At 60.4% G+C, this 42,771-nt stretch carries 40 protein-coding genes and 2 pseudogenes; 21 read left to right on the forward strand and 21 right to left on the reverse strand.

Features of this window, described 5'->3' with window-relative positions; translation table 11 throughout:
• Positions 1 to 20: 20 nt before the first annotated feature.
• Positions 21 to 956: a drug/metabolite exporter YedA gene (gene yedA / locus F8N49_RS04490; protein WP_151550902.1), complete on the forward strand. Its 936-nt coding sequence runs from the start codon at positions 21 to 23 to the stop codon at positions 954 to 956.
• Between the two features lie 52 nt (positions 957 to 1,008).
• Entirely contained in the window at positions 1,009 to 2,349 is a 1,341-nt protein-coding gene (locus F8N49_RS04495) for a DEAD/DEAH box helicase (RefSeq protein WP_024014423.1), read from the forward strand.
• A gap of 203 nt (positions 2,350 to 2,552) precedes the next feature.
• Here F8N49_RS04495 and F8N49_RS04500 read toward each other — a convergent pair whose 3' ends face one another.
• The gene (locus F8N49_RS04500) at positions 2,553 to 3,794 is read right to left on the reverse strand and encodes a TIGR03862 family flavoprotein (protein WP_151550903.1); all 1,242 of its coding nucleotides are present in this window, start codon (positions 3,792 to 3,794) and stop codon (positions 2,553 to 2,555) included.
• Positions 3,795 to 4,088: 294 nt separating this feature from the next.
• Positions 4,089 to 5,009, reverse strand: a complete 921-nt coding sequence (locus F8N49_RS04505; RefSeq protein WP_073475620.1) for a histone deacetylase — start codon at positions 5,007 to 5,009, stop codon at positions 4,089 to 4,091.
• An 82-nt stretch (positions 5,010 to 5,091) separates the two neighbouring features.
• Between F8N49_RS04505 and F8N49_RS04510 the strand changes: the two genes are divergently transcribed.
• From F8N49_RS04510 to F8N49_RS04520, 3 genes are all read left to right on the forward strand, one after another.
• On the forward strand, positions 5,092 to 5,661 hold the full coding sequence (locus F8N49_RS04510; protein WP_151550904.1) for a GNAT family N-acetyltransferase: 570 nt from the start codon (positions 5,092 to 5,094) through the stop codon (positions 5,659 to 5,661).
• 111 nt (positions 5,662 to 5,772) lie between these two features.
• On the forward strand, positions 5,773 to 6,642 hold the full coding sequence (gene tesB / locus F8N49_RS04515) for an acyl-CoA thioesterase II (RefSeq protein ID WP_016773073.1): 870 nt from the start codon (positions 5,773 to 5,775) through the stop codon (positions 6,640 to 6,642).
• A complete protein-coding gene (locus F8N49_RS04520; protein WP_016773074.1) occupies positions 6,639 to 7,232 on the forward strand; it encodes an HAD family hydrolase in 594 nt (197 codons plus the stop codon). Before tesB ends, F8N49_RS04520 begins: the two co-directional genes overlap by 4 nt.
• Positions 7,233 to 7,374: 142 nt before the next feature.
• On the opposite strand, the gene F8N49_RS04525 is transcribed toward F8N49_RS04520, so the two are convergent.
• Positions 7,375 to 8,328 carry an alpha/beta fold hydrolase gene (locus F8N49_RS04525; RefSeq protein WP_122750937.1) on the reverse strand — a complete coding sequence of 318 codons (954 nt, stop codon included), beginning with the start codon at positions 8,326 to 8,328 and terminating at the stop codon, positions 7,375 to 7,377.
• Positions 8,329 to 9,213, reverse strand: coding sequence for a neutral zinc metallopeptidase (locus F8N49_RS04530; RefSeq protein WP_110646124.1), 885 nt, complete (start codon positions 9,211 to 9,213; stop codon positions 8,329 to 8,331).
• 390 nt (positions 9,214 to 9,603) lie between these two features.
• Between F8N49_RS04530 and F8N49_RS04535 the strand changes: the two genes are divergently transcribed.
• A complete protein-coding gene (locus F8N49_RS04535; protein WP_122747548.1) occupies positions 9,604 to 10,482 on the forward strand; it encodes a DMT family transporter in 879 nt (292 codons plus the stop codon).
• Positions 10,483 to 10,603: 121 nt separating this feature from the next.
• On the opposite strand, the gene F8N49_RS04540 is transcribed toward F8N49_RS04535, so the two are convergent.
• Entirely contained in the window at positions 10,604 to 11,938 is a 1,335-nt protein-coding gene (locus F8N49_RS04540) for an MFS transporter (RefSeq protein WP_041477757.1), read from the reverse strand.
• A gap of 274 nt (positions 11,939 to 12,212) precedes the next feature.
• On the opposite strand from F8N49_RS04540, the gene quiC reads away from it, so the two are divergent.
• Both quiC and F8N49_RS04550 read left to right on the forward strand, forming a co-directional pair.
• Positions 12,213 to 14,114 carry a 3-dehydroshikimate dehydratase QuiC gene (gene quiC, locus F8N49_RS04545; RefSeq protein WP_073475563.1) on the forward strand — a complete coding sequence of 634 codons (1,902 nt, stop codon included), beginning with the start codon at positions 12,213 to 12,215 and terminating at the stop codon, positions 14,112 to 14,114.
• Between the two features lie 102 nt (positions 14,115 to 14,216).
• Positions 14,217 to 14,894 carry a TetR/AcrR family transcriptional regulator gene (locus F8N49_RS04550; RefSeq protein ID WP_016773079.1) on the forward strand — a complete coding sequence of 226 codons (678 nt, stop codon included), beginning with the start codon at positions 14,217 to 14,219 and terminating at the stop codon, positions 14,892 to 14,894.
• A gap of 117 nt (positions 14,895 to 15,011) precedes the next feature.
• Here the strand turns inward: F8N49_RS04550 and F8N49_RS04555 are convergent, their stop codons facing one another.
• The gene (locus F8N49_RS04555) at positions 15,012 to 15,866 is read right to left on the reverse strand and encodes a shikimate dehydrogenase (protein WP_151550905.1); all 855 of its coding nucleotides are present in this window, start codon (positions 15,864 to 15,866) and stop codon (positions 15,012 to 15,014) included.
• 5 nt (positions 15,867 to 15,871) lie between these two features.
• Complete coding sequence (gene aroQ / locus F8N49_RS04560) at positions 15,872 to 16,312, reverse strand: type II 3-dehydroquinate dehydratase (RefSeq protein WP_151550906.1); 441 nt, start codon at positions 16,310 to 16,312, stop codon at positions 15,872 to 15,874.
• 293 nt (positions 16,313 to 16,605) lie between these two features.
• On the opposite strand from aroQ, the pseudogene F8N49_RS04565 reads away from it, so the two are divergent.
• Positions 16,606 to 17,050: pseudogene (locus F8N49_RS04565) on the forward strand (DUF2442 domain-containing protein).
• Between the two features lie 54 nt (positions 17,051 to 17,104).
• Here the strand turns inward: F8N49_RS04565 and trmA are convergent.
• Both trmA and F8N49_RS04575 read right to left on the reverse strand, forming a co-directional pair.
• Positions 17,105 to 18,184: a tRNA (uridine(54)-C5)-methyltransferase TrmA gene (trmA, locus tag F8N49_RS04570; RefSeq protein ID WP_151550907.1), complete on the reverse strand. Its 1,080-nt coding sequence runs from the start codon at positions 18,182 to 18,184 to the stop codon at positions 17,105 to 17,107.
• A complete protein-coding gene (locus F8N49_RS04575; protein ID WP_016773083.1) occupies positions 18,181 to 19,476 on the reverse strand; it encodes an NCS2 family permease in 1,296 nt (431 codons plus the stop codon). Before F8N49_RS04575 ends, trmA begins: the two co-directional genes overlap by 4 nt.
• Before the next feature lie 220 nt (positions 19,477 to 19,696).
• On the opposite strand from F8N49_RS04575, the gene F8N49_RS04580 reads away from it, so the two are divergent.
• Together F8N49_RS04580 and F8N49_RS04585 are read left to right on the forward strand one after the other, a co-directional pair.
• The gene (locus F8N49_RS04580; protein WP_024014412.1) at positions 19,697 to 20,143 is read left to right on the forward strand and encodes a DUF4879 domain-containing protein; all 447 of its coding nucleotides are present in this window, start codon (positions 19,697 to 19,699) and stop codon (positions 20,141 to 20,143) included.
• Positions 20,144 to 20,210: 67 nt separating this feature from the next.
• The gene (locus tag F8N49_RS04585; RefSeq protein WP_151550908.1) at positions 20,211 to 20,762 is read left to right on the forward strand and encodes a DJ-1 family glyoxalase III; all 552 of its coding nucleotides are present in this window, start codon (positions 20,211 to 20,213) and stop codon (positions 20,760 to 20,762) included.
• A 4-nt stretch (positions 20,763 to 20,766) separates the two neighbouring features.
• Here F8N49_RS04585 and F8N49_RS04590 read toward each other — a convergent pair whose 3' ends face one another.
• From F8N49_RS04590 to F8N49_RS04600, 3 genes are all read right to left on the reverse strand, one after another.
• Positions 20,767 to 21,054 (reverse strand): HigA family addiction module antitoxin, encoded by a 288-nt coding sequence (locus tag F8N49_RS04590; RefSeq protein WP_016773085.1) that lies wholly within the window; start codon positions 21,052 to 21,054, stop codon positions 20,767 to 20,769.
• A 14-nt stretch (positions 21,055 to 21,068) separates the two neighbouring features.
• Entirely contained in the window at positions 21,069 to 21,347 is a 279-nt protein-coding gene (locus F8N49_RS04595; protein WP_151550914.1) for a type II toxin-antitoxin system RelE/ParE family toxin, read from the reverse strand.
• A gap of 100 nt (positions 21,348 to 21,447) precedes the next feature.
• Positions 21,448 to 22,683: an MFS transporter gene (locus F8N49_RS04600; RefSeq protein WP_130928157.1), complete on the reverse strand. Its 1,236-nt coding sequence runs from the start codon at positions 22,681 to 22,683 to the stop codon at positions 21,448 to 21,450.
• Between the two features lie 470 nt (positions 22,684 to 23,153).
• On the opposite strand from F8N49_RS04600, the gene F8N49_RS04605 reads away from it, so the two are divergent.
• The 3 genes from F8N49_RS04605 to F8N49_RS04615 all read left to right on the forward strand — a co-directional run bounded on the left by F8N49_RS04605 (position 23,154) and on the right by F8N49_RS04615 (position 25,855).
• Positions 23,154 to 24,599 carry a cytochrome ubiquinol oxidase subunit I gene (locus tag F8N49_RS04605; protein ID WP_024014409.1) on the forward strand — a complete coding sequence of 482 codons (1,446 nt, stop codon included), beginning with the start codon at positions 23,154 to 23,156 and terminating at the stop codon, positions 24,597 to 24,599.
• A 3-nt stretch (positions 24,600 to 24,602) separates the two neighbouring features.
• On the forward strand, positions 24,603 to 25,610 hold the full coding sequence (cydB, locus tag F8N49_RS04610) for a cytochrome d ubiquinol oxidase subunit II (protein ID WP_071173660.1): 1,008 nt from the start codon (positions 24,603 to 24,605) through the stop codon (positions 25,608 to 25,610).
• Between the two features lie 77 nt (positions 25,611 to 25,687).
• Positions 25,688 to 25,855, forward strand: a complete 168-nt coding sequence (locus F8N49_RS04615; protein ID WP_016773090.1) for a DUF2474 domain-containing protein — start codon at positions 25,688 to 25,690, stop codon at positions 25,853 to 25,855.
• Positions 25,856 to 25,927: 72 nt separating this feature from the next.
• Here F8N49_RS04615 and F8N49_RS04620 read toward each other — a convergent pair whose 3' ends face one another.
• Both F8N49_RS04620 and F8N49_RS04630 read right to left on the reverse strand, forming a co-directional pair.
• Positions 25,928 to 27,052, reverse strand: coding sequence for a class I SAM-dependent methyltransferase (locus tag F8N49_RS04620; RefSeq protein WP_122747551.1), 1,125 nt, complete (start codon positions 27,050 to 27,052; stop codon positions 25,928 to 25,930).
• 174 nt (positions 27,053 to 27,226) lie between these two features.
• Positions 27,227 to 27,935 (reverse strand): annotated as a pseudogene (locus tag F8N49_RS04630) (autoinducer binding domain-containing protein).
• A 312-nt stretch (positions 27,936 to 28,247) separates the two neighbouring features.
• Here F8N49_RS04630 and F8N49_RS04635 point away from each other — a divergent pair.
• Positions 28,248 to 29,024, forward strand: a complete 777-nt coding sequence (locus F8N49_RS04635) for a ferredoxin--NADP reductase (protein ID WP_122603864.1) — start codon at positions 28,248 to 28,250, stop codon at positions 29,022 to 29,024.
• Between the two features lie 45 nt (positions 29,025 to 29,069).
• Here F8N49_RS04635 and mscL read toward each other — a convergent pair whose 3' ends face one another.
• Entirely contained in the window at positions 29,070 to 29,483 is a 414-nt protein-coding gene (mscL, locus tag F8N49_RS04640) for a large-conductance mechanosensitive channel protein MscL (protein ID WP_024014404.1), read from the reverse strand.
• Between the two features lie 285 nt (positions 29,484 to 29,768).
• On the opposite strand from mscL, the gene F8N49_RS04645 reads away from it, so the two are divergent.
• From F8N49_RS04645 to radA, 3 genes are read left to right on the forward strand one after another with little or no spacing between them, the layout of a single operon-like run.
• Positions 29,769 to 31,310 carry a catalase gene (locus tag F8N49_RS04645; protein WP_151550909.1) on the forward strand — a complete coding sequence of 514 codons (1,542 nt, stop codon included), beginning with the start codon at positions 29,769 to 29,771 and terminating at the stop codon, positions 31,308 to 31,310.
• A gap of 60 nt (positions 31,311 to 31,370) precedes the next feature.
• Positions 31,371 to 31,916: an ankyrin repeat domain-containing protein gene (locus F8N49_RS04650; protein ID WP_151550910.1), complete on the forward strand. Its 546-nt coding sequence runs from the start codon at positions 31,371 to 31,373 to the stop codon at positions 31,914 to 31,916.
• Positions 31,917 to 31,963: 47 nt separating this feature from the next.
• The gene (radA, locus tag F8N49_RS04655) at positions 31,964 to 33,331 is read left to right on the forward strand and encodes a DNA repair protein RadA (RefSeq protein WP_024014403.1); all 1,368 of its coding nucleotides are present in this window, start codon (positions 31,964 to 31,966) and stop codon (positions 33,329 to 33,331) included.
• 185 nt (positions 33,332 to 33,516) lie between these two features.
• Here radA and F8N49_RS04660 read toward each other — a convergent pair whose 3' ends face one another.
• Positions 33,517 to 33,885, reverse strand: a complete 369-nt coding sequence (locus F8N49_RS04660; RefSeq protein WP_071173654.1) for a PilZ domain-containing protein — start codon at positions 33,883 to 33,885, stop codon at positions 33,517 to 33,519.
• 159 nt (positions 33,886 to 34,044) lie between these two features.
• Here F8N49_RS04660 and F8N49_RS04665 point away from each other — a divergent pair, with 159 nt between their 5' ends.
• The 3 genes from F8N49_RS04665 (at position 34,045) to yjiA (ending at position 37,448) form a co-directional block, all read left to right on the forward strand.
• Complete coding sequence (locus tag F8N49_RS04665) at positions 34,045 to 36,111, forward strand: carbon starvation CstA family protein (RefSeq protein WP_016773099.1); 2,067 nt, start codon at positions 34,045 to 34,047, stop codon at positions 36,109 to 36,111.
• Between the two features lie 15 nt (positions 36,112 to 36,126).
• Positions 36,127 to 36,324: a YbdD/YjiX family protein gene (locus F8N49_RS04670; protein ID WP_003228401.1), complete on the forward strand. Its 198-nt coding sequence runs from the start codon at positions 36,127 to 36,129 to the stop codon at positions 36,322 to 36,324.
• A gap of 152 nt (positions 36,325 to 36,476) precedes the next feature.
• Entirely contained in the window at positions 36,477 to 37,448 is a 972-nt protein-coding gene (yjiA, locus tag F8N49_RS04675) for a GTPase (protein ID WP_151550911.1), read from the forward strand.
• A 53-nt stretch (positions 37,449 to 37,501) separates the two neighbouring features.
• Here the strand turns inward: yjiA and F8N49_RS04680 are convergent, their stop codons facing one another.
• The 5 genes from F8N49_RS04680 to glyA form a co-directional block, all read right to left on the reverse strand.
• Complete coding sequence (locus F8N49_RS04680; RefSeq protein WP_151550912.1) at positions 37,502 to 38,206, reverse strand: GntR family transcriptional regulator; 705 nt, start codon at positions 38,204 to 38,206, stop codon at positions 37,502 to 37,504.
• A gap of 18 nt (positions 38,207 to 38,224) precedes the next feature.
• On the reverse strand, positions 38,225 to 38,935 hold the full coding sequence (locus tag F8N49_RS04685) for a FadR/GntR family transcriptional regulator (protein WP_122747315.1): 711 nt from the start codon (positions 38,933 to 38,935) through the stop codon (positions 38,225 to 38,227).
• A 49-nt stretch (positions 38,936 to 38,984) separates the two neighbouring features.
• Complete coding sequence (locus tag F8N49_RS04690; protein WP_151550913.1) at positions 38,985 to 40,298, reverse strand: C4-dicarboxylate transporter DctA; 1,314 nt, start codon at positions 40,296 to 40,298, stop codon at positions 38,985 to 38,987.
• 240 nt (positions 40,299 to 40,538) lie between these two features.
• Positions 40,539 to 41,114: a hypothetical protein gene (locus F8N49_RS04695; protein ID WP_071173651.1), complete on the reverse strand. Its 576-nt coding sequence runs from the start codon at positions 41,112 to 41,114 to the stop codon at positions 40,539 to 40,541.
• Between the two features lie 208 nt (positions 41,115 to 41,322).
• Positions 41,323 to 42,576: a serine hydroxymethyltransferase gene (gene glyA, locus F8N49_RS04700; protein WP_016773106.1), complete on the reverse strand. Its 1,254-nt coding sequence runs from the start codon at positions 42,574 to 42,576 to the stop codon at positions 41,323 to 41,325.
• Between the last annotated feature and the right edge of the window lie 195 nt (positions 42,577 to 42,771).

Genomic DNA, 42,771 nt, shown 5'->3' on the forward strand with positions numbered 1-42,771 from the left:
ATCTGACTGTCGAGCTTCCCATGCCTGCCTTGCGCCGTTTTTCCCTGCCGTTGATCGCTGCGTTTTTTGCGTTGTACGTGATCTGGGGGTCGACCTATCTGGTGATTCGCATCGGCGTCGAATACTGGCCGCCGCTGTTGCTGGCCGGGGTGCGCTTTGTCATTGCCGGCAGCTTGATGTACGCCTGGCTGCGCTGGCGCGGGGCGCCGGCGCCGACCTGGGCGCAGTGGAAAGCGGCGGGGCTGGTCGGCATTCTGCTGCTCAGTTTTGGGAATGGCGCGGTCAGCGTGGCGGAGCACACCGGCGTGGCGTCAGGTGTCGCTGCGCTGGCGGTGGCGACGGTGCCGCTGTTCACCTTGTTGTTCGGTTACTTCTGGGGCGCGCGCAATACGCGGCTGGAGTGGGCGGGTGTGGCGCTGGGGATTATTGGCATCGCCATGCTCAATATGGGTTCCAACCTGCAATCGAGCCCGCTCGGTGCGATGTTGCTGATTTTCGCGGCGGCGAGCTGGGCGTTCGGCTCGGTGTGGAGCAAATACCTGCCATTGCCGGCGGGGGCGATGGCCAGTGCGGTGGAAATGCTCGTCGGCGGCGTGGTCTTGCTGATCGGCAGTGCGCTGAGCGGCGAGCACCTGCAAGCCATGCCGCCGCTCGAAGGGTGGCTGGCGCTGGTCTATCTGATTTTCTTCGGCTCGATCATCGCCTTCAATTCCTACATGTATCTGCTCAAACACGTGCGCCCGGCGGCAGCGACCAGTTATGCCTACGTCAACCCGGCGGTGGCGGTGTTGCTCGGTGTGGTGTTTGTCGGCGAGACCATCGGCATCGAAGAAGCGCTGGCGATGCTGGTGATCATCAGCGCGGTGCTGCTGATCAGCCTGCCGCAGTGGCGTCGACCTGCGCAGCCACCCGTGGAAGAGGCGAAAGCCGTTCCGACGGAAGCGCGTACGAATTAGGGTAAACTGCGCGGCATTGCATCCCCGCGTCATTTTTTCCTACGGTACTCCCATGACTTTCGCCTCCCTTGGCCTGATCGAACCCTTGCTGCGCTCCCTCGAGACGCTCGGCTACCAGACCCCGACGCCGGTGCAGGCGCAAGCCATTCCGGCGGTGCTGGCCGGTCGCGACCTGATGGCAGCGGCCCAGACCGGCACCGGTAAAACTGCCGGTTTCGCCTTGCCGCTGTTGCAGCTGCTGGCCATGGAAGGGCCGAAAGTCACCGCCAATTCGGCGCGTGCGCTGATTCTGGTGCCGACCCGCGAGCTGGCGGAGCAGGTCCATGAAGCCGTGCGCCAATACGCCGAGAACCTGCCGCTGCGCACATATGCGGTGTACGGCGGTGTCAGCATCAACCCGCAGATGATGAAGCTGCGCGGCGGCGTCGATGTGCTGGTCGCCACACCCGGTCGCTTGATCGACCTGTTCCGCCAGAACGCGCTGAAGCTCAATCAGCTGCAAACGCTGGTGCTGGATGAAGCCGACCGTATGCTCGACCTGGGCTTCTCTGAAGAACTGGCGAACATTTACCGCATGCTGCCGAAAAAGCGCCAGACCCTGCTGTTCTCCGCGACCTTCTCCGATGACATCCGCCTGCTTGCCGGGCAGATGCTCAACGATCCTTTGAGCGTCGAAGTCAGCCCGCGCAACGTCGCTGCCAACACGGTCAAGCAGTGGATCGTCACCGTGGACAAGAAGCGCAAGGCTGAACTGTTCGTGCACCTGATGCGCAAGAACAAGTGGAAGCAGGTGCTGGTGTTCGCCAAGACCCGCAACGGCGTCGATGCGCTGGTGGAAAAACTACAGGGCCTCGGTGTGAATGCTGACGGCATCCATGGCGACAAACCGCAGGCTACGCGCCAGCGCGCACTGGACCGTTTCAAGCTCAGCGAAGTGCAGATTCTGGTCGCGACCGACGTTGCCGCCCGTGGTCTGGACATCGAAGACCTGCCGCTGGTGGTCAACTTCGATCTGCCGATCGTCGCCGAGGATTACATTCACCGCATCGGCCGCACTGGCCGCGCGGGTGCCACCGGTGAGGCGATTTCGCTGGTGTGTGCCGATGAAGTGAACATGCTCTCGGCGATCGAAATGCTGACGCGGCAGAACCTGAAGCGCCAGAACGAACCGGATTTCGAACCCGAGCACCGCGTGCCGGACACCGACGCCAGCGGTCAGGTGATCAAGAAGCCGAAAAAACCGAAGAAGCCGAAAGCGTCGGGCGGTGGCGGTGGTAAACGCAATCTGGGCAAGTGGGTCGACAGCGGCGAGACCTCGGCACCGGAGCCATCGATCAAGCCAGTGCGCAAAGTGCCGGTGTTCAATACTGGACCGCGCAAGCGCAAGCCTTGAGATCAAAGATCAAAAGCCCCTCACCCTAACCCTCTCCCGGAGGGAGAGGGGACTGATTGGGGGATGCTTGTGAGTTACGCCGACCTGATATATCAGATGTGAATGCATAATCGACACGATCGCTCAGGTCGATGCATGACGCCAGACACCTCGGTCGGCTCCCTCTCCTTGGGGAGAGGGCTGGGGTGAGGGGCAGGGGCGACTCAGTTCCCGCGCCGTAACCATTCCAACATCCCAAACCCCGCCGCGCGCCCGCTGGCGAAACACCCGGTCAGCAAGTAGCCTCCGGTCGGCGCTTCCCAGTCGAGCATCTCGCCCGCACAAAACACCCCCGGCAACGCCTTGAGCATCAAGCGTTCATCCATCGCCTCGAACCGCACGCCACCGGCGCTGCTGATCGCTTCGTCCAGCGGACGGGTTTTCACCAAGGTCAGCGGCAATGCCTTGATCGCTCGCGCCAGGAGCGCCGGATCGGCGAAGGTTTCGGCGTCGGTCAGCTCGCGCAACAACGCTGCTTTAACCCCATCAATCCCCACCTGACTGTGCAGATGCTTGGCCATCGAGCGCGAGCCGCGTCGTTTGCTCAGCGCCGCCTGCAATTTATCCACAGGCCGGCCGGGCAGCAGGTCGATGTTGATAACCGCTGCGCCGTAGCGATTGATTTCCTCGCGTATCGGCGCCGACAGCGCATAGATCAGGCTGCCTTCAATGCCGGTCGCGGTGATCACGCATTCGCCCAAGCGCGGGATGTCGTCGTTCAAACCGATGGCAATGTTTTTCAGCGGTGCGCCGGCGAATTTGCTCACCATCAGCTCGCTCCAGGCTTGCACCTCGAAGCCGCAATTGCTTGGCTGCAACGGCGCCAGATCCACGCCGCGCTGCTCCAGCGGCAACATCCACGCGCCATCCGAGCCCAGGCGCGACCAACTGCCGCCGCCGAGGGCGAGCAGGGTGGCGTCGGGGTTTACGCTGATTTCGCCTTGCGGGCTGGCGATGCGCAGTGCACCGCTTGCGTCCCAGCCGAGCCAGCGATGGCGGGTGTGGATAACCACGCCGCTGTCGCGCAGGCGCTTGAGCCAGGCGCGCAACAGTGGGGCGGCTTTCATGTCGGTGGGGAACACGCGGCCGGAGCTGCCGATGAAGGTTTCGATGCCCAGATCGTGAATCCACTGGCACAAGGCATCGGCATCGAACGCGCGCAGCAGCGGGGCGATCTGCGGTGCGCGCTCAGCGTAGCGGGAGAGGAATGCCGGGTAGGCTTCGGAATGGGTGATGTTCATGCCGCCGACCCCGGCCAGCAGGAACTTGCGCCCCACCGAGGGCATGCCGTCGTAAACGTCGACGTGGATTCCGGCTTGGCTCAGCACTTCGGCGGCCATCAGGCCGGCGGGGCCACCGCCAATGATGGCGACGTGAGTGTTGGCGGGGGCGGAATTCTGGGTCATGGCTATGCGCTGCGGTATGGCGGAACAAGGCGCGCATTCTAACAGCGCTGAACCCTGTGGGAGACCCCATGTGGGAGCGAGCCTGCTCGCGAACGCGGTCTGTCAGTCAATTAGATGCTGTAGGTGCAAAAGCTTTCGCGAGCAGGCTCGCTCCCACCGGGGGCTGCGGTGTATTTCGAGGCTGGTTAAAAAATAAACAGTGCGCTGGGCGCCATGCCCAGCCTGGCCTGCAGTCCCTTTCGCTCAGGTTATCCACAGGCAGTTCCACAGCGATTGTGGGTAACGCAGCATATTTCAGTGACAGCCGTGTGAATCCCACACTCGTTGCGCGCTGTGATGGAGGATGCCGTGGCGGCGGGCGAGGGCGTGGCGATCCTTGCTGTAGCCGCCGCCGATCACCCCGACCACCGGGATGTCGCGGCCCAGGCAGTGGCGCATCACCCGTTCATCGCGCTTGGCCACCCCGGCGTCGGTCAGTTGCAGATAACCAAGGGCATCGTCCTTGTGCACATCGACGCCGGCGTCGTAGAGCACCAGATCCGGTTGATACAGCGGCAGCAGGTAATTGAGCGTGTCATCGACCACCTGCAGATAGTCGGCATCGCCCATGCCCTTGGGCAGCGGAATGTCCCAGTCACTTTCGGCTTTGCGTGCGGGAAAATTCTTTTCGCAGTGCAGGGAAACGGTAATCGCCTCCGGCGTGTCGTGCAGAATCCGCGCGGTGCCGTCGCCCTGATGCACGTCGCAATCGAAGATCAGCACGCGATTGACCCGGCCGCTCTGCAACAGGTACTGGCTGATGATCGCCAGGTCATTGAAGATGCAGAAGCCGGCAGGGTAATCGTAATGAGCGTGATGGGTGCCGCCGGCCAGATGACAGGCCAGGCCATGCTCAAGGGCTTGCTCTGCCGCCAGGATCGAGCCGCCCACCGCGCGCACCGTGCGTCGCGCCAGCGCTTCGTTCCACGGCAGGCCGAGGCGCCGTTGGTCTTCGCGAGACAACTCGCCGCTCATGTAGCGTTCGATATAGCTGCGGTCATGGGCGAGGGCGAGGATGTCGTTGGGACAGATCTGCGGGCGCAGCAGGTCGGCGTCGCGGGTCAGGCCGCTGTCGACCAGGTGATCGCGCAGCAGCCGGAACTTGTCCATGGGAAAGCGGTGATCCGCGGGAAACTCGGGGCTGTAGTCTTCGTGATAGATCAACGGCAAGGGCATGGCTTGTTTCGCGCAGAACCAGGGAAAGAATGAACGATCCTACCAGCGATGTAGACTCAACGGCATGGAAATGGAGGGGACGATGGAGCCGATACTGGAGCTGCAAAGCGCGCGCTTGTTGATGCGTCAATGGCAGGACGAGGATTTGCCGGCATTCGCCGCGATGTGCGCCGATCAACAGGTGATGCGCTACTTTCCGGCGCCGCTGACCCGGCTCGAAAGTGCCGCGCTGATCGGCCGCGTGCGCGGGCATTTTGCCGAGCATGGCTTCGGCCTGTGGGCGCTGGAGCGCAAGGACACGGGCGAGTTCATCGGTTTCACCGGGTTGGGCGTGCTCGGCTTCGATGCGCCGTTTACTCCGGCGGTGGAGATCGGCTGGCGTCTGGCCAAGGAACACTGGGGCCTGGGTTACGCCAGCGAAGCGGCGTGGACGGCACTGCGCGCGGGTTTCGACCAATTGAAACTGGAGGAAATCGTCTCGTTTACCGCCGGGCAGAATGCGCAGTCGGAGAAGGTCATGCAGGCGATCGGCATGCATCACGATCCGCAGGATGATTTCGATCACCCCAAGCTTGCGCTCGATCACCCGTTGCGCCGCCATGTTCTGTATCGCATCAGCCGCGAACAATGGCTGCAAACCTTGCATGAATAAGCCGACACGGACGTTTACAATGGCCGCCATCGTATTTGGCCCGTGCCAGAACCTGAATCGTCCGCCGCAGCCAAGACTGCGCGGCCATTGCTTTGTGTGAGGAGAGTCTGAATGAGCCAAGTGCTGGAAGATCTGGTCGATCTGCTGACCCTGGAACCGATCGAAGAAAACCTGTTCCGTGGTCGTAGTCAGGATCTGGGGTTCCGCCAGTTGTTCGGCGGGCAGGTGCTCGGCCAGTCGCTGTCGGCGGCCAGTCAGACGGTGGAAGAGGCGCGCCATGTGCACTCGCTGCACGGTTATTTCCTGCGCCCGGGCGATGCCAAGTTGCCGGTGGTCTATTCGGTTGATCGCGTGCGTGATGGCGGCAGCTTCAGCACTCGCCGCGTGACGGCGATCCAGAAGGGCCACCCGATCTTCACGTGCAGCGCTTCGTTCCAGTACGACGAAAAAGGCTTCGAGCATCAGGGCCAGATGCCGGCGGTGGTCGGCCCGGAAAACCTGCCCTCGGAGCTGGAACTGATCCAGCAGCGAGCGCACCTGATTCCCGAGCACATGCGTGAAAAACTGCTGTGTCCGAAACCGATCGAAGTACGCCCGGTCACCGAAAAGGATCCGTACAACCCGCAACCGGCCGATCCGATCAAATATGTGTGGTTCCGCGCCGACGGCGCCCTGGCCGACATTCCTGCGCTGCACAAATACCTGCTGGCGTACGCCTCGGATTTCGGCCTGCTGACCACTTCGATGCTGCCCCACGGCAAGTCGGTCTGGCAGAAGGACATGCAGGTCGCCAGCCTCGATCACGCGCTGTGGTTCCACAACGACCTGCGCGCCGACGACTGGTTGCTCTACGCGATGGACAGCCCGTGGGCCGGCAACTCCCGTGGTTTTTCCCGTGGCAGCGTGTTCAACCGTGCCGGGCAACTGGTCGCTTCGGTGACTCAGGAAGGCCTGATCCGCCATCGCAAGGACTGGGCATGAGCCTGACCGAGGTTCGTCATTGGGTGTTCGATATGGACGGCACGCTGACTGTCGCCGTGCATGATTTCGCCGCGATTCGCGTGGCGCTGGCGATTCCGCCAGAGGACGACATCCTCACCCACCTCGCCGCGTTGCCGGCGGATGAAGCGGCGGCCAAACATGCCTGGTTGCTTGAGCATGAACGCGATCTGGCGTTGGGCTCGACCCCGGCCACCGGCGCGGTGGAGCTGGTGCGCGACCTGCATGCGCGCGGTTATCGCCTCGGCATCCTCACGCGCAATGCGCGTGAGCTGGCCCACGTGACGCTGGAGGCGATCGGCCTGGCTGACTGCTTCGCGGTCGAGGATGTGCTGGGTCGCGACGAAGCACCGCCGAAGCCGCATCCGGGCGGTTTGCTGAAACTGGCCGAGGCCTGGCAAGTGCCGGCCAGTGACATGGTGATGGTTGGCGATTACCGCTTTGATCTGGATTGCGGCCGAGCAGCGGGGGCGCGGACGGTGTTGGTGAACCTGCCGGATAACCCGTGGCCGGAGTTGACCGATTGGCATGCGAAGGATTGTGTTGAGTTGCGGCGGATGCTGTTTGCCTGACATCTTCGTCGCCTGAGCCGGCCCCTTCGCGAGCAAGCTCGCTCCCAAATTGGATCTTCAGTGCACACATATTTTGTGCATGTCATAGAGCTATGTGGGAGCGAGCCTGCTCGCGAAGGGGCCGGTGGATTCATTAGAAAACTCACTGATCAAACAACGCCTTTTGCCCCTCCGCAGAAGTCAGCATGCCATCCCCGTCATGCCCGACCCCAGGCACCTCCACCAGCCGCTGATTGACCCCCTCAGGATGGCGACGCAGCAAATAACCGAAATACAGCTTCCCGCGCATCAACCGGTAAGCCCCTTGCGCCTCGGCCGCGCAGCTCTTGTCCAGCGCCGGATGTTCCGGGTCGACGTCCTGCTGCCCGAGCAGATAAATCACCTCGCGTTTGACGTAAGCGCTCTCGACCTGCAACGGCGTTTGCCCGCCGGCATACACCGGCATGTCCGCCAGGCCGTACTTCCAGCGATTGAAGCCAGGACATTGCGCGTGATCGAACGCCACTGGCCGCTGCTCGTTGAAGTACGCATAAGAAGAAGGATTGGCCACCACATAGCGCAAGCGAATGCCGTTGGCCTTGAGCGCCGGCTGATCCTTGGCCAGCAGGGCGTAACGCTGCACCACCTGGCCCCCGCCGGAGTGGCCGAAGATCACGATCTGCTTCACGTCCGGAAACTGTTTGCGGTCGCTGAGCCGCGCGACGATTTCGTCCAGCGCCGCGTAGGAACTCAGCGGATTCGGCCCGGTGGACAAGCCGCCGCCCATCCACTCGTTGCCCTGCCAGCGCAGCACCGTCGGCGGCAAGGAATACAGGGTGACGTCGCTTTCATTGAGAAACTGCGGAGCGATCACCAGCGTGTGCGCGGTCTGCCCGGCGAGTTCGGCGGCGCTTTCCGCGCTTTTGCGATAGGTCTCGGCGTTGCGCAGGCGACCGTGAATGACGATCAGCACCCGCTCGATCTTTTCCGGTGCCGGGCCGATGCCTACTGCCATTTCCCCGGCCTTGAGTTGCAGGCGACCGGGGCTGATCGCATCGACGCCGGCCGCTTGCGCGGTGCCGACGATGAACAGTAACGCCACAAGCCATTTATGCATTTACAGGGTTTTCGCCGCGAAGGTGTCGCACTGGCTTACCTGGCCTTGCGCGAATCCGGTTTTGAACCAGCGCACCCTTTGCGCTGACGTACCGTGGGTAAACGAGTCCGGCACCACACGACCCTGACCCTGTTGCTGCAAGCGATCATCGCCGATGGCGTTGGCGGCGTTCAAGGCTTCCTCGATGTCGCCCGGTTCCAGCCAGTTCAAGCGTTTCTGCGCGTTATACGCCCAGACGCCGGCGAGACAGTCGGCCTGCAATTCCTGGCGAACCAGCAAGCCGCCGTCGCCCTCCATCTGCCGGCCTTGCTGACGCGCCGCCTGCATCTTCGCCGAGACGCCCAGCAGCGTCTGCACATGGTGGCCGACTTCGTGCGCAATCACATAAGCCTGAGCGAAATCGCCGGCGGCTTTGAAGCGCTGCGACATTTCCTGAAAGAAGGCCATGTCCAGATAGACCTTCTGGTCGGCCGGGCAGTAGAACGGGCCGGTGGCAGAAGTGGCCATGCCGCACGCGGAGTTCACCCGATTGCTGAACAGCACCAGTGTCGGGTCTTTGTATTGGCGTCCGGCCTGCTGGAAGATCGGACCCCAAGTGTCTTCGGTGTCGCCGAGAATCGAGCGGACGAACTCAGCCTGTTCATCATTGGCCGGTGGCGCCTGGCGGGTTTGCGAAGTAGCCGCCGGTTGCTCCATCTGCCCGGTCAACTGGCCGAGGATCTGCATCGGGTCCTGGCCGGTGAGCCAGCCGATGCCGACAATCAGCACGATGGCCGTCAGGCTCAGGCCCTTGCCGCCACCAAAGCGCATGCCGCCGCCACCGCCGGCATCATCACCCCGGGCGTCGACGACGTTGTCACTGCGTCGGCCTTTTTTCCATAGCATGTGGGAATCCTCTTTTATTGCCGGTGATGAATCTGCTGGTGATGAGTGTTGCCGCTGTGTGAGTGTGGCGCCAGTCCGGTCGTCCGTCCATGCACACGCGCCCACATGGTGCGGGCCTGGTATTGACGGTCGAGCGGGCCGTGAATTCAATCCCGAGTGGAATTTCTTCCGTCGAATTCATGAACCCGCTGTTTCGACGGCAGTCTGTGATGTTGCACACTGGCCGGGCGCCGAAGTGGCGGGAATCTTGCCTCAAGGTTTTGCCTGGCGGCGGTTTCCCGGCGAAGAAGAGTGCAACCTGTGCGGTTGCTGAAAGCTCGGCCGATTATGATTGCCACAACGATTGCCGCCAGCGCGAACGCTCGCCCGGATTTTTTTCAGAGATTGCCAATGACCGTCAGCACCCCGCTCTCCGGTGTCAACCAGCCCTTCAAGGGGATCTTGCTGATTGTCGTGGCGACGTTCCTGTTTTCCAGTCACGACGCGTTGTCGAAATACCTCTCCGGTTTTTATCCGATCGTGATGGTGGTGTGGGCGCGCTATGTGGTGCACACCTTGTTGATGGCAGGGATTTTCCTGCCGCAGTCCGGTTTGCGCGTGCTGCGCACCAAGAAGCCGTTATGGCAGCTCGCCCGTGCCCTGTGCCTGCTCGGCACCAGCCTGTTTTTCACCACGGCGCTGCTGTACATCCCGCTGGCGGAAGCCACGGCGGTCAACTTTCTCGCACCGGTATTGGTCACCGCATTGTCGGTGCCGCTGCTCAAGGAACGCGTGACGCGCGGGCAGTGGATCGCGGTGATCTGCGGCTTCATCGGCGTGCTGATCATCGTCCACCCGGGCGGCGACCTGTTCACCCCGGCGATCCTGCTGCCCTTCTGCTCGGCGCTGTTCTTCTGCTTCTACCAATTGCTGACGCGCAAGCTCGCCGAAGTGGACAGCCCGACCACCAGCAACTTCTTCGCCGGGCTGTGCAATACCCTGGTGATGAGCGCGCTGGTGCCGTTCTTCTGGCAGGTGCCGACGTTGCCTCATGCCGCGCTGATGCTCGCGCTGGGCAGTTGCGGGATGACGGCGCATCTGTTCCTGACCCAGGCCTTCCGTCACGCCGCACCAGCCTTGCTGGCGCCGTTCGGCTATTGCCAGATCGTCTTTGCCGGGTTGTTGGGCTGGCTGCTGTTCAATCACACCCCGAGCGGGTTGACGGTGATTGGTATTGCGGTGATCTGTTGCAGCGGATTGGCGGCAGCGTGGCAGCAGAGCCGGCGCTGAGGAGGAGCAAAGATCCCTTGTAGGAGCTGACGAGTGATACGAGGCTGCGATCTTTTGATCTTAAACAGCAAGATCAAAAGATCGCAGCGTTCCGCAGCTCCTACAGGGGCAATTTAGCGGGTTATTCGACGGTCGGAATCTTGCGCGGTGCCATGAAGTACATCCACGTCAGTGCGAGGAAGTACATCGCAGGAATCAGCGTGAACAGCACCGTGTAGTTGTTGTTGGTGACGGTGAGGATGTGGCCGACGATCTGGGTCATGAACATCCCGCCGATCGCCGCGCACATGCCGCCGAAGCCGAACACCGTGCTCATCATGTGCTTGGGCGTGTAGTCCATCACCAGGCTCCAGATGTTCGCAGTCCAGGCCTGATGCGCGCCGATCGCCAGCGAGATCGCCGCCACCGCCACCCACAGGTTCGCCGAGCCGGCAGCCATGACCACGCCGATGATGCAGCAGGCAAACAGCAACATCGACAGCAGCCGCGCCTTGATCGAGTTCATCCCGCGACCGATCAGGAACGAGGACAGAATCCCGCCGCCGACACTGCCGAAGTCAGCCGTGACGTAGATGATGATCAGCGGAATACCCATCTGCGTCACGTTGATGCCGAGGTTGTATTGCTGATTGAGAAACGGCGGCAGCCAGTACAGATAGAACCAGAACACCGGCGCGGTCAGCGAGTAGGCGAGGGCGAAGGCCCAGGTGCCGCGCATGCGCAGGATCTTGCTGAACGGCACGCGGGCCTGTTCCGGTTCGACTTGCTGCTGGATGTAATCGAGCTCCGACTGTTTAACCGTTGGGTGATCTTCCGGATTGAAGTACTTCAAGCCCCAGAACAACAGCCAGATGCCGCCCAGTGCTGCCATGCACAGGAACGCCGCTTGCCAGCCCCACACATGCAGGACCAGTGGCAGCAGCATCGGCGTGAACATCGCGCCGACGTTGGTGCCGGCGTTGAAGATGCCGGTAGCGACAGCGCGTTCACCGGCCGGGAACCACAGGCGCGTGGTTTTCACACAGGCCGGGTAGTTGGCCGCTTCCGTCAGGCCGAGGATGAAGCGGCAGACCATGAAGCCGACCGCCGAGGTCGCCAGGCCATGGGCGCCGGTGGCCAGGCTCCAGAGCAGTACGGCGCAGAAGAACACGCGCTTGACGCCGACCCGGTCGATCAAACGTCCCTGCAGGACAAACCCGATCGCGTAGCCGACCTGAAACCAGAAGTTGATGTTGGCGTAATCCATCGCCGTCCAGCTCATTTCCTTGGCGAGGATCGGCTGCATGACGCCGAGGGCGGCGCGGTCGATGTAGTTGAGGGTGGTGGCAAAAAACACCAGCGCCAGCATGCCCCAGCGGGTCTTGCCGACGGCCATGGCGCCGCGGATCTTGTCGCCAATGCCACCCGTGGCAGTGCTCATGGCCGGAGCCATGCGGGAAGTCTGTGAAGGAATCATGTGTTCCACCCGTTTTTGGATTTGTTATTTGGTGTTCTTTTCTGTCGAACACCTTGCCCGGTGGTTAGTGGCCGGACTCGATGTGCAACCGATGTTGGGCAGTGAACAAAAAATCGTCAATTCGCCAAATCGCCTTAGTGTTCGATAATCGCACGCAAAACTAACCGGGTAGTACACTTTAAATTGCTGCGCGCAGGGATGCAGCCAATAATTTGCTCATCCTATAAAAGCGGCGCGGCTCACGCAGCCGCCGTCTCCAAACGGGAGTTGAAACATGCAGCGTTCCATTGCCACCGTTTCCTTGAGCGGCACCCTGCCGGAAAAACTCGAAGCCATTGCCGCCGCCGGGTTCGACGGCGTGGAGATTTTCGAAAACGACCTCCTGTACTACGACGGCAGTCCCCGGGAAATTAAACAGATGTGCGCCGATCTGGGGATCGCCATCACCCTGTTTCAGCCGTTCCGTGACTTCGAAGGCTGCCGCCGCGATCGCCTGGCGCGCAACCTCGAGCGTGCCGAGCGCAAGTTCGATCTGATGCAGGAACTTGGCACCGACCTGGTGCTGGTCTGCAGCAACGCCTCGCCGGACAGTGTCGGCGATCAACAAATCCTCGTCGATGATTTGCGCCTGTTGGCCGAACGCGCCGGCGCCCGTGGCTTGCGCATCGGTTACGAAGCGCTGGCGTGGGGCCGTCACGTCAATACTTATCAACAGGTCTGGGACATCGTCCGTCAGGCTGATCACCCCAACCTCGGCGTGCTGCTCGACAGCTTTCACACCCTGTCGCTGAAGGGCGATCCCAGCGCGATCGCCGACATTCCCGGCGACAAGATCTTCTTCGTGCAAATGGCCGACGCGCCGATCCTGGCCATGGATGTGCTGGAGTGGAGCCGGCATTTCCGTTGTTTCCCGGGGCAGGGCGAGTTCGATCTGCCGGGTTTCCTCGCACCGATCATCAAGAGTGGCTATACCGGGCCGTTGTCGCTGGAAATCTTCAACGACGGCTTCCGCGCCGCGCCCCCGCGAGCCAACGCCGCCGACGGATTGCGCTCGCTGCTGTATCTGGAAGAGAAGACCCGTCAGCGTCTCGAGCAGGAAGCGCCGCCGGTGGCCAACCGTGAAATTCTTTTCGAAACGCCGTCCGCCAGCGAATACAACGGTGTGGAATTTCTCGAGTTTGCCGTCGACGAAGCGCTGGGCGCGAAGCTCAGTCACTGGCTGCAACGCCTCGGTTTTGCCAAGGCCGGGCAGCATCGCTCCAAGAGTGTCAGCCTGCTGCGTCAGGGCGATATCAACCTGATCCTCAACTCCGAGCCGTATTCGTTCGCCCACAGCTTTTTCGAAGCCCACGGTCCGTCGCTGTGCGCCACGGCGGTGCGGGTCAAGGACAGCGCCAGTGCACTGGCCCGCGCGGTCGCTTACAAGGGGCAGCCCTATCGCGGCCTGGTCGGGCCGAATGAACTGGAACTAGCGGCGGTGCGCGCACCGGACGGCAGCCTGATTTATCTGGTCGATGCGGACGCCGACGTGTACGGCACCGATTTCAATCTGTTGCCCGACGCGCAGACCGGCGGCGGCCTCAAGCGTATCGATCACATGGCCATGGCGCTGCCGGCCGACAGCCTCGACAGTTGGGTGCTGTTCTACAAAAGCCTGCTGGATTTCGAGGCCGACGATGAAGTGGTCTTGCCCGATCCGTACGGTCTGGTGAAGAGCCGCGCACTGCGCAGTCGCGACAGCTCGATCCGGCTGCCGCTGAACATCTCCGAGAACCGCAACACCGCCATTTCGCATGCGCTATCGAGTTATCGCGGCTCCGGCGTGCATCACATCGCTTTCGATTGTGACGACATCTTCGCCCAGGTCAGTCGCGCCAAGGAGGCCGGCGTGCCGCTGCTGGACATCCCACTGAATTACTACGACGACCTTGCGGCGCGTTTCGATTTCGACGATGAATTCCTCAGCGAACTGGCCTATTACAACGTGCTCTACGACCGTGATGCCCAGGGCGGCGAGTTGTTTCATGTCTACACCGAGCCGTTCGAGGGGCGGTTCTTCTTCGAGATCATCCAGCGCAAGAATGGCTATGCCGGCTACGGCGCGGCCAACGTTGCGGTGCGGCTGGCGGCGATGGCCAAATCCCGCAGCGGTGCGGTGCGTCAGGCGAAGTTGTAGGGAATTCGTAAACGCGGGATCAAACACCGGCTGCGCGGCTTCCTTCACTGTCCCGCGCGGCCCATAATCGCCAGCTTGTGCAGTGATGGCCGTGAGCCCGCGATGACCATGAATTCAGAACTTTCCGCCGCTGCTGTCGAGTCCGACGCAGTGCCGCGCAAGAGTCGCAAGAACAACCCGGAAAAGACCCGCGAAAACATTCTCCAGGAGGCGATCGTCGAGTTCGTCCAGCAGGGCTTGTCCGGCGCCCGCGTCGACGCGATCGCCGAGCGCATCCACACCTCCAAGCGCATGATCTATTACTACTTCGGCAGCAAGGAGCAGTTGTACGTCGAGGTGCTGGAGAAGCTTTACGGCGATATTCGCAGCACGGAAAACCGCCTGCACCTGGACGAGCTGCCGCCCGAGCTGGCGATCCGTCGGTTGGTGGAATTCACCTTCGATCACCATGACCACAACGTCGACTTCGTGCGCATCGTCAGCATCGAAAATATCCACAACGCCGAGTACGTAAAGCGTTCCGATGCGATCAAGGCGCTGAACAACACGATCCTCGACACCTTGGGCGGGATTCTGCAACGAGGCGCGGACGAAGGTTTGTTCCGGCGTGGCATCGATGCGCTGGACGTGCACCTGCTGATCAGTTCGTTCTGCTTCTATCGCGTGTCGAACCGCCACACGCTGGGAGAAATCTTCCAGATCGACCTGCCGGACGAAACGATCAAGCAGCGCCACCGCGAGATGATCTGCGAATCGGTGTTGCGCTACCTGAAGGCCTGACTCGATCTCCCCTGTGGGAGCGAGCCTGCTCGCGAAAGCGGTGTGTCAGTCGCCCTGTTCGTTGACTGAATCGACGCCTTCGCGAGCAGGCTCGCTCCCACAGAGTTACCCTGTTGTTCAGCCATTCATGCTCTGAAAATGCTCGAGCATGCGCTGCGCATCCGGCACCACGCCGCTGAACAATTCGAACGCCTTCACCGCCTGAAACACAGCCATGTTGCCGCCATCCAGGGTGCGGCAGCCCAAAGCGCGGGCGTCGCGCAGCAGTTCGGTTTCCAGCGGGAAATACACAATTTCCGCGACCCACATTTCCCTGCGCAGCAACCCGGCCGGCACCGGTGAACCCGGCAGCTTGGCCATGCCCATCGGCGTGGTGTTGACCAGGCCATCGGCCTGCGCCAGCGCCCCGGGCAAATCCCGTCCCGCCTGCGCGCGACTGGCGCCAAAATGTTGATTCAGATTGTTTGCCAGGCTCTCGGCACGCTCGCGGTCGACATCAAAAATCGTCAATTGCCGTACGCCTTCGCTGAGCAGCGCGTGGGCCACCGCCGCGCCAGCGCCGCCAGCGCCCATCTGGACGACACGTTCACGGGCAGCGTCTGTCAGACCCCGGCGAAAACCCTCGGCGAAACCGAGGCAGTCGGTGTTGTGGCCGACACGCTTGCCGTTCTTCAGCACCACGGTGTTCACCGCGCCGATGCCACGGGCTTCCGGCGACAACTCATCGAGCAGCGGGATGACCGCCTGTTTGCACGGGAAAGTGATGTTCAGTCCGGTGTAATTCATCCGCTCCGCCGCTTGCAGCAAGTCGGGCAGAGCCGTGCTGTCGAGGCGCAATTGATCGAGGTCGATGAGCTGGTACAGATAGCGCAGGCCCTGCGCATCACCTTCGTGCTCATGCAGTGCCGGTGTACGTGAAGCCTGAATCCCGGCGCCGATCAGCCCGGCGAGTATCACCTTGGAACGCGACATGGTTCTTACCTCTGCAACCGCTGACTGAAATGCTCCAGCGCCAGGCGATAGCCATGGCTGCCGAACCCGCACATCACCGCCGTGGCAATGCCGGAAACAAACGAGTGATGACGGAACGGCTCGCGGGCATGCACGTTGGACAGATGCACCTCGATCACCGGCAGTTCACTGGCGACCAGCGCATCGCGAATCGCCACGGACGTGTGCGTCCACGCCGCCGGATTGATCACGATCCCGGCACAACGACCGCGGGCGGCGTGAATCCAGTCGAGCAGCTCGCCTTCATGATTGGTCTGGCGAAACTCCACGGTCAGACCGAACTCATCAGCCGCGCGACCACACAACGCCGAAATATCCGCCAGGGTTTCTTGACCATAAGTCGCCGGCTCGCGAGTGCCGAGCAGGTTCAGGTTCGGGCCGTTAAGCACCAGAACGGTAGGAGACATGGGGTAACTCCACTTCTTGTTTTTGGCATCGGCCGAGAGGGTTCAGCCTGTGGAGATAAAATGTACTAGATGGTTACATCGGTCAATTGCCGAGAAATGACCAAGGCGTTTTGTGTTCGGTGATCGCACAGGCGCGCAATCAGGTGAGCCGTGAGAACTTTGCTTACTCTTTTTCTGCTCCTGCCGCTGTTCCGGAACGGATGACCACGCTAGCCTTCGGCGCGCTATGACCCCGATGAAGACAGGTTGCTGCTGTCCTTGATCGGCAAGTTGGAAGGAGTTGAGATCGAATTATGAAGGTCATCAAGGCAAAACCGTCGGTGCATCGCCCCCTGACGGAAGAGATGCTCGATGCCGCCATCACACTTGGCGAAGCACGACAGGCCAATAGTTTGCAGGCCGTGTCAGTGAGCTTCGAAGAATCCTCTCTGGTCATTCGTTTCGAGGACGGCAGCGGTGTGTTGCTTCCGGTGAAGCTGTATCCCGAATTCGCGGGGTTTGAAGCGGCCGATTATGCAAGCCTGACGATCGGCTTCGCCGGCACTGCGCTGTGCCATGAGGGCAAGGATCTGGATTTCCATTGCCGGCATGATTTCAGCGAGCCCGCCGCTTATGCGGATGGCCGCGTCGGTCGTCGCCTCGCGCAACGGGCGTCAAAGCAGCGCTGCGAAATCTGCGGCAGCGCGAGCCAATGGCAAAAAAGGCGGGCGTCCACGCAAAACGGATATCGCGCCATAGCACCCACAAAAAAGCCGTCAATCACGACGGCTTTTCCGTATCCGCTACCCGCAATCAACGCCGGGTCAGCAGCACACCGGATTCCATGTGATGGGTCCACGGGAACTGGTCAAACATCGCGCACTTGGTAATGCGGTGGGTGTCATGCAACTGGGCGATGTTAGCCGCCAGGGTGTCCGGGTTGCAGGAAATGTAGAGGATGTTGTCGAAGCGCCGGGTCAGTTCGCAGGTGTCCGGATCCATGCCGGCGCGCGGTGGGTCGACGAAGACGCTGCCGAATTCGTAGCTCTTCAGATCGATGCCGTGCAGGCGACGGAACGGGCGCACTTCGTTGAGCGCTTCGGTCAGCTCCTCGGCGGACAAACGCACCAGCGTGACGTTATCCACAGCGTTTTCGCTGAGATTGCTCAGGGCCGCGTTGACCGAAGTCTTGCTGATCTCGGTGGCGAGCACTTTGCGCACGCGAGTCGCCAGCGGCAGGGTGAAGTTACCGTTGCCGCAGTACAGCTCGAGCAGATCGTCGCTGCGATCGCCCAAGGCTTCGTATGCCCAATTGAGCATCTTCTGGTTCACCGTGCCGTTGGGCTGGGTGAACGCGCCTTCGGGCTGGCGATAGCTGAAGGTGCGACCGCCGACTTCGAGTTTCTCGACGACATAGTCCTGACCGAGCACTTCGCGCTTGCCTTTGGAACGGCCGATGATGCTCACGCCGAGATCTGCCGACAGCTTCGTTGCTGCCGCATGCCAGTGCTCGTCCAGCGGACGGTGATAGCACAGGGTGATCATCGCGTCGCCGGCCAGCGTGGTCAGAAATTCGACCTGGAACAGCTTGTGGCTCAGCGCCGAACTGGCTTGCCACGCGGCCTTCAATTGCGGCATCAACTGGTTGATGCGCAGGCTGGCAATCGGGAATTCTTCGATAAGGATCGGCGTGCGTTTGTCGTCCTGAGAGAACATCGCGTAATGCCGTTCGCCGCCCTCGCGCCAGAGGCGAAATTCGGCGCGCAGGCGGAAGTTCTGCAGCGGCGAATCAAAGACCGACGGCTCGGGTGCATCGAACGGCGCCAGCAGATCACGCAAGCGCGTGACCTTGGCTTCGAGTTGTTCGGCGTAGGCTTGAGAATCGAAAGTCATGCGTTGAACCAACCCAGCTTGATCACAAACAGAATCGACAGAATCACCAGTGCCGGGTTCAGCTCACGGGCACGGCCGGACAGCAGCTTGATGGCGGTCCAGGCGATGAAGCCGAAGGCGATGCCGTTGGCGATCGAATAGGTGAACGGCATGGCCAGTGCGGTGACCACAACCGGCGCCGCCACGGTGATGTCGTCCCAGTCTATTTCCGCAAGGCCCGAAGTCATCAGCACGGCGACGAACAGCAGCGCTGGCGCGGTGGCGAAGGCCGGAACGCTGGCTGCCAGTGGCGAGAAGAACAGCGCCAGCAGGAACAGGATTGCCACGACGATGGCGGTCAGGCCCGTGCGGCCACCGGCACTGACGCCGGCTGCGGATTCGATGTAACTGGTGGTGGTCGACGTGCCCAGCAGCGAGCCGGCCATGGCCGCCGTACTGTCGGCGATCAGCGCACGGCCCATTTTCGGCATGTGGCCGTCCTTGCCCATCAGGCCGGCGCGCTTGGCGACGCCGATCAGGGTCCCGGAGTTGTCGAACAGGTCGACGAACAGGAAGGCGAAGATCACGCTGACCAGACCGATGTCCAGTGCGCCTTTGATGTCCAGTTGCAGGAAGGTCGGCGCCAGCGACGGCGGCATCGACATGATGCCGCCGAACTCGGTGACGTTCAGTACGATCGAGGCGATGGTTACGGCGAGAATGCCAATCAGCACCGCGCCGCGCACTTTCAGTGCTTCGAGGGCGACGATCACGGCAAAGCCGACGGTGGCCAGAATCGGCGCCGGTTTGGTCAAATCGCCGAGGCCGACCATGGTCGCCGGGTTGCTGACCACGATACCGGCGTTGTGCAGGGCGATCAGCGCCAGGAACAGGCCGATACCGGCGGCAATCGCCGAGCGCAGTGGCAGCGGAATGGCGTTGATGATCCATTCACGGATGCGGAAGATCGACAGCAGGAAAAACAGCACGGCGGAAATGAACACCGCACCCAGCGCCACCTGCCAGGTGTGGCCCATGTGCAGCACCACGGTGTAGGTAAAGAAGGCGTTCAGGCCCATGCCCGGAGCGAGAGCGATCGGGTAGTTGGCGATCAGGCCCATCACGGTCGAGCCGATTGCAGCCGCCAGACAGGTGGCGACGAAGATCGCGCCTTTGTCCATGCCGGTCTCGCCGAGGATGCTCGGGTTGACGAACAGAATGTAAGCCATGGCCAGGAAAGTCGTGACGCCCGCAAGAATTTCGGTGCGCACGTTGGTGTTGTGTGCCTTGAGTTGAAACAGCCTTTCCAGCATGTCTGCTCCCCGTGGCGCGCGTGGCGCCGTGAATGTATCGACCTCAACAGCAAAGCACAGACCGTCGCAAGCGCCTGGAAAATTGTCGTGGGCCGGAAAAAGCCGCGCATCATACCAGCCGCGTGAGGAATTTGGCGGATGTTGGTGTCGATCGTCGGCGAAGTTTTGCGCAGCCGACAACTGCGCCATACTGCGCGCTGATTTTTTGGAGTGGGCAGGCATGCGCAACGGCGGGATCAGGATTTTCGGATGGATTGCAGCACTGCTGCTGACAGCTCCGGCGTTCGCGGCATCGGCACCGCCGTTGACCGAGGTGAAGGTGATCAAAGTGCAATCGCCATCCTGCGGTCTGGAAGATATCGCCGATAACCAGCCGCAAACCCAGTGCAATCACAGCGGGCCGAATATCAAGGTCTATGTGCTGGAAGTCGGCTATGGCCAGAACCAGCCGCACGTGACTTTGGATGGCTTCGAGGTCAACGGCACCCGAGGTCCGGTGTGCGCCTTCGATAATGGCAATCTCACTGAATGCACCCCTGGCAGCAAAACCGTCGGTTCTCTTTATACCTTCGATCTGGCCGGCAAACAGCAAGGCACCTTCAACTTCAGCAACACCTCGATCAACGCCCCGCGCAACACGCTTTCGACTCAGCTTTACATCAAGTAACGGCTGTCTGCGAACAGGCTGGGACAAAGCTGACTACGCTTGATTGACTATCCAGCGGAAAGCGCCCATGACTTCCAGAGCCCTGATTGCCCTCGCCGAGGGCATCGACGATTTGCAAAGCGTGACCCTGATTGACGTGCTGCGCCGCGCCGGCATCGAAGTGGTCGCCGCCAGCATCGAAGGCCGGCGCATGCTGACCTGCGCACGCGGCACCCGGCTAACTGCCGACGGCATGCTCGTCGATGTACTGGCACAGACTTTTGACCTCATTGTCCTGCCGGGCGGTGTCGTCGGTTCGCAGCATCTGGCGGCGCATCAGCCCTTGCAGCAGTTGCTCAAGGACCAAGCCAGCGCCGGCCGCCTGTTCGCCGCCATCGGCGAAGCCCCAGCTACCGCCCTCCAGGCATCAGGCGTGCTGCGCCAGCGACGCGTGACCTGCCTGCCCGGTGCCAGCCATCAGTTGTCCGGCTGTACGTTTGTTGATCAACCGGTGGTGGTCGACGGCAACTGCATCACCGCCCAAGGCTCGGGCGCGGCACTGGAATTTGCCCTGACCCTGGTCGAGCAGCTTGGCGGCAAGGCGTTGCGGGCGAGGGTGGCGGGGGAGTTGATGGCCTGACGGGTCAGCCGTGGGCTGCGAGGGGTTCTATCATTGGTTGCTCACGGTGCTCCGCTTGCCAAAGATCGTAGTCGGTTTGGACGCCTAGCCAAACGCGCGCCTTGCCGATCCCTGCACGCTCAAGTCGTACTGCCAGATCCGGGCTGATTGGCGCGTGTCCGTGCAGTACGCGTGAAAGATGCGGGCGTGCAAAGCCAAGGTGCCGGGCCAATTCGCTCACGCTGATACCAAGCTCGGGCAAGACATCCAGCAGCAGGGTTTCACCGGGGTGTGGCGGGTTGTGCATGGGCATGAGCCTGCCTCCTGTCAGTCGTAGTCCAGATAATCGACCAATTCGATATCCGAACCGACAAAACGAAAGATCACTCGCCAGTTGCCTGAAACGCTGAGCGACCAGTATTCACTCAGCTCGCCTTTCAACGGATGCAGGCGCCAGCCCGGCAAGTCCAGATCGCCGGGAAGTGTCGCTCGATCCATGAACTGCAACATGCGCGACAGCCGTTTTGCATGGTCGGCACGAATTCCACGAGTCGTACCTGTTTCATAGAAGCCACGAAGGCCTTTGTGCTGAAAGGATTTGATCATGGCGGCGAGTGTAAGGCGATACATTACACCCGGTGCGGTAACTATGTACCGCACGTTGTCGCTTGATATGTGCTGAGCAGGTGAGTTTTTTCCAAAAACCTCAGGCCTTCTCTTCCACCGGCACATGCATCCGATCCCGATTCGCCAACGTCGGAAACAGTTTGATCCACGTCCCCGTCACCACCAGCGTGCCGATCCCGCCCATGACCACCGCCGGCACGGTGCCGAACCAGTGGGCGGTGAGGCCGGATTCGAATTCGCCCAACTGGTTCGATGCGCCGATGAACAGGCCGTTCACCGCGCTGACCCGGCCGCGCATTTCGTCGGGAGTTTCCAGCTGTACGAACGAGGCACGGATGACCATGCTGATCATGTCCGCTGCGCCGAGCACCACCAGCACCGCCAGGGAGAACCAGAACGAGGTCGACAAACCAAACGCGATAGTGGCGACGCCGAAGATGCCGACGGCGGTGAACATCACCCGGCCGACATTGCGTTCCACGGCAAATCGCGCCAGAAACAGTGACATCAGCAACGCACCCACCGCCGGCGCCGAGCGCAACAGGCCAAGACCCCACGGGCCGGTCAGCAGAATGTCCTTGGCGAACACCGGCAGCAACGCCGTGGCGCCGCCGAGCAACACGGCGAACAGGTCCAGCGAGATCGCGCCGAGGATGTCCGGGCGGCTGCGGATGAAGCGAATCCCCGCCAGCAGCGAGTCCAGCGTGGCTTTGCCTTTATTCAATGGCGTCTGGCGTGCCGGCAGGTTGAGCATCAGCGAACAGGCGATCACATACAGCAGCACCGTTGGGCCGTAGACCCAGACGCTGCCGAGTGCATAGAGCAAACCGCCGAGGGCCGGGGCGACGATAGTGGCCGACTGCTGCGCCGATTGCGCGGCGGCAACTGCGCGGGGGAAAAGCGCACTGGGGACGATGCTGGGCAGCAAGGCCTGAGTCGTCGGCATCTCGAACGAACGGGCGGCGCCGAGCAGAAAGGCGAGGATGAAAATCATCTCGCGGGTGACATGATCGGTTGCGCTGCCGATGGCCAGCGCCAAGGCAATCAACGCCTGCAACGACTGGCAAAGCGCGGCGACCTTGCGCCGATCGTAGCGATCAGCGACATGCCCGGTGTGCAGCATGAACAGCACCCGTGGGGCGAATTCGACCAGCCCGACCAGGCCCAGATCCAGCACGTTGCCGGTCAGTTGATACAGGTTCCAGCCAATTGCCACGGTGAGCATCTGGAACCCGCTGGCGGTGAAAATCCGCGCCAGCCAGAAAGCCATGAACGGACGATGGTGACGTAACAGCAGGGGCTCTTGTGTGGGCATCTGAAGGCAGGTCTTGGACGAGTGAACGGCGAGATTATCACCAGTCTGTAACAGGAAGTTGCTAGGAGAAACAATTCAGTTAGCCAGACATCGATCTTTCATGCTGACAATCAACCCTGTGATGAGGGATTTATCCCCGTTGGGTCGCGCAGCGGCCCCAAAATCTATAAACGACGACCACTGCTGCGCAGCCGGACGGGGATAAATCCCCTGGCCACAGGAGTGAGGCAACTTGTCACGCGGCAAACCACCACGCAGTTCATTGGCAAAAATGGGACTACTCTTTCAACGTTGCTTGATCCAGATCAAGACCCTGACCGGAACTGATCTGGCGGCCATTTGGCCAGACTCCCTGCGTTGCGATGGTTGCAAAAAAAGAACGAATCCGAATTCGCCGCACTCCATATCCGTGGGGGCAGTGGTGCAGGCCTCCGGGCCAGCTACCCGTATTACCTGACAGAGGAAGCCATATGTTCGGTTTAGAGGCTCTGGATCTCGCCCGAATTCAGTTCGCGTTCACCATCTCGTTCCACATTCTGTTCCCGGCCATCACCATCGGCCTGGCGAGTTACCTGGCAGTGCTCGAAGGTTTGTGGCTGAAGACCCGCAACGACACCTACCGCGATCTCTACCATTTCTGGTCGAAGATTTTTGCCGTGAACTTCGGCATGGGCGTGGTTTCCGGGCTGGTCATGGCTTATCAGTTCGGCACCAACTGGAGTCGGTTCTCCGACTTCGCCGGTGCCGTCACCGGGCCGTTGCTGACCTATGAAGTGCTTACGGCGTTCTTCCTTGAGGCCGGTTTCCTCGGCGTCATGCTGTTCGGCTGGAACAAGGTCGGGCGCGGCCTGCACTTCTTCTCGACGGTGATGGTAGCGATCGGCACGCTGATTTCGACCTTCTGGATTCTCGCCTCCAACAGTTGGATGCAGACCCCGCAAGGCTTTGAAATCGTCAACGGTCAGGTGATCCCCACCGACTGGCTGGCAATCATCTTCAACCCGTCATTCCCTTACCGGCTGATGCACATGGCCACGGCCGCGTTCGTCGCGACGGCGTTCTTCGTCGGCTCGTCGGCGGCCTGGCATCTGCTGCGCGGCAGGGACAACCCGGCGATCCGCACCATGCTGTCGATGGCGATGTGGATGGCGTTGATCGTCGCGCCGATCCAGGCTGTGATCGGCGACTTCCACGGCCTCAACACGCTCAAGCATCAGCCAGCGAAAATCGCTGCGATCGAAGGCCACTGGGAAAACCATGGCGACGAAGCGACGCCGCTGATCCTGTTCGGCTGGCCGGACATGAAAGAAGAGCGCACCAAGTTCGCTGTGGAGATTCCCTACCTCGGCAGCCTGATTCTGACCCACTCGCTGGATAAACAAGTACCGGCGCTGAAGGAATTCCCACCGGAAGACCGGCCGAATTCGACCATCGTGTTCTGGTCGTTCCGGATCATGGTCGGCCTCGGTTTCCTGATGATCTTCACCGGTTTGTGGAGTCTGTGGCTGCGCAAGCGTGACTCGCTGTATACCTCGCGGCCGTTCCTGCATCTGGCCTTGTGGATGGGGCCGTCCGGTCTGATCGCGATTCTCGCTGGCTGGTTCACCACGGAAATCGGCCGTCAGCCATGGGTGGTCTACGGCCTGATGCGCACTGCCGATGCTTCGTCCAACCACAGCTTCATGCAGATGAGCATCACCCTGATCATGTTCGTCGTGGTCTATTTCGCCCTGTTCGGCGCCGGTCTCGGCTACATGATGCGCCTGGTGCGCAAAGGGCCGAAGATCAGCGAAGGCAGCGAAACACCGGACGGTGGTCCAGGCAAGAAACGCACCCCGGCACGTCCGTTGTCCGCAGCCGACGACCCGGCCGAGGGCGAGCACGAAGACAACACTCGCTTGACCAAGGAGATTTGACTCATGGGTATCGATCTTCCGCTGATCTGGGCCGTGATCATCATCTTCGGGATCATGATGTACGTGGTCATGGATGGCTTCGACCTGGGCATCGGCATTCTCTTCCCGTTCGTGCCCGGCAAAACCGATCGCGACGTGATGATGAACACCGTCGCCCCGGTCTGGGACGGCAACGAAACCTGGCTGGTGCTGGGTGGCGCGGCGTTGTTCGGCGCCTTCCCGCTGGCCTATTCGGTGGTGTTGTCGGCGCTGTACCTGCCGCTGATCTTCATGCTCATGGGCCTGATCTTTCGCGGCGTGGCTTTCGAGTTCCGCTTCAAGGCCAGGGATGAAAAGCGTCACCTGTGGGACAAGGCATTTATCGGTGGTTCGATCGCGGCGACGTTCTTTCAGGGCGTGGCGCTGGGAGCGTTCATCGATGGTCTGCCGGTGGTCAATCGCCAGTTCGCCGGTGGTTCACTGGACTGGCTGACGCCGTTCACGCTGTTCTGCGGTGCGGCGCTGGTGGTGGCCTATGCCTTGCTCGGCTGTACTTGGCTGATCATGAAAACCGAAGGCAAGTTGCAGGAGCAGATGCATGACCTGGCGCGACCGCTGGCGTTTGTCCTGTTGGCAGTGATAGGTATCGTCAGCCTGTGGACGCCTCTGTCGCATCCGGAAATCGCCTCGCGCTGGTTCAGCATGCCGAATCTGTTCTGGTTCATGCCGGTGCCGATTCTGGTGCTCGTCACCTTGTACGGCCTGATTCGCGCGGTGGCACGTAACGCCAACTACACGCCGTTCCTGCTGACCCTGGTGCTGATCTTCCTCGGCTACAGCGGTCTGGGCATCAGCCTGTGGCCGAACATCGTGCCGCCGTCGATATCGATCTGGGACGCCGCCGCGCCGCCGCAAAGTCAGGGCTTCATGCTGGTCGGCACGTTGTTCATCATTCCGTTCATCCTGGGGTATACCTTCTGGAGCTACTACGTGTTCCGCGGCAAGGTCACCCACGAAGACGGTTACCACTAAGCGAAACCCTGTGGGAGCGGGCTTGCCCGCGATGGCGTCGCCAGCGGCGCCATCAATTTTGAAGAGGTTTGAAGAAAATGACCGGCAAACATTCCCTGCACGACATTGAAGAAGCCGAAAAAAAGCCGCTGTGGCAGCGGCTCGGCTGGTTGGCCCTGATCTGGGTTGGCAGTGTCGGCGTGTTGTTCATCGCCGCCAGCCTGATGCGCATGTTCATGAATGCCGCAGGTTTGACCACCCACTGACACATCCCGTCCCGGCGCCTTCGGGTATGGATTTGCAACCCTCCTCACGGAGGGTTTTTTTACGCCGCAGTTTTATTTGCGCGCCTTGAGGATGACGAATTTCGGCGTCGCCGCCACTTGCTCGACACCACGAAACAGGCGCGCCAGTTTGCTGTGATAGCCCAGATGCCGATTGCCGACAATGTACAGCGCACCGCCGACCACCAGTGCCTCGCGCGCCTGTTGGAACATGCGCCAGGCGAGGAAATCGCCGACCACCTGCTGCTGATGGAACGGTGGGTTGCACAGCACCACGTCCAGCGACTGCGGTGCCTGCCCGGCCAGACCATCGCCAGCGCGCACGATCACTTCGCGATCGGCCAATGCCCCGCGCCAGTTTTCGGCAGCCGACTGCACTGCCATGAACGATTCGTCGACCAGCGTGTAGTGCGCATCCGGGTTCTGCAGGGCGCTGGCAATTGCCAGAACACCGTTGCCGCAACCCAAGTCCGCGACCCGTGCGTTGCCAAGGTTCTTCGGCAGATGTGGCAGAAAGGCGCGAGTGCCGATGTCGAGGCCTTCGCGGCAGAACACATTGGCGTGGTTAAGTAATTCGATTGCCGGCTCGTCGAGGCGGTAACGAGTCGGGTAAGGAGACGTGGCGGGCGCTTTGCTTTCAGGCGTGGCGATCAGCAGTCGGGCTTTCTTCACGGCCAGCGACGCCTGCACCGGGCCAATGTAGCGCTCCAGCAGATCGCCGGCAGCGCGCGGCAGATGCTTGACCATGGCGGCGGCGATCACTTGCGCGCCGGGAGCGAGTTGTCCTTGCAGGCGGATCAACTGCTCTTCCAATAGCGCCAGCGTCTTGGGAACGCGGATCAGCACCCGGTCAAACGGCCCGACCAAGGGCTCACTGGCCGGAATCGGACGAATCGCATCGAACGCCTGACCATTGCGCAGCAGATTCTTTTCCAGCCCGACGAAACCCAGGAACGAATCGCCGCTACTGCTCACCTCGACCTTGTCCAACAGACTGATCGCCAAGGCGCCAAAGCTGTCATTGAGCACCAGCACGCGGGTGCTGCTCGCAGGTTGTTCGCTGGCGAGATGATTGAGCAGGTATTCGTCCGCCGCATCAAAGGCTTGCAGTGGTTCATTCTGCTGTTCAGGCTGGCGGATCAGGTCGAGCTGGGCGAAAGGCGTTTCGAGCAAAGGCATGGGGCGGGGACTCAGGATATTCGGCAGATATCCCGTTGCCGGCAGATGGTGCGACGGGATCCGACCGAGTGGACTGCGATGCAAGCAGGTTGCGTCATCACTCGGAAAGGCCTGAATGGTACGTTTTTTTGCGCGTAAATACTCGCAGGATTACCGCGCGATATCGCTCAGCTGTCAGATGATGCCGGCACGAGCGGCGGCAATCACTGCGGAAATCTTGTTGCAGACGTTGAATTTTTCGATGACGTTTTGTACGTGATAGTTAACGGTGCGTTCGCTCAGGCTGAGGATTCGCGAAATATCGTGAGCGGTCTTGCCCACGGCGGACAGTTTCATGATTTCCAGCTCCCGGGACGATAGCCTGGGCTTGCTGGGCTTGGCCGGTAGGGGAACAGTGCGGGCATACAACTCGCTGAAGTGCCGGTTGGCGAAAAACAGATAACCGTAATGCTCATACAGCTCGAGCGGGCTGATCGGACAGTGGCTGCGAGCCAGGCTGATGATGCTACACAAGCCGCTGCTCTCGTCATGAAACGCTTGCGACCAGCCATGCTGCAGTCCGTTCTGTTTCAATGCCTGCCACAACTCTGGCGTATCAGTGAAGACTCTTTCTTCCCAGACGATGGGTAATACTGAGTGATTGCAATGCGCTATTATCGGATCAATGTTCTGGTAGTTCTGTTTGTTGTACTGAATGTTCCATTCTTTCGGATAGTTATTGATTTGCAAGGCATTCAGATGGACTTCGCGCTGAGGAGGTGACTGCTATTGCGCAATAGTTAAAGCCCAGATTCTCGGCAAATCTCAGCAGTATCGGGTACGCCGCTTCTATGCCTTTGGCAAATGTCAGTTGTTTCAATTGTGATTCCTTCCACGTTTCCATGAACTTTGCCTCCGTCCTGATATAGGGGCGCCAAATGGATCCAAAAAATCCGGCACGAATCGAAGTGTAGGATCTTTCCTGCGAAACGCCTTACATTTTTTCGAGATTGAAACTTTGGTGTTTTTTATAAAAGCGTTCTTAGCAATACAGGCTGTTATATTTTAACTGGCATCTTAAAGTTATTGCTCTAGATCCAGTATTGCCAGCAAATCGAATGTCTAGCGCTGATCCCGTCAATACCATTACCAATCACGAGTGTTTGGCAGCGCGATTTTGCGGGACACTGTGGGCAATCGTTTCAAGGAGTGCCTCATGACTGCCAGTGCCGAGAAGTACACCACCCAGACCTTGCTCGATGTGCAACCGTTGACGCCGAACCTGTTCACGCTGCGCACCAGCCGTGATCCCGGCTTTCGCTTTCGTGCCGGCCAGTTCGCCCGGCTGGGCGTGACCAAGGCCGATGGCAGCACGGTCTGGCGCGCCTATTCGATGGTGTCGTCGCCGTTCGATGAGTTTCTCGAGTTCTTTTCCATCGTCGTGCCGGGCGGCGAATTCACCAGTGAGCTGAGCCGGCTACAGGTCGGCGATAGCCTGATGGTCGAGCGCCAGGCGTTCGGCTATTTGACGCTGGATCGTTTTGTCGACGGCCGTGACCTGTGGTTATTGTCGACCGGCACCGGGGTGGCGCCGTTTCTGTCGATCCTGCAGGACTTCGAGGTCTGGGAGAAATTCGAGCGAATCATTCTGGTTTACAGCGTGCGGGAGGCGCGGGAACTGGCTTATCAGGAGTTGATCGCCGGGTTGGCGCAACGTGACTATCTGAGCGAATACGCCCACAAGCTGCAATTCATCCCCACTGTGACCCGCGAAGCGCATCCAGGCGCGCTGCAGGGCCGGATTACCACGTTGATCGAGAATGGCGAGTTGGAGCGAGCGGCAGGGGTTGAGCTCTCGCCAGAGCATTCGCGAGTGATGCTGTGCGGCAATCCGCAGATGATCGACGACACCCGCGCCTTGCTGAAACAGCGCGACATGCGCCTGAGCCTGACGCGCAAGCCGGGGCAGGTTGCGGTGGAGAACTACTGGTAACGAAAACGGCACCCGCGGGTGCCGTTTCAATGTGTAGCGAATGCCTCAGGGCCGCTCGTTCTGCGCCTTGAGCAGGTCGCGAATTTCGCCCAACAGTTGCTCCTCCTTGCTCGGGATCGGCGGTGCGGTCGGGGCTACAGCTTCTTCGCGCTTGAGGCGGTTGATGGCCTTGACGCCCATGAAGATCGCAAATGCGACGATCACGAAATCCAGCACCGTCTGCAGGAATTTGCCGTAAGCCAGCACCACGGCGGGCGCATCGCCCTGGGCGGCTTTGAGCGTGACAGCCAGATCACTGAAGTCCACCCCACCGATCAACAGGCCAATCGGCGGCATGATCACGTCGCCGACAAACGACGAAACAATCTTGCCGAACGCTGCGCCAATGATGATACCGACGGCCATGTCGACCACATTGCCTTTGACCGCGAAGGCCTTGAACTCGCTAAGCACGCCCATAGTTATTTCCTTGTTACAGATGAGTTTGGTGTAGGCAGTGTAAATCAGCGAAACGCCTCCTGCGCGAAACACCTTCTTACAATGCCCGTTTTTATCGACACATCGATTGACGATTAGTTTGCAAATTGCCAGCAATCGCGCGCGGAATACGCGCTAACCCGCTGACGGGAAAGCCAATTTCTTCAATCATGGTGTTACGTTCTTTCTATTTATGTTCCTCGGCGGGGGCCTCTAGCCTTGCTGTGGCGCACCTGGATGCGCTCAATAAAACCAGAGGAACCTGATATGACTTCCGCTCTTGGACTGGGGGCTTTTCCCCATCGCCGCACCCTCGGCGTTCTCACCGCCAGCCTGCTGACCTTCTCGGTCAACGCCGCTCCGCTGACCCGCGATAACGGCGCTGCGGTGGGTGACAATCAGAACTCGCAAACTGCCGGCGCCACCGGCCCGGTGCTGCTGCAGGACGTGCAACTGATCCAGAAGCTGCAACGCTTCGACCGTGAACGCATCCCCGAGCGCGTGGTACATGCACGCGGCACCGGCGCCCACGGCACCTTCACCGTGACCGATGACCTCAGCGACCTGAGCAAGGCCAAGGTGTTCGCCGCAGGCCAGAGCACGCCGGTATTCGTGCGTTTCTCGGCGGTGGTGCATGGCAACCATTCCCCGGAAACCCTGCGCGACCCGCGGGGTTTCGCCACCAAGTTCTACACCGCTGACGGCAATTGGGATCTGGTCGGCAACAACTTCCCGACCTTCTTCATCCGCGATGCGATCAAATTCCCGGACATGGTCCACGCCTTCAAGCCCGATCCGCGCACCAACCTCGATGACGATTCGCGCCGGTTCGATTTCTTCTCCCATGTACCGGAAGCCACCCGCACACTGACCGAGTTGTATTCCAATTACGGCACTCCGGCCAGTTATCGGGAGATGGATGGCAATGGTGTTCATGCCTATAAGCTGATCAATGCCAGGAATGAAGTTCACTATGTGAAGTTTCACTGGAAGAGTTTGCAAGGCATCAAGAACCTTACGCCAAAACAAGTCAGCGAAGTTCAAGGTCAGGATTACAGTCATATGACCAACGACTTGGTGAGTAATATCAATAAGGGCAACTTTCCGAAGTGGGACTTGTACGTGCAAGTTCTCAAGCCACAGGATTTGTCCAAGTTTGATTTCGATCCGCTTGATGCAACCAAGATCTGGCCGGGTATTGCCGAGCGCAAAGTTGGACAAATGGTCTTGAACCGTAATCCGGCCAATGTCTTCCAGGAAACTGAACAAGTTGCCATGGCACCGGCCAACGTAGTTCCGGGTATCGAACCTTCGGAAGATCGTTTATTGCAGGGCCGAGTCTTCTCTTATGCCGATACGCAGATGTATCGCCTCGGCGCCAACGCTTTGCAATTGCCGATCAACGCTCCGAAAACCGCAGTGAACAATGGCAATCAGGATGGCGCGATGAGTTTTGGCGCCAGCCAGTCCGGCGTCAACTACCAGCCAAGCCGCCTGCAACCGCGTGAAGAAACGCCAGCGGCGCGTTACAGCCAGTCGGCGCTGGCGGGCAGCACGCAGCAGGCGAAGATTCAGCGTGAGCAGAACTTCAAGCAGGCCGGTGATCTGTATCGCTCGTACAGCAAGCAGGAACGCCGCGACCTGATCGACAGCTTCGGCGGCTCGCTGGCCACCACCGATGATGAGAGCAAGCACATCATCCTGTCCTTCCTGTACAAGGCCGACCCTGAGTACGGCAGCGGTGTGACCGAAGTGGCCAAGGGCGACCTCAGCCGTGTGAAAGCACTGGCGGCCAAACTGACTGACTGATAGCGATGCGGCGCACGCGAGGGTCTGTCTTGCCTCGCGTGCGTTCAAGGAGAGTGCTCGATGCGTATTTTTCTTTTATGCCTGGCCGGGTGCCTGTCGTTCAGCGCGTGGGCGTCACCGGTCGAGCAAAGCCCCGAGGCAATCAAGGCGCAGTTGCAGGATTACTACTTCGACGCCGCCCGCCGTGGCGACGTGCCGATGCTCGAGACCTTTATCGAGTCCGGCTATTCCCTCGATACCCGCGACAGCAAGGGTTACACCGCGCTGATTCTGGCCGCCTACCACGGTCAGGCGCCGGCGGTTGAGCGACTGTTGGCAGCGGGCGCGGACGCCTGTGCTCAGGATCAACGCGGCAACACGGCGCTGATGGGCGCGATTTTCAAAGGCGAGTTGCAGATCGCCCGGCGCCTGATGGCCACCGATTGCAGCCCCGACCAACGTAACGGCGCCGGACAGACAGCGGCGATGTACGCCGGGCTGTTCAAGCGTCTGGAATTGCTTGATGCGTTGAAAGCCAAGGGCGCCGACCTCAACGCCGAGGATCCGCTGGGCAACAGTGCCGCGCGTCTGGCCAGCGGCGAAATCCGTACCGCTGCGCCGCGCTGATCGGCGGTGGCTGCGTTATCATCGCGTCTTTTGTTCCGGGGGTTCTGATGGCCAAGGCCAAGCGCATGTACGGCTGCACCGAGTGCGGCGCAACCTTTCCCAAGTGGGCCGGGCAGTGCGGTGAGTGCGGTGCCTGGAACACCCTGACCGAAACCATGATCGAAAGCGGCGGCGCCACGGCGCCCACCGGGCGCACCGGTTGGGCTGGCCAGCAGGCACAGATCAAGACGCTCGCGGAAGTCAGCATCGAAGAGATTCCACGTTTTTCCACCGCGTCCGGTGAGCTCGACCGCGTGCTCGGCGGCGGGCTGGTCGATGGCTCGGTGGTGCTGATTGGCGGTGATCCGGGGATCGGCAAGTCGACAATCCTGCTCCAGACCCTGTGCAATCTGGCCAAGAGCATGCCAGCGCTGTACGTCACCGGTGAGGAATCCCAGCAGCAAGTGGCGATGCGCGCTCGCCGTCTCGGCCTGCCGCAGGATCAACTGCGGGTGATGACCGAAACCTGCATCGAAACCATCATTGCTACCGCCCGCCAGGAAAAGCCCAAGGTGATGGTGATCGACTCGATCCAGACCATCTTCACCGAGCAACTGCAATCGGCCCCGGGCGGCGTGTCGCAGGTGCGCGAAAGTGCGGCGCTGCTGGTGCGTTACGCCAAGCAGAGCGGCACGGCGATCTTCCTCGTCGGCCACGTCACTAAAGAAGGTGCGCTGGCCGGTCCGCGTGTTCTGGAACACATGGTCGATACGGTGCTGTATTTCGAAGGTGAATCCGATGGTCGTCTGCGTCTGCTGCGGGCGGTGAAAAACCGTTTCGGCGCGGTCAACGAGTTGGGCGTGTTCGGCATGACCGACAAGGGCCTGAAAGAAGTCTCCAACCCATCGGCGATTTTTCTTACCCGCGCTCAGGAAGAAGTCCCGGGCAGTGTGGTCATGGCGACGTGGGAAGGCACCCGACCGATGCTGGTCGAAGTGCAGGCGCTGGTCGATGACAGCCATCTGGCCAACCCGCGTCGGGTGACGCTGGGGCTGGATCAGAACCGATTGGCGATGTTGCTCGCGGTGCTGCACCGTCATGGCGGGATTCCGACCCACGATCAGGACGTGTTCCTCAACGTGGTGGGTGGCGTGAAGGTGCTGGAGACGGCGTCGGATCTGGCGTTGATGGCGGCGGTGATGTCGAGTTTGCGCAACCGGCCGCTGCCCCATGATCTGCTGGTGTTCGGCGAAGTCGGCCTGTCTGGCGAGGTGCGCCCGGTGCCTAGCGGGCAGGAGCGGCTGAAAGAAGCGGCCAAGCACGGCTTCAAACGCGCGATCGTGCCGAAGGGTAATGCTCCGAAGGAATCGCCTCCCGGCTTGCAGATCATCGCCGTGAGCCGCCTTGAACAAGCACTTGACGCACTGTTTGAGTGAACGCCGAACCTCTGTGGTGAGGGGATTTATCCCCGTTGGGGCGCGTAGCGGCCCTGAAAAAACGGGTCTGCTGCGCAGCCCAACGGGGATAAATCCCCTCGCCACATGAATCCTCTCACCCCATAAATCCTCTCACCACATAGATCCCCCTCACCACAGGGCATTCCGAATCGGGATTGGGGGGCCTAGATTTCGATCAGGGCACCCAGTTCGCGCTCCAGCTCGGCCTCATCCGCCAGATTCAGTTCGATCAAGCGGCGCAGGCGCTGGATCGATTCCAGGCTGATGTGCCGGCAGATGAACCCCAAGTGGCCGTTTTCCTCATGGGCCAGATGCACGTCCATCTCGATATCGACGTCTTCGCTCAGATGAATGTCGACGAAGAAGTCCTGCTCTTTATCCCCGAGCCACGGCTCCGGTCGCTCGATCAGCAGGCCCTTGAGCGACAGGTCGATCAACTTGACCGGCCAGATGTACTCGCCCTGTTTCAGCTCGGTTCTGGCATCGAACGCAATACGTTTGAAACGACGTCGATTGGCGGGGTGCTCGCTCATGGCGCAATCCTCATGAAGGTTCGCTGACTATAGACCGCGAATGCGGGCGCCAGCCAATCGCTCAAGCGTCTAGACCTATGTCGGGGTATGGCCTTTGGCGCCGTAAGCGCTAAACTCGGGGTGGCTGTCTTTCTTGTCCACCCTGGCTGGAATAATAAAATGAAAAATAATAATAGCCTGCTGCGCCACTTACCCTGGCTCGTGCTGGCAATCGTAGGAGCGTGCGCCCTTGGCGTAGTGGCATTGCGCCGCGGCGAGGCGATCAACGCCTTGTGGATTGTGGTCGCTGCCGTGGCCATTTATCTGGTTGCGTACCGTTACTACAGTCTGTTCATCGCCAACAACGTGATGCAACTGGATCCGCGTCGGGCCACCCCCGCCGTGCTCAACAACGATGGTCTGGACTATGTGCCGACCAACAAACACATTCTTTTCGGTCACCACTTCGCGGCCATCGCTGGCGCGGGGCCACTGGTCGGTCCGGTGCTGGCGGCGCAGATGGGGTATCTGCCCGGCACACTCTGGCTGATTGCCGGTGTGGTGCTGGCGGGCGCGGTGCAGGACTTCATGGTCCTGTTCATGTCGACCCGACGCAACGGCCGTTCTCTGGGAGATATGGTGCGTGAAGAAATGGGCCGGATTCCCGGAACCATTGCACTGTTCGGCTGCTTCCTGATCATGATCATCATCCTCGCGGTGCTGGCGCTGATCGTGGTCAAGGCCCTGGCCGAGAGCCCGTGGGGCATCTTCACCGTGATGGCGACTATCCCGATCGCGATGTTCATGGGCATCTACATGCGCTACATCCGCCCGGGCCGCATTGGCGAAATCTCCGTGGTCGGTGTGTTGCTGCTGCTCGGTTCGATCTGGCTGGGCGGGCAGATCGCTGCCGATCCGGTATGGGCCAAAGCCTTTACCTTCACCGGTGTGCAGATTACCTGGATGCTGGTCGGCTATGGTTTCGTCGCTGCATCGCTGCCGGTCTGGCTGATTCTGGCGCCACGTGACTACCTGTCGACCTTCCTCAAGATCGGCACCATCGTCGCTCTGGCGATCGGCATCCTGATCACCATGCCCGAGCTAAAAATGCCGGCGTTGACCCAGTTCGTCGACGGCACCGGGCCGGTGTGGAAGGGCGGTCTGTTCCCGTTCCTGTTCATCACCATCGCTTGCGGCGCGGTATCGGGTTTCCACGCACTGATTTCGTCGGGCACCACGCCGAAGCTTTTGGATAACGAAACCAACGCCCGCTACATCGGTTACGGCGGCATGCTGATGGAATCGTTCGTGGCGATCATGGCCATGGTTGCCGCTTCGGTGATCGAGCCGGGCGTGTACTTCGCCATGAACAGCCCGGCCGCAGTCGTCGGCAGTGACGTCGCTTCGGTGGCGCAGGTTGTCACGAGCTGGGGCTTTGCGATCACACCGGAAGCGCTGCAAGCGGTTGCCCATGACATCGGCGAAACCACCATTCTGGCTCGCGCCGGTGGTGCGCCGACCCTGGCGGTCGGTATTGCGCAGATCCTGCACAGTGTCCTGCCGGGTGAAAACACCATGGCGTTCTGGTACCACTTCGCGATCCTGTTCGAAGCGCTGTTCATCCTCACCGCTGTCGACGCCGGTACCCGTGCCGGGCGCTTCATGCTGCAGGACCTGCTCGGCTCCTTCGTACCGGCGCTCAAACGCACCGAGTCGTGGGGTGCCAACCTGATCGCCACCGCCGGTTGTGTGGCGATGTGGGGCTGGTTGCTGTATCAGGGTGTGATCGATCCACTGGGCGGCATCAACACTCTGTGGCCATTGTTCGGCATCTCCAACCAGATGCTCGCCGGTATCGCGCTGATGCTCGGCACCGTGGTCCTGATCAAGATGAAGCGCCAGCGCTACATCTGGGTCACCCTGTTGCCGGCCACTTGGCTGTTGATCTGCACTACCACTGCTGGTTTCATCAAGCTGTTCGACGCCAACCCGGCGATCGGCTTCCTGTCCCTGGCCAAGAAGTACAGCGATGCGCTGGCCAACGGTCAGGTGCTGGCGCCGGCGAAGAGCGTCGAGCAGATGCAGCACGTGATCTTCAACGCCTACACCAACGCCACACTCACCGCGCTGTTCCTGTTCGTGGTGTTCAGCATCCTGTTCTATGCGCTCAAGGTCGGCATCGCCGCCTGGGGCAAGAAAGAGCGTACGGATAAAGAATCGCCATTCCAGGCCCTGCCGGATGCGTAACCAGAGGATTGCAGCATGTTCAATGACCTGAGTCGCCTCGGTAAATACCTCGGTCAGGCCGCGCGCCTGATGGTCGGCATGCCCGACTACGACACCTACGTCGAGCATATGCAAACCAAACACCCGGACAAACCGGTGATGAGCTACGAGATGTTCTTTCGCGAACGTCAGGAAGCCCGTTACGGTGGCAAGGGTGGGCCGAAGTGCTGTTGAGCTGACAGCCTGCGGTTGAGGTAATCCCCTGTGGGAGCGAGCCTGCTCGCGAATACGGAGTGTCAGTTGATGAATGATTTGACTGACACACCGCTTTCGCGAGCAGGCTCGCTCCCACATTTGTTTTTGTGTTCTTTTCAGGAGATCGGGTTTTGTCTTCTCCCATTCCGGTAACGGTTCTCAGCGGTTTCCTCGGCGCCGGCAAGACCACCTTGCTGCGTCATTTATTGAAAGCCGAGCACGGCCTGAAAATCGCCGTGATCGAAAACGAATTCAGCGACGCCGGCATCGATACCCAGCTGTTGGGTGACGAGCCGGTGCAAGTCATGACCCTGGCCAACGGCTGCGTCTGCTGCACCATTCACACCGATCTGACCAAGGCGCTGTACTTGCTGCTTGAGCGCCTGGACAGTGGCGAGATCGCCTTCGACCGTCTGGTGATCGAGTGCACCGGTCTCGCCGATCCGGCGCCGGTGGCGCAGACCTTTTTCATCGATGAAGAGCTGCGCGAGCGTTATCTGCTCGACGGCATCATCACCTTGGTCGACGCCGCTCACGCCGACGTGCACCTGACCCAGACCATTGCCCAGGCGCAGATCGGTTTCGCCGATCGCTTGCTGGTGAGCAAGACCGATCTGGTCGATGAGGCGACGTTCACCGCGCTGAGCGAACGCCTTACGCGAATCAACCGCCGCGCGCCGATCCGTGTGGTCGAGCATGGCAATATCGATCTGGCTGAATTGCTGGATGTACGTGGTTTCAACCTCAATGCTGACCTGGGCGGCGGTCTGAGCCTGCGTCCGGTGAGCAAGGCGCCGTCGATCGATCGCATCTCCAGTCTGGTGCTGCGCACCGATCAGGCGCTGGATATCGATCAGCTCAGCGAGTTCATGAACGAACTGCTGGAAGAGCACGGCAAGCAATTGCTGCGCTACAAAGGCGTGCTGAACATTGCCGGCGAAGATCGGCGGTTGGTATTTCAGGGTGTGCTGAAACTCTATGGTTTCGACTGGGACACCGAATGGGCCGAGGGCGAGGCGCGCGAGAGTGTGATCGTGTTTATTGCCGATGATTTGCCGGAAGAGAAAATTCGGGCGGGGTTTGCCAGGGTTGCTTCTGACTGATGATTTTTCGGTGTCAGCGCTGACGCCATCGCGGGCAAGCCCGCGATGACGATTTAACGCACAACACAATGTTGAAAGGTTGTGCCCAGCAGTGTCTGCTCAAGATGATCCAGATGCCGATTTATCAGCCTCCCGGCTTTGGAAACATCACCTCGCTCCACAACCTCAACCAGCGCCAAATGCTCCTGCCATACGCAACAGCTTCGCGTCGAAGCCTGACTCCGCGCAATCGCCAGCGACGTCAACGGCACCAGACTGCGCAGAAAATGCGCCAGCGGCAGATTTCCCGCCATCCGTGCCAACTGCAGATGAAACTCCCCCGACAACCGAATCGCCGCCCCGCGCCGAGCCTGCTCGATGGCACGCTTCTCGCGCTCTATCAACGTGCGCAAGCATTTCAAATCGTCTGGCTGCGGACGCTGACAGGCCAACCGCACCAAGGTGTTCTCAGCCAGCCGTCGCGCATGCAAGGTCTGCCGGATCAGCTCCCGATCAGGCGCGGCCACTCGTGGTCGATGATTGGCGCGCAACACCACGATCTGCTCATGTGACAACTGCGTCAGCACCCGTCGTACATCGGCGCGGCCGGCGCCGAACATCGCTTGCAGACTGTGCTCGGTGAACCGGCTGTCTTCATCGATACGCTGCTCGAGAATCGCGTCGAACAGTCGCGGATACAGATCTTTCGTCGGCGTGCCCAGGCGAGAGACGGACAGGGCGGTCGAATGCGCATGCGAGGCTGAAGCAAAACTGTTCATGGCCGTTCTCCTGGCAAATCAGGTGGGCAAGTTGTCGTCCGGAATATTCAGCTCAACGCCCATGCGCTGGCCTTCGCGCAGAATGTGCCGACGCATTTCGGCGCTGGCCTGAGCGCTGTTCTTGCTGCGGATCGCGCGGACTACGGCTTCGTTTTCTTCCAGACGTTCGGCCAGATGTTCCGGGGAATTGCGCAACACTTCAGCGCTTTGCTTGAGGGCGTTGCTGGTCTGCTGTACCACGCTCTGGAAAATCGGGTTCGAGGTCAGCGTGAACAGTTCCTCATGGAAGGCGATGTAGGCGCTGACCCCGGCTTCGCTGTCACCGGCCTCAAGGGCTTCGCGCATGTCCATCAGGGTCAGGCGCAATTGGCCGACTTCCTTGCTGCTGATCGATTGCGCGACCAGCCCGACGATGAACGGCTCAAGGGTGTAGCGCAGTTGCAGCACATCTTCCAGGCTGGCGCCGGCGACTGCGCTGTCGTGGCTCTGGCTCTGGCTGTCGCTGGGTTGTGCGTCGAGGACGACTACGCCTTTGCCCGGCATCGAGCGCACCAGGCCGAGTGTTTCGAGGACGATCACCGCTTCGCGCAGGCTCGGCCGGCTGATGCCCAGCTGTTCGGCCAGTTCACGCTGGCCCGGCAGCATGTCGCCGGAGCGCCATTGCCCTCGAGCCAACGCGGCGCGGAGTTTTTCCACCACTGAATTGACGACGGTTGAAGTTGTAATCACGTATTGGCTCCCTGCGCCGTGCCTGCATATTGGCAGGCACGGCACTCATTCAGAATTCTTTGGCCGCCGCCTGAGCGACGGTTTTTCGCGGTTGAAAGTTATAGCCCTGCTCACCGCTGAGCACCTTGTTCGCGCGCTGTACATCGATGTCCTTTTCCCAGCGGGCGATGGCCACGGTGGCGACGCAGTTGCCGATCAGATTGGTCAGCGCGCGGCCGATGCCCATGAACCAGTCCACGGCCAACACCAGCACCAGACCGACCACGGGAATCGCCGGGATCGCCGTCAGCGTCGCGGCGAGAATCACCAGCGCCGAACCGGGAATGCCGTGGGCGCCTTTGGAGGTGATCAGCGACACCAGCAGAATGGTCAGCAAGTCGGTCATCGCCAGTGGCGTGCCGGTGGCGTTGGCGATGAACACGATGGCCAGGGTCAGGTAGATCGAGAAACCGTCGAGGTTGAACGAGTACCCGGTCGGAATCACCAGACCGACCGTCGAGCTGCCGATGCCGAGGTGTTCGAGCTTGCGCATGATCTGTGGCAGCACGGCGTCGGAAGAGGCGGTGCCCATGACGATCAGCAGTTCTTCCCGCAGGTACTTGAGCAGCGGCCACATGCGCAGGCCGGAAACGCGCATCACCAGACCGAGGATCAGCGCGACGAAGGCGACGCAGGTCAGGTAGAACAGGCCGACCAGACTGCCCAGGTGCTGCAACGAATCCAGGCCGTATTTGCTGGTGGTGAAGGCGATGGCACCGAACACGCCGATCGGCGCCAGACGGACGATCATGCCCATGATGCGGAAGATCACGTGGCTGAGTTCGTTGATCAGCCGCGAAATCCCGGAAGCGGCTTCGCCGACCAGATTCAGTGCACTGCCGAACAGCACCGAAAACAGCAGCACTTGCAGAATATTGTTGTCAGCGAAGGCGCCGATCACCGAGGTCGGGATCAGGTCCATCAGAAATTGCGTGGTGGTGTGCATGTGCTGGCTGCGCTCGGCGAGGTCGCCCATGTCGGCGCTGGAGAGCTGCTCCAGATGAATGTTCGCGCCGCTGCCAATGCCGGTGCTGAAGGCGAACACCAGACCGATCACCAGAGCGATGGTGGTCAGCACTTCGAAATAGATCACCGACTTGAGGCCGATGCGCCCGACCTTCTTCAGATCGCCCGCGCCGCTGATGCCGCTGACCACCACGCAGAACACGATCAGGCCAATGAGCATCTTGATCAGTTTGATGAAGCCATCGCCGAGCGGTTTCAGCTGGGCGGAGTATTCAGGAAGGGTCAGCCCGCAGACGATGCCGAGCATCAGTCCGAGAACCACTTGAAGGAAGATTGAGCGCGAGCACCATCTGAGCATGGGAGGAATCCTGGGTCGGTGTCCTGGCTGCCGTACGCGTGGCGCAGCGGATTCAGGACTTAATTATTGTGGTCTTACCGGTATGTCCAGTGCAGGCGCAGTCTAGGCGCAGGTTTTCCCGGATCGCAAGGGAAAATTAGAAAATTGGCATGACCGGTCTTACCAGTTGTCTGGATGGCCCGGTCTTGAGCATTTGAGAAAAAAATCGGCGGCTATGCCTTTTTCCTGGGCGGGCGTGAGTCACGTTTTGATGTCTGGTACATGTCTTTCGACGATGCTCAGGATGAAAGTGATCTTTGAACGTTCTTCGGTTTTGCCCAGATAGACGTAAGGCAGACTTGTGATTTTTATACCGCCCAAATAGGCATGATTTTTCAGTTTGAGAGAAACAGCTGTATGTACGCCCGTTAAGTTGTCCAGCGTTATAGCGGTGCCGCTACGGTCGACAAGAATAAACTTGGTCAAGTTGTCAGTGTCTGGCTTGACGGCCTCGACGGTGTCCAGCCAGTGATTGCTGATTACCTGATTGAAGTAGTTGCCCTGGTTTTTCACGGTGAGGATGTAGCCGTCAGGGGTATGACCGAAATGCAGCTTCAGCGGTTTTATCCGGCCGCTCTGCTCGTTGCTCCGGATGCCGAGCAGGTGGGACTGATCCCGTGTTTGCGGGCGTCCGGTATAGAAACCGCCGCTGAACAGATTGATGGTAGCCATCGCCGGTTTGCCGTACAGCTGTTCAAGAAAGCCAACCCTGTGGTCGAACATTCTCAGTGTTGCGATGAAAGATTTTTCGATATTGCTCGTCATGATGAAATCCATTTATCAAGTCGGGTTTCAGACTAAGCGGTTTTCATTTCTGGCGGTTTGCATGTGTGTTGCAAGAGTTTGGTTTTAACGAAGAGATGAACAATCCTGCTGGACGGGATTAGCAGGTTGCTGCTTTATTCGGGTGGTATTTTTTTATTGAATTCATGGCAATAAAAAACCGGCCATCGTGACCGGTTTTTTATTGCGGATTAACGAGGCATCAAGCGCCGTACACCGGCAGTTTCTTGCAGATGGCTTTGACTTTCTCGCGAACGGCGTCGATCACCGCTTCGTTGTTCAGGTCAGCCAGGATGTCGCAGATCCAGCCAGCCAGCTCTTTGCACTCGGCCTCTTTGAAACCGCGAGTGGTCACAGCCGGAGTACCGAAGCGCAGTCCGGAGGTGACGAACGGCGAGCGTGGATCGTTAGGCACGGAGTTCTTGTTCACGGTGATGAACGCTTTGCCCAGAGCGGCGTCGGCGTCTTTACCGGAGATGTCCTGCTTGATCAGCGACAGCAGGAACAGGTGGTTTTCAGTACCGCCCGATACCACGTCGAAACCGCGTGCGATGAACACTTCGGCCATGGCCTTGGCGTTCTTCACCACTTGTTGCTGGTAAGCCTTGAACTCAGGCTGCAGCGCTTCCTTGAAGCAGATCGCCTTGGCCGCGATCACGTGCTCCAGCGGGCCACCCTGGGCGCCCGGGAATACTGCGGAGTTGAGCTTCTTCTCGATTTCGGCGTTGGCACGGGCCAGGATCAGACCGCCACGTGGACCGCGCAGGGTCTTGTGGGTGGTGGTGGTCACGACGTCGGCGAACGGCACCGGGTTCGGATACACACCAGCGGCAACCAGACCGGCGACGTGAGCCATGTCGACGAACAGGTAGGCGCCGACCTTGTCAGCGATTTCGCGGAAGCGCGGGAAGTCGAGGATCTGCGAGTAGGCCGAGAAACCGGCAACGATCATTTTCGGCTTGTGCTCGACCGCCAGGCGCTCGACTTCGTCGTAGTCGATCAGGCCGTTGGCATCGATACCGTATTGAACGGCGTTGTACAGCTTGCCCGAGGAGGAAACGCTGGCGCCGTGGGTCAGGTGACCACCATGGGCCAGGCTCATGCCCAGAATGGTGTCGCCACCTTGCAGCAGAGCCAGGTAAACAGCGGCGTTGGCCTGGGAACCGGCGTGCGGCTGAACGTTGGCGTAATCGGCGCCGAACAGTTCCTTGGCGCGGTCGATGGCCAGTTGTTCAACCACGTCCACGTATTCGCAACCACCGTAGTAACGCTTGCCCGGATAGCCTTCGGCGTACTTGTTGGTCAGGACCGAGCCTTGAGCTTCCATCACCGCTGGGCTGGTGTAGTTTTCCGAAGCGATCAGCTCAATGTGTTCTTCCTGACGCTGAGCTTCTTGCTCCATGGCGGCAAAAAGGTCGGCGTCGTACTTGGCAATAGTCAAATCACGGCTGAACATGGCGGTCCTCAAGGATCGGGGGCAGAAAAGGGGGGCATTCTAACCCAACCGCTTTTGGATGACATATGAAACGACGTCATGTCGCAGACAAGTGGCGTTCATGACAGATGTGCGGTGCTTTTGCCGGCCCCTTCGCGAGCAAAAGGGGCATTGATCGTTCCCACGCTCTTCGTGGGAATGCAGCACGTGACGCTC

Origin of the sequence: Pseudomonas sp. GXM4, assembly GCF_008923895.1 — a bacterium.
Classification (GTDB): Bacteria; Pseudomonadota; Gammaproteobacteria; order Pseudomonadales; family Pseudomonadaceae; genus Aquipseudomonas; species Aquipseudomonas atacamensis.

Excerpts from the sequence above, each read along its gene's own strand:
- F8N49_RS04665 (WP_016773099.1), top strand. The coding sequence starts at position 34,045 with ATGAAAAATAATAATAGCCTGCTGCGCCACTTACCCTGGCTCGTGCTG.
- F8N49_RS04695 (WP_071173651.1), bottom strand. The coding sequence starts at position 41,114 with ATGGATTTCATCATGACGAGCAATATCGAAAAATCTTTCATCGCAACA.
- yedA (WP_151550902.1), top strand. The coding sequence starts at position 21 with ATGCCTGCCTTGCGCCGTTTTTCCCTGCCGTTGATCGCTGCGTTTTTT.
- F8N49_RS04645 (WP_151550909.1), top strand. The coding sequence starts at position 29,769 with ATGACTTCCGCTCTTGGACTGGGGGCTTTTCCCCATCGCCGCACCCTC.
- mscL (WP_024014404.1), bottom strand. The coding sequence starts at position 29,483 with ATGGGCGTGCTTAGCGAGTTCAAGGCCTTCGCGGTCAAAGGCAATGTG.
- F8N49_RS04605 (WP_024014409.1), top strand. The coding sequence starts at position 23,154 with ATGTTCGGTTTAGAGGCTCTGGATCTCGCCCGAATTCAGTTCGCGTTC.
- tesB (WP_016773073.1), top strand. The coding sequence starts at position 5,773 with ATGAGCCAAGTGCTGGAAGATCTGGTCGATCTGCTGACCCTGGAACCG.
- F8N49_RS04575 (WP_016773083.1), bottom strand. The coding sequence starts at position 19,476 with ATGCTGGAAAGGCTGTTTCAACTCAAGGCACACAACACCAACGTGCGC.
- F8N49_RS04600 (WP_130928157.1), bottom strand. The coding sequence starts at position 22,683 with ATGCCCACACAAGAGCCCCTGCTGTTACGTCACCATCGTCCGTTCATG.
- F8N49_RS04650 (WP_151550910.1), top strand. The coding sequence starts at position 31,371 with ATGCGTATTTTTCTTTTATGCCTGGCCGGGTGCCTGTCGTTCAGCGCG.
- F8N49_RS04620 (WP_122747551.1), bottom strand. The coding sequence starts at position 27,052 with ATGCCTTTGCTCGAAACGCCTTTCGCCCAGCTCGACCTGATCCGCCAG.
- F8N49_RS04590 (WP_016773085.1), bottom strand. The coding sequence starts at position 21,054 with ATGCCCATGCACAACCCGCCACACCCCGGTGAAACCCTGCTGCTGGAT.
- F8N49_RS04580 (WP_024014412.1), top strand. The coding sequence starts at position 19,697 with ATGCGCAACGGCGGGATCAGGATTTTCGGATGGATTGCAGCACTGCTG.
- F8N49_RS04595 (WP_151550914.1), bottom strand. The coding sequence starts at position 21,347 with ATGATCAAATCCTTTCAGCACAAAGGCCTTCGTGGCTTCTATGAAACA.
- F8N49_RS04520 (WP_016773074.1), top strand. The coding sequence starts at position 6,639 with ATGAGCCTGACCGAGGTTCGTCATTGGGTGTTCGATATGGACGGCACG.
- trmA (WP_151550907.1), bottom strand. The coding sequence starts at position 18,184 with ATGACTTTCGATTCTCAAGCCTACGCCGAACAACTCGAAGCCAAGGTC.
- quiC (WP_073475563.1), top strand. The coding sequence starts at position 12,213 with ATGCAGCGTTCCATTGCCACCGTTTCCTTGAGCGGCACCCTGCCGGAA.
- F8N49_RS04540 (WP_041477757.1), bottom strand. The coding sequence starts at position 11,938 with ATGATTCCTTCACAGACTTCCCGCATGGCTCCGGCCATGAGCACTGCC.
- F8N49_RS04510 (WP_151550904.1), top strand. The coding sequence starts at position 5,092 with ATGGAGCCGATACTGGAGCTGCAAAGCGCGCGCTTGTTGATGCGTCAA.
- F8N49_RS04660 (WP_071173654.1), bottom strand. The coding sequence starts at position 33,885 with ATGAGCGAGCACCCCGCCAATCGACGTCGTTTCAAACGTATTGCGTTC.
- F8N49_RS04555 (WP_151550905.1), bottom strand. The coding sequence starts at position 15,866 with ATGTCGCGTTCCAAGGTGATACTCGCCGGGCTGATCGGCGCCGGGATT.
- F8N49_RS04525 (WP_122750937.1), bottom strand. The coding sequence starts at position 8,328 with ATGCATAAATGGCTTGTGGCGTTACTGTTCATCGTCGGCACCGCGCAA.
- F8N49_RS04495 (WP_024014423.1), top strand. The coding sequence starts at position 1,009 with ATGACTTTCGCCTCCCTTGGCCTGATCGAACCCTTGCTGCGCTCCCTC.
- F8N49_RS04690 (WP_151550913.1), bottom strand. The coding sequence starts at position 40,298 with ATGCTCAGATGGTGCTCGCGCTCAATCTTCCTTCAAGTGGTTCTCGGA.
- F8N49_RS04500 (WP_151550903.1), bottom strand. The coding sequence starts at position 3,794 with ATGACCCAGAATTCCGCCCCCGCCAACACTCACGTCGCCATCATTGGC.
- F8N49_RS04535 (WP_122747548.1), top strand. The coding sequence starts at position 9,604 with ATGACCGTCAGCACCCCGCTCTCCGGTGTCAACCAGCCCTTCAAGGGG.
- aroQ (WP_151550906.1), bottom strand. The coding sequence starts at position 16,312 with ATGTCTCCTACCGTTCTGGTGCTTAACGGCCCGAACCTGAACCTGCTC.
- F8N49_RS04635 (WP_122603864.1), top strand. The coding sequence starts at position 28,248 with ATGACTGCCAGTGCCGAGAAGTACACCACCCAGACCTTGCTCGATGTG.
- F8N49_RS04550 (WP_016773079.1), top strand. The coding sequence starts at position 14,217 with ATGACCATGAATTCAGAACTTTCCGCCGCTGCTGTCGAGTCCGACGCA.
- F8N49_RS04615 (WP_016773090.1), top strand. The coding sequence starts at position 25,688 with ATGACCGGCAAACATTCCCTGCACGACATTGAAGAAGCCGAAAAAAAG.
- F8N49_RS04530 (WP_110646124.1), bottom strand. The coding sequence starts at position 9,213 with ATGCTATGGAAAAAAGGCCGACGCAGTGACAACGTCGTCGACGCCCGG.
- F8N49_RS04680 (WP_151550912.1), bottom strand. The coding sequence starts at position 38,206 with ATGAACAGTTTTGCTTCAGCCTCGCATGCGCATTCGACCGCCCTGTCC.
- cydB (WP_071173660.1), top strand. The coding sequence starts at position 24,603 with ATGGGTATCGATCTTCCGCTGATCTGGGCCGTGATCATCATCTTCGGG.
- radA (WP_024014403.1), top strand. The coding sequence starts at position 31,964 with ATGGCCAAGGCCAAGCGCATGTACGGCTGCACCGAGTGCGGCGCAACC.
- F8N49_RS04585 (WP_151550908.1), top strand. The coding sequence starts at position 20,211 with ATGACTTCCAGAGCCCTGATTGCCCTCGCCGAGGGCATCGACGATTTG.
- F8N49_RS04670 (WP_003228401.1), top strand. The coding sequence starts at position 36,127 with ATGTTCAATGACCTGAGTCGCCTCGGTAAATACCTCGGTCAGGCCGCG.
- F8N49_RS04505 (WP_073475620.1), bottom strand. The coding sequence starts at position 5,009 with ATGCCCTTGCCGTTGATCTATCACGAAGACTACAGCCCCGAGTTTCCC.
- glyA (WP_016773106.1), bottom strand. The coding sequence starts at position 42,576 with ATGTTCAGCCGTGATTTGACTATTGCCAAGTACGACGCCGACCTTTTT.